The sequence below is a fragment of the Oceanicella sp. genome (assembly GCF_056449545.1).
The window spans coordinates 1-55,219 of the sequence record NZ_JBWOMN010000027.1 but is presented as its reverse complement, the minus strand read 5'-3'; the positions used below and the strand labels follow the sequence as shown (position 1 = coordinate 55,219).

The window sequence follows — 55,219 nt, the reverse complement described above, 5'->3', positions numbered from 1 at the left end:
TCGGCCTTGGTCAGGTCGAAATTGTAGCCGTCCTTCATCAGAAACTCGCGCCCGCGCATCACCCCGAATCGGGGGCGCACCTCGTCGCGGAATTTCCACTGGATGTGATACAGCGTCAGCGGCAGCTGCTTGTAGCTGGTGACGTTGGCGCGGAAGATGTCGGTGATCATCTCCTCGTTGGTGGGACCGTAAAGCATGTCCCGGCCATGGCGGTCGCGGATGCGCAGCATCTCCGGCCCGTAGGCGTCGTAGCGCCCGCTTTCGCGCCACAGTTCGGCGGGCTGCAGCGTCGGCATCAGCATGGGCATGTGCCCGGCGCGCTGCTGTTCCTCATGCACGATGTTTTCCAGCCGGCGCAGCACCTTGAAGCCCATGGGCAGCCAGGAATAGATCCCGGCGCTGGCCTGCTTGATCATGCCCGCGCGCAGCATCAGCCGGTGCGAGGCGATCTGCGCCTCGGCGGGGGTCTCCTTCAGGACGGGCAGGAAGTAGCGGCTCAGGCGCATGCGGCTCATCTCTCGACTGTCGCGAGGGCCGCCCGGCGCGGCCGCCCGCGGCGGTTGGCTTGGAATGCCGGTGTAGGGGATGCGGCGCGCCCGCGCAATGGCCGGGGCCGCCCGGAGCGGCGCGGCCATTGCCCGGACGAATCAAATTGCCGCCCCAGCGCGAATCACCGGCGAGGCGAGTCCCGAGGATCTACTTATGCGCGAACGCTTGGTTAACCACACGCCGCAAGGCAATCTGTGGTCCAGTGCGCGATTGCAAAAACCGCCGCGGCGCGGCGACGCATCGCCAAATGGCCCGTTGATCCGGCGCGAATGCACGCATGGCTTGCGATAAGGCGAGGGCTTGCTAGTGTTCAGACGCCGATAACAAGGCTCAAGTCTAGGGGGGGCGGCTCGCGATTTCGCGAGCCGTTCTGTTTTCGGGACGCCGCGCGGCGCTATCTTGCGCCGCCCCCCTCGCCCGACTTCAATCCAGGTCCAGCGACGGCGCGACCCCAAGGCAGTCGGCCAGCGCCGCGAGCCGCTTTTCGACGATTTCCCCCGCCAGTTCCGCAACCTCCGGGCCAAGCCGCAAGCGCAGCGTCGCGGCATCCGGCGCCAGCGCCGTCGCGGGCAGCACGCCGGGCGTCGAGCCCGACAGCATGGCCCCGAGCCGGATCGCGCGGCCCAGCATCCGCGCCTCGGCCTGATCGGCGTCGCTCAGCAGGTCCAGCGCCCGCCCCCAGCTGCGTTGCTTGCCCGAGGATTTGTAGCGGTGGCGCAGGGCGGCGCCGATGAAGGCGCGCTCGCCATGGCCGACGCCCGACAGGTTGGCGCGGTAGACGGTTTCGAAACAGGCCTGATCGCGATAGTCGGGATGGCTGTTCCAGCTCACGTCGTTGAGCAGGCAGGCGGCCTCGATCAGCCGGCGCCGCGATTTCGGGGCCCCCGGGAACAGCGGCCAGATCCACTCGGTCAGCTCCTGCCCGAAGCCGGGAAAACGGGCGCTGTGGCGCTCCATGGCCAGCGCGGCGGACAACAGCGGATCCTCGGCCCTGCGCGCTTCGGACAGGTGTTCGAACAGCACCCCCTCGCGCAGTCCGAAAGCCGAGATCGCAACCCGCCCGGGCGCCGCCATGCGGATCAGCCGCGCCAGCACCCGCGCCCCCAGCGGCATCACCGCCAGACGCGCTTGCGAGGCGTTGACCTCGGCGCACAGCGCGTCGGGGGTCTGTTCGGCGATCTCGTCGGCCAGCGCCAGCATCTCCTCGGCGGGCAGTTCGTATTCGTGCAGCACCTGGATGGGGTGCCCGGCGCGAGCCATGTGAATCTTGGCCAGCGCCCGCCAGGCGCCGCCCACCAGATACAGCACGCCGCCCCTGGCCCCGAGCAGCTTGCCCGCCGCATCCAGTTCCGCGTCGACGCGCCGGTCTATGGCCTTGGCGCCGTCTTTCGCATCCAGCCCCGCCAGACGCAGCGGACCGAGCGCGAAACTGGCGCCCATGCCCACGCGGCCGTCGCCGACCCGGGCCAGTTCCAGCGAAGCGCCGCCCAGATCCGCGACAAGCCCGTCGGCGCCGGGCCAGCCCAGCAGCACCCCCTGCGCCGCCAGCCGCGCCTCGTCGGCGCCGCTGGCCACCCGCAGCCGCAGGCCGGTTTCGGCCTCCACCGCGTCGCGGAACGCCGCGCCGTCGCTGGCCTCGCGCACCGCGGCGGTGGCGACGCCGTCGAGCACGCAGACCCGCATCCCCCGCGCCAGCGCGGCGAAGCGGCGGATCGCCGCCATGGCGCGGGTCCAGCCTTCGGGCGACAGGGCGCCGGTGTCGTTGAGGTCGCGCCCCAGCCCGCAGAGCACCTTTTCGTTGAAGAAATAGGCCGGCGATCGGGTCGCGGCCTCGAACACCACCAGGCGCACGGAATTCGACCCCACATCGACCACCCCGACGCGCCGGCGCGATGCGCGCGCCGGCCAGGCGTCGTCGTCGGACCTGGCCGAACAGGCGGAACTGGCGGATTTCGCGCCGCGGGATTCGGATTTCGCGCTGCGGGATTTCCGGGATCGCATTTTCCGGCGTCGCGGGTCTCGGGCCATGTCCTGATCCGGGCGTCGCGCGCCCGCCTTCCAAACGCCAACCGATTTTTTTCCGTGACACGGCGCGCCGCGCCCCGTCAAGTCCCGTCACAAGCCCCGACAAGCCCCGAAATGGCCTTGTCAGGAGGCGAGCGCATCCGGGCCGGGCGCGGCGGCGCCCTCTGCGACGCCCTCTGCGGCGCCCCCTGCGGCGCCCTCTGCGGCGGCGGATCCCGTGGTGCGGCGGCGGGTCAGGCGCGGCGCGTCCTCGGCGCCGGCGCGCCCGCGCCCGGACAGCGACGGGTAGCGCATGAAGAATTCATGGCAGTTGAACGCCTCCTCGCCGGGCGGCGCGGCGGCGCGCAGCCAGACGCCGTCGGGCTGCAGCACCCAGCTCTGGGCCTCGTCGCGCAGATTGGCGGCCATCACCTGATCGAGGATCTGGGCGCGCACCGTGTCATTGGTGATCCGCACCATGGTCTCCACCCGCCGGTTGAGGTTGCGCCCCATCCAGTCGGCAGAGGAGATCCAGACCTCGGCGCTGGCGCCGGGCAGATCCCCGCCATTGCCAAAGCAGACGATGCGCGAATGTTCGAGAAACCGCCCGACCACGGATTTGACCCGGATGTTCTCGGACAGACCCGGCGCGCCGGGCCTGAGCCCGCAGATGCCGCGCACCACCAGATCAATGCGCACCCCGGCCTGCGAGGCCCGGTAGAGCGCGTCGATCAGGGAGGGCTCCACCAGCGCGTTGACCTTGGCCCAGACCCGCGCCGGGCGCCCGGCGCGGGCGTGCCCGATCTCGCGCTCCAGGGCCTCCAGCAGATGCTGTTTCAGCGAATTGGGCGACAGGCGCACGTTTTCCAGCCCCACCGGTTCGGCATAGCCGGTGATGTAGTTGAACAGCCGCGCCGCGTCGCGCCCCAGCGCCGGGTCGCAGCTGAACAGGCTGAGATCGGTGTAGATGTTGGCGGTGATCGGGTGGTAGTTGCCGGTGCCCCAATGGGTGTAGGTGACCAGCGCGCCGTTTTCGCGCCGCACCACCATCGACGCCTTGGCATGGGTCTTCCAGTCGAGAAAACCGTAGACCACCTGCGCGCCGGCGCGCTCCATCTGGCGCGACAGGCGGATATTCGCGGCCTCGTCGAAGCGCGCCTTCAGTTCGATCAGCGCGGTGACCGACTTGCCGTCCTCGGCGGCCTCGCACAGCGCCGCGACGATGGGGCTGTTCTTGGATGTCCGGTACAGGGTCTGCTTGATCGCCACCACATCGGGGTCGCGCGCCGCCTGACGCAGGAAATCCACCACCGAATCAAAGCTTTCATAGGGGTGGTGCAGCAACATGTCCTTCTGGCGGATGGCGGTGAATATGTCGCCGTTATGGTCCTTGACGCGTTCGGGCACCCGCGGCGTGTAGGGCGGGAACAGCAGGTCGGGGCGGTCGCGGATCACCAGTTCGCTCAGATCGCGGATGCCGATCACGCCGGCGATCTCGATCACCTCGTCGCGCGCCACGTGCATCTCGTCGGCGATCGAGGTCTTCAGCCGCGTGGGCGCCCCCGCCGCGATCTTCAGGCGGATCACCTCGCCGCGCCGGCGCCGCTTCAGCGCGGTTTCGAATTCGCGCACCAGGTCCTCGGCCTCCTCCTCGACCTCCAGATCGCTGTCGCGCAGCACCTTGAAGGCGGCGTGGCCGGTCATCTCGTAGCCCGGGAACAGCCGGTCGAGAAACAGCTGCATCAGCCGTTCCAGGGGCAGGAAGCGGATGGCCTCGGGGCGCCCGCCCTCCAGTCGCACGAAGCGCTTCACCTGTTGGGGCACCGGCAGAAGCGCATCGAGCCGTTCTCCGTCGACGATGCGCCGCAATTCCAGCGCCAGCGCAAAGCCGGCGTTGGGGATGAAGGGGAAGGGATGCGCCGGGTCGATGGCCAGCGGGGTCAGCACCGGGAACACCTCGCGGATGAAGTAGTCCTCCAGCCGCGCGATGTCGGCGGCGGTCAGGTCCTCGTGCTTGAGCACATGGATCCTTTCGCGCGCCATCTCGGCGCGCAGATCCTCCCAGGCGGTCTGCTGGCGCTGCATCAGCGCGCGGGCCTCGGCGTCGATGCGTTCAAGCTGCTGCGCGGCGGTGAGCCCGTCATGGGACCGGGTCTCCACCCCGCCGCGCACCAGCCCGCGCAGTCCGGCGACGCGCACGGTGTAGAATTCATCGAGATTGGCCCCCGAGATCGACAGGAATCGCACCCGTTCCAGCAGCGGGTGATTGGGGTTCTCGGCCTCCTCCAGCACCCGCCAGTTGAAGGCGATCCAGGACAGTTCGCGATTGAAGAAGCGTTCGGGGCTTTCAAGGTCGAAGGGCGCGACGTGGTCGGGGTCCGGGGCGCAGGTTTCGTTGAGAAAATCGCTTCGCATGGCGTGGGGCTCTTCCTGGCGTTGGTCGTTGGCGCGAGTCTATATCATGGCGCGCGCGGCTTGGCACGGCGCCGCCGGCCCGGACGAGCCGCGGGGCCAGCGATCGTCTCATCCCCCGTCTTCGTCGCGCCCCCTCTCCGTCTTCGTCGCGTCCGCAGGCGCGGCCTCCGGCGTCAGGCCCAAGGCCTCGGCGGCGAAGGAGCGGGTGATCTCGCGCCGCCGGCCCATGGCCGCGCGGTCGAGCAGGGACACCGCCGCCTCGGCGGCGGCGAAGGACCGTTCCAGCCGCAGCGCCAGAAACGGCGCCACCGAGGGGCGAATCGCCACCTGCCGGTCGGCGAACAGCTTTTCGATCAGCGCCTGGAACAGCGCGTCGTCAGGCGGGGCCAGCCGCGCCAGCGCCATGGCCTGCAGGCGCGAGGCGAGGTCCGGCGTGGCGATCGCCCAGCGCGCCGGCGCGTCGCGCCCGGTGACCAGCAACGCCCCGCCCGCGGCGCCGAGCCGGTTGTGCAGATGAAACAGCGCCGCTTCGGCCGCCGCCGGATCGACGGCGTCGCGCAACCGGTCCGCGTCCTCGACCGCCACGGCGCCCGCCTCCGCCAGCGCCACCGGGTCGGCGCCGACAAGGTCGCGCGCGGCGATGATCGCGGCGCCGCTTTCGGCGGCCCAGACATGGGCCAGATGGGTCTTGCCGGCGCCCTCGGGCCCGCACAGCGCCAACCGCCCGCCGGGCCAGTCGCGCCAGCCGTCGATCATCGCCACCGCCTCGCCATTGGCCGCCGACACGTAGAAATCCGCGCGCCCGCGCGCCGGGCGGGTCGGCAGGTCGAACACCAGTTGACGAGGCGCGCCCGGCGGCCCGGATCCGGTCACGACGCGCCCCCGGCGCCGTCGGGCGGATCCGCCGCCGGGCGCGCCTCGATCCGGCGCCCGATCGCGCCCTTGTAAAGCGGCCCGGCCATGTATTGGGCCAGCGCAAAGCGGGAAAACACCCCGATGCAGGCGGCGGTGGGCACCGCGACAAGCATGCCGGTGAAGCCCATCAGCGACCCGAAGGCCGACAGCGCGAACATCAGCCAGACCGGATGCAGCCCGACCGAGCCGCCCACCAGCCGCGGGGTCAGGAAATTGCCCTCCACCGCCTGCCCGATCAGGAAGATCGCCGCCACCGCCGCGATCCAGACCGGCTCGCCCCAGAACTGGAACAGCGCCACGCCGATCGACAGCAAGCCGCCGAGGATCGAACCGATGAACGGAATGAAGCTGATCAGCCCGGCGAACAGCCCGATCATCAGCCCGAATTCCAGCCCCACCGCCATCAGCGCCAGCGCATAGAACGCCCCGAGGATGCCGCAGACCGTCAGTTGCCCGCGCACGAACCCGGCCAGCGCCGCGTTCACCTCGCGCGCCAGCTTGCGGATCACCGGCAGGTGGTCGCGCGGCGCCCAGTTGTCGATATGGGCGATCATCCGGTCCCAGTCGAGCAGCAGGTAGAACGCCACCACCGGGGTGATCACCAGCAGCATCACGAAATCGATCAGCGCCAGCCCGCCGGACCAGGCGCTCTGCACCAGCGTCACGCTCCAGGATTTGATGTTCTCGCGCAGGCTGGCCAGCGCGGTGTCCAGCATGGATCCCGGGCGGATCTGGTCGGGGAAGCGCTGATCGAAGAAGCCGCGCGCCTGCTCCACATAGGCGGGGATCTGGCCGACGAGGTCGCGCAGCTGCCCCAGCAGCGCCGGGACCACCAGCAGCAGAAACGCCAGGAACACCGTCGCCATGATCAGCGTGATCACCGTGGTGGCGGCGATGCGCCCGAGCCCGGCGCGCTCCAGCCGATCGGCGATCGGGTCGAGGAAATAGGCCAGCGCCGCCCCGGCCAGATAGGGCAGCAGGCTGTCGGACAGGAACCAGGTGAAGGCGATCAGCAGCGCCAGGCCGATCAACCACCAGCGCACCTGCTCAGCGACGCTCAGCGACATGGCGATCTATCCTTCCGAGGGGGCGCGACCGGATGGGGCGCGACGTTGCGGGGCGCGACCGGATGGAGCCTGGCGCGGCTCATGCGAATTGTTCGAGAATCAGGCGCTCTTCAAGCCCGTGGCCGGGGTCGAACAGCAGGGTGTGGGTGATCTTCGGCTCGATGGCGATCTCGACCCTGGTCACGTTGCGCATCTCCACATTGTCGGCGGTGGCCGAAACCGGGCGTTTGTCGGGGTCGATCACCTTCAACGTCACCGTGGCGGTGCGCCCCAGCAGCGCCCCGCGCCAGCGCCGGGGCCGGAAGGCGGAAATCGGGGTCAACGCCAGGATCCCGGCGTTGATCGGCAGAATCGGCCCATGCGCGGAATAGTTGTAGGCGGTGGAGCCCGCCGGGGTCGCCACCATCACCCCGTCGCAGACCAGTTCCGCCAGTCGTTCGCGCCCGTCGATGAGGATCTGGATCTTCGCCGCCTGATGGCGCTGGCGCAGCAGCGCCACCTCGTTGATCGCCAGTTCCTCGCGGGTCCGGCCGTTGGCGTCGGTGGCGATCATGCGCAGCGGGTTGATGCGCGCCGCTTCGGCGGCGGCGAGGCGGGCGCGCAGGTCGGTTTCCGAATAGTCGTTCATCAGGAATCCGACGGTGCCGCGATGCATGCCGTAGACCGGGATCGGCGCGGTTTCGGTCTCGTGCAGGGTCTGGAGCATCAGCCCGTCGCCGCCGAGCGCCACGATCACGTCGGCCTCCTCGCGCGCGACCTGCCCGTACCGCGCCACCAGCGCCCTGAGCGCGGTCTGCGCGGCGGGCGCGTCGCTGGCGCAAAACCGGATTCCGGCCAACTGGCCCGCGTCCCGGGTCGAAACTCTCTGATCCACCTGATATCCTTGCTGCCCGCAGGCCCTGCCCCGTGGTTATGCGCGAGTTTGACCTGCCCGGCGCTCGGCTTCAACCGCCGCCTGACCCGTGCGACCTTGGTCCTGCGGCGATCTGACTTCGCATTGGGCGGCGCAAACGCCGCAACTGGGCCAAGACAAGCGGGATCGCGGGCGTTAAACACCAGGCGCAAGCCGCTCAGGCCGACGCCGCCTTTCGCCCCGCATTCAAGGAGCCCAGCCATGACCGCATCGACCCAAGCCGATTTCTTCGCCCAGAGCCTCGCCGACCGCGATCCGGCGGTGTTCGCCGCGGCCAGCGACGAACTGACCCGCCAGCGCGACGAGATCGAATTGATCGCCTCGGAAAACATCGTGTCTCGGGCGGTGATGCAGGCCCAGGGCTCGGTGCTCACCAACAAATACGCCGAAGGCTATCCGGGGCGGCGCTACTACGGCGGCTGCGAGCATGTGGACGTGGTCGAATCGCTGGCCATCGCCCGGGCCTGCGAACTGTTCGGCTGCGACTTCGCCAACGTGCAGCCGCATTCGGGATCCCAGGCCAATCAGGCGGCGTTCATGGCGCTGATGCAGCCCGGCGACACGTTTCTGGGCATGGATCTGTCCGCGGGCGGGCATCTGACCCACGGGGCGCGGCCCAACCAGTCCGGGAAATGGTTCAACGCGGTGCATTACGGGGTGCGCCCGCAGGACAGCCGCATCGACTACGACGACGTGGCGGCCAAGGCGCAAGCCCACAAGCCCAAGGTGATCATCGCCGGCGGATCGGCAGTGCCCCGCCAGATCGATTTCAAGGCGTTCCGCGAAATCGCCGATGCGGCGGGCGCGACGCTGATGGTGGACATGGCGCATTTCGCCGGACTGGTGGCGGGCGGCCAGCATCCCAACCCGCTCGATCATTGCCACGTGGCGACCACGACGACCCACAAGACCCTGCGCGGGCCGCGCGGCGGCATGATCCTGACCAACGACGCGGCGCTGGCGAAGAAGTTCAACTCGGCGATCTTTCCGGGCTTGCAGGGCGGGCCGCTGATGCATGTGATCGCCGCCAAGGCGGTGGCCTTCGGCGAGGCGCTGCGTCCCGATTTCCGCGCCTATTGCGCGCAGGTGGTCAAGAACGCCCGGGCGCTGGCCGGGGAACTGATGAAAGGCGGGCTCGACATCGTCACCGGCGGCACCGACACGCATCTGATGCTGGTGGATCTGCGCCCCAAGGGGGTGAAGGGCAACGAAGCCGAGGCCGCGCTGGGCCGCGCCAACATCACCTGCAACAAGAACGGCATCCCCTTCGATCCGGAAAAGCCGACGGTGACCTCCGGGGTGCGGCTCGGCACGCCGGCGGGCACCACAAGGGGCTTTGACGAGGCGGCGTTCGGCGAGATCGGGGAGATGATCGTCGAGGTGCTCGACGGGCTTGCCGCCAACGGGCCCGAGGGCAACGGCGCGGTCGAATCGGCGGTGAAGGCGCGCGCCACGGCGCTGTGCCGGGCGCATCCGATCTACGCCGGGCTCTGATCCGCGCCGGCCTGACCCCGCCGTCCCGAAAACGCCAGCGGCGTTTCCCGCGGGGCTGACGCCCCGCCGCGCAGGCGAAGGGCCTGCGCCGGGACGGCTTGGCGCATCGCGCCCGGCGCGGCGCTTGGCGAGACCACCGCCGGGCGCCGGGTCGCGACCTGATCGCCACACATTCCGGCCCACATCTGGACACGCGGTCAGGAGCCTACCCAACACCTCGCGGGGCGCCTATAGTCGCAGCGTCGCTTTGAGGGAGGGGGACAAGATGCGCTGTCCGTTTTGCGGAAACATCGACACCCAGGTGAAAGACAGCCGTCCGGCCGAGGATCACGTGGCGATCCGGCGTCGGCGATACTGCCCGGCCTGCGCGGGGCGTTTCACCACCTATGAACGGGTGCAGCTGCGCGACCTGACGGTGATCAAGAAAACCGGCAAGCGCGAGGAGTTCGACCGCGACAAGCTGGCGCGATCGATCCGCATCGCCTTGCAGAAGCGCCCGCTGGACCCGGACCGCATCGACCAGATGATTTCAGGCATCGTGCGCCGCCTGGAGAGCACCGGCGATTCGGACGTGCCTTCGGACGCCATCGGCCAGATCGTCATGGAGACCCTGGCGCGCATCGACACCGTCGCCTATGTGCGTTTCGCCTCGGTCTACAAGAATTTCCAGGAAGCCGACGATTTCGAGGATTTCGTCGCCGAGCTGCGCCCGAATCCCTCCGCGGAGAGCTGATCCGTGAGCACCCCGGGCTCTGACTCCGGGTCCGGGCCGCGTGCCGAGGACCGGCGCTGGATGCGGCTGGCGCTGGCGCTGGGGCGCCGCGGCCTTGGGCGGGTGGCGCCCAACCCCGCCGTCGGCTGCGTGCTGGTCCGGGAAAGACCGGGGACCGGCGGACGGCTGATCGGGCGCGGCTGGACCCAGCCCGGCGGCCGCCCCCATGGCGAACGGGTGGCGCTGGACCAGGCCGCGGCCGCCTTCGGCCCGGACGCCGCGCGCGGCGCCACCGCCTATGTCACGCTCGAACCCTGCGCCCATCACGGCCGCACCCCGCCCTGCGCCGACGCGCTGGCGGATGCGGGCGTCGCCCGGGTGGTCGCCTGCATGAGCGACCCCGATCCCCGCGTGCAGGGGCGGGGATTCGACCGCCTGCGCGCCGCCGGGGTCACGCTCGACATCGGCGTGATGGCGGATCAGGGGCGGGCCCTCAACGCCGGGTTTCTCATGCAGAAAGCCCGGGGGCGGCCGCTGCTGACGCTGAAGCTCGCGGCCAGTCTTGACGGGCGCATCGCCACCGCCGCGGGCGAAAGCCGCTGGATCACCGGACCGCGGGCCCGCGCGCGCGTGCATCTGATGCGCGCGCAGGCGGATGCGCTGCTGGTGGGCGCGGCCACGCTGCGCGCCGACGATCCGATGCTTGACGTGCGGCTTCCCGGGCTCGAGACCTGCGCCCCGTTGCCGGTGCTGCTGGACGGGGGGCTGCGGCTGGCGCCCGACAGCCGGCTGGCGCGCGCCGCGGCGCGCCGACCGGTGCTGCTGCTGCATGCGGCGGGCGCGGCGCGCACCCGCGGCGTGCGGGCGGCGGCGCTGCGCGATCTGGGGGTGGAGCTGGCGGCCGTCGCCGCCGACGCGAATGGCCGGCTGGACCTCGACGCGGCGCTGGCGCTGCTGGGCCGGCGCGGATTGACCCGGGCGCTGTGCGAGGGCGGCGGCACGCTGGCCGCGGCGCTGCTTCGCGCCGATCTGGTGGATGAGCTGGCGTGGTTTTCGGCCGGCGCGGCGCTGGGCGCGGAGGGGCGCGCGGCGGTGGGCGCGCTGGGGCTGGAGCGGCTCGACGCGGCGCCGCGATTCGATCTGGACGGGGTCGAGACCCTGGGCCCCGACCTGCTCAGCCGCTGGACCCGGCGCCGGTCCGCGGCCTGACCGCGCCCGGCGCGGCCCGGCGGGGCGCGTCACCAGACCACGCGGTCGCCTTCCTTCAGCCCGCTCAGCACCTCGACCCGCCCGTCGACCATGCGTTCGCCGATGGTGACCATCCGCCGCGCGGCCCGATCGCCCTCGAGCACGGTCACGAAAACCAGCTGGCCGATGCGTCGCACCGCCTCGGCGGGGGCCAGCAGTCGCGGCCGCAGACCCGCCGGCACCGCGACCCGCGCGAACATGCCCTCGAACAGTCGCGGGTCGCTTTCGAGCCGGAGCTTCACCAGCAGCGTGCGGGCGCCGGGTTCGGCATAGGGCACGATCTCATCCACGGGCGCGGTCACGGTCTCGCCCAGGGTGGACAGCTCCACCCGCAGCCGATCGCCGACCTTGAGATGCACCGCGAGGGATTCGCGCACCGGCGCGTTCACCCGCAGGGAGTCCGGATCATAGAGCCGCAGCAGCGCCTGCCCCGGCGCGGTGGTGTCGCCGGGCTCCGCCAGCCGGTCGATCACCCGCCCCGGCGCGGGGGCGAGAATCCGGGTGTAGGACAGCGCGGTGCGCGCTTCGTCGAGGCTTTGGGTCAGGCGGTCGACCTCGGCCCGGGCGGTGAGGGAGTCCGACACCGCCTGATCATAGCGGTTGCGCGCGGTGACGCCGCGCTTCAGCAGTTCCTCGGCGCGGGCCAGTTCCTGCTCGGCCAGATCGCGGCGGGCCTCGGCGGCGCGCAGGGCCTCGCGCGCCTGGCGCACCCGGGAATCCAGATCGCGGGCGTCGAGAACCACCAGCAGGTCGCCCGCCTCCACCAGATCGCCGGCGGCGACGCGCACCTCCTCGATGCGCGACAGGATGCGCGCCGCCACCGTGGTGCGGCGCGAGGATTCGATGGCGCCGCTGGTCCATTCCACGGCGCGCCCCACCACCTTTTCCACCGGAACGATCCGCAGATCCGGCGACAGCGCCGGCGCGGGCGATTCGACGATCCCCGGCTGGATCTTGTCCTCGAACCAGCCCGAAAGCCAGGCCACGGCGAAGACGATGGCGCCCAGGCCCAGAATGCCGGAAACGGCGCGGCGAAGCGTCATGCGGAGCCTCCTTCGCTGTCAGCGCCGGGCAGCCCGTGCCCCGGCTTGCGGCGATAGACGAGATCATAGGTGACCGGCACCACCAGCAGGGTGAAGGCGGTCGACACCAGCAGCCCGAAGATCAGCGACCATGCCAGCCCGGAAAACACCGGGTCGAGGGTGATCGGCGCCGCCGCCAGCATCGCCGTGCCGGCGGTGAGCACGATGGCGCGGGTGCGCGCGGCGCCCGCCTGCAGCAGGGCCTCGCGCAGGGTCGAGCCGCGTTTCAGCGCCATGTGCAGGAATTCGATCAGCAGGATGGCGTTGCGCACCGCGATGCCCGACAGCGCGATCATGCCGATCATGCCGGTGGCGGTGAAGAAGGTGGGGTTGCCATAGCCCCCGATCGGCGCCCCGCCCCATGCGTTGAGCAGCCAGAATCCGGGCATGATGCCGATCAGCGTCAGCGGGATCGAGATCATCAGGATCAGCGGCATGGCGTAGCTCGACGTCTGGTAGACAAGGATGAAATAGATGCCGATCAGCGCCGCCCCGAAGGCGATGCCCAGATCGATGAACACGTCCACGGTGATGTTCAGCTCGCCCTCGCCAAGCCAGTCGACGCGCGCGCCTTCGGGCAGGCGCCAGGGCACGCCGCCGCCGGAATTCAAGTAGGTGCGCCCGGCCAGCGGGCGCGGGTCGAGTGCGGGGGTGGTGGGGGCGCCGGGCGCCGCGTCGCCCGCCACGAGATCGGCGGTCACATCGACGATGATTTCCGCCGGCGCCCGGCCCACCGCTTCGGCGAACACATAGACCACCGGGGCCAGATCCTTGTGATGGATGGCCTTTTCGGTGGGGACGGTCTTGAACGCCCCCAGTTCGCCAAGGCGCACGATGGGGATGGGCGCGTCGCGCACCCCGGCGCGTTCGCGGATCTTGACGATGCCGGGGCGCCCCTTCACCGCCAGCCCGTTCAACGGCGCCAGCCCCGAACGCGCGTCGCGCGGCAGCCGCATGCGGATCATCAGCGGGTTGGCCTCGCCCGGTTCGTGCAGGCGGGCGACGTCATGGCCGCTGAGCGCCATGGACACGGTTTTCGCCACGTCCTCGGCGGCGACCCCCGACAGCGCCGCCTTTTCCTGATCGGTGACGAAGACGAACCGATCGGAGTCATCCTCGACCGTGGTGTCGATGTCCGATACCCCGGGCTCCGCCTGCAGGCGCGCCTCCACCGCCCGCGCCGCCGCGCGCAGCCGGGCGTAGGGCGTGCCCGGTTCGCCGTAGATCTCGGCCGTCACCGTGGCCAGCACCGGCGGTCCGGGGGGCACCTCGACGATCTTGATGCGCGCGCCGTCGGCGGCGGCCACCGCCTCCAGCTGATCGCGCAGGCGCAGGGCTATCTCGTGCGACTGCATCCGGCGCTGGCGCTTGCCCGCCAGATTGACCCGGATCTCGCCCACATTGGGCCCGCGCCGCAGGTAGTAGTGGCGCACCATGCCGTTGAAATCCATCGGCGAGGCCAGCCCGACGTAAAGCTGGAAATCCTTGACCTCCGGGGCCTGGCGCAGCACCTCGGCGAGTTTGCGCGCCACCGCGTCGGTGGCTTCCAGCGTCGCGCCCTCGGGCGGGTCGATGAGGATCTGCAATTCGTTCTTGTTGTCGAAGGGCAGCATCTTCAGCGGCACGGACCGGGTCGCCGCCAGCATCGCCGCGCCGAGAAACAGCGCCAGCGTCACGGCGAGCAGCGTCCAGGCCAGAAGGCGGCGGTTGAGAAACGGCTCCAGAATCGCGGCGTAGGCGCGATAGAGGATCGTCGGGACCTCCTCGCCCTCGTCGGCGGGGATGTCATGGGCGGGCTTGCCGCGCAGCGCCCGCCAGGCGAGCCACGGGGTTATGGCGAAGGCCACCAGCATGGACATGGCCATGGCGATGGGCACGTTGAGCGCCATGGGCTGCATGTAGGGGCCCATCATGCCGGTGATCAGCATCATCGGCAGAAAGGACACCATCACCGCCAGGGTCGCCAGCACGATCGGCGGGCGCACCTCGTTCACCGCGTTGCGGATCGCGTCGAGGGTCGATTCGCGACCCCGCGCCAGATGCCGGTGGATGTTCTCCACGTCGACGATCGGGTCATCGACCACCAGCCCCAGCGACAGGATCAGCGCGAACAGCGTCACCCGGTTGATGGTGTAGCCGGCCCAGTAGTTGATCAGCAGCGTCAGCGCGAAGGTGATCGGCACCGCGGCGGCCACCACCAGCCCCTCGCGCCAGCCGAGGCTGTAGGCGATCAGCCCGACGACGATCAGGATGGCGACGGCGAGCGCCTCGAACAGGTCGTTGACCTTTTCGTCGGCGGTCGCGCCGTAGTCGCGGGTGATGCGGTAATGCACGCCCTCGGGGAAATGGGTCCGGGCCAGTTCGACGAGCCGATCCTTGATGCGTTCGGAGACCCGCACCGCGTTGGCGCCCTTCTGCTTGGCGATGGCGATGTGCACGGCGGGAAAGAAGCGCCCCGGCGCGTCCGCTTCCCCGCTTGCCCCATCGCCCAGACCGTCAGCCGGGCCGTCGTGCAGGCCGTCGCCCAGGCCGTCAGCCGGGCCAAAACCGATCCAGCTGTAGCCGGTGCGCTCAGCCGGGCCGTCCGCCACCCGCGCCACGTCCTGCAGGAACACCGGCACGCCGTCGACCACGTTGACCACGGTGCGGCGGAGATCGTCGACGCCCTCGAAGAACTTCCCGGCCTCGACGGTGAAATTGCGCCCAAGCTGGTCAAGCTCGCCGGCGGGCAGGCGCATGTTGGACACCTGCAGCGCGAAAGCCACGTCCAGCGGCGAGGTCTGGCGCGCCGACAGCGCGTCGGGCTGCAATTCCACCCGGATCACCCTCGGGCGGCCGCCGATCACCTCGGTGCGGTTGGTTTCGGGAATCGCCTGCAGCTCGATCTCCACCTCCTCGGCGATGCGGCGCAGGGCGTAGTCGTCGATCTCCTCGGGGCGGTCGCTCCAGAGCGTTGCGTTGACGATGGGCACGTCGTCGATCTCGATCGGCTTGACCACCCAGGACTTCACGTCCGGCGGGATCACGTCGATGTTGGAAAACACCTTGTTGTAGATTTTCACCAGGCTGTTCTCGCGGTCCTCGCCCACGTAGAAGCGCACGGTGACCACGGTTCGCCCGGTGCTGGAGACTGAATACACGTGTTCGACGCCGTCGATCTGAAACAGCAGCTTTTCCAGCGGCGTGGCGATCTGGCGTTCGACTTCGTTCACCGACAGGCCCGGCGCCGACACGATCACGTCGGCCATGGGCACGACGATCTGGGGTTCTTCCTCGCGCGGGGTCAGCGACACCGCGGCGAAGCCGGCGATCAGCGCGACGACGATCAGCAGCGGCGCAAGATCGCCGCGCAGGAACAGATCGACGATGCGCTCCATGAGCGTCGACGATCCGGCTTTCGACCGGTTCGGGGATTGATCAGTCACGCCAGGACCGCCCCGCCGCCGCATGCCGCCGCGCGGGCCCGGCCCGGCGACCATGTCTGCATCGCTTCATTGGCGCCATTGTTTCCCGCTATTGCATCCGTCAGAGTCAGACCCGCGCGGAGTCGAACGATGTCATGGCCTTGCAGGGCGAAACCCCGCCGCGCGATCTCGCCGGCCGCGCGCGAGTATGCCCGCCGGGCCCGGCCATGCGCAAGGGCTTGCGGCGATGCGGCGCCCCCCCGTCGCCGCAGGCGCGCCCGGCGGGCGGCCGTGATCCGCGCCCGCCCGCTCAAACCAGCGATTCGAGCTCGGCGACCGAGACGCCGAGCTTTTCCAGCCCCTCCTCCAGCATCTCGGAAAACAGCGGCTGGCCCAGCAGGTAATCCTCGGTGGGGGTGGTGCGCGATTCGCGCGCCGTCTGCACCAGGTCCTCGAATTCCTCGGCCGAGGCGTCCCCCCGCCCGAGCCAGAACAGCGCCACCAGCTCCGCCTGCATGGTGTAGGTCAGATCGCTGATCCAGTTGCGCAGCTCGCCCTCGACGCCGTCCTCGACCGCGGTCTCCACCGCCGAGAACGCCTCATCCTCGCTGTAGTCATCGCTCTCGGAGGGCTCGACCTCCTTCACCTCAAGTTCGCGCGCCTTCAGGATGATCCAGGCGAGGGTGGTGTCGGGCAGGGTCAGCATGGCCGTCTCCTTCTAGGGCTGGGCGTCCCGGCGGGCGGGGGCGTTGCGGTTCGGGGCGCGCGCATTCCAGGTCCGCGCATTCGGGCATTGTCGCGCGTCCCGGCCCCGTTGCCTACAGAATCCCGCATTCCCGTCGCGCCGCCTTGATCGAGAACAAGCCGGCGGCGTTCGGCGCTGGACTGAAAGCCGGGGCTTGGGTAAGCAGCGGCCATGACCAGAAACGCCCCTGCCCAGCCCGAAAGCCGCGACGCCCAAGCCCGGATCACCCTGGCGACGCCGCCGCGCATGGCCGTCGCCGCGGTGGCCGCCGCCCTGCCCGCCGCGCTTGACGCCGGGGTCGTGGCCTGCGTGCGGCTCGATCTGCCCGGCGCGTCGGAAACCGAATTGCGCGCCGCCGTGGACCTGCTGGCGCCGATCTGCCACCAGCGCGACACCGCGCTGGTGATCGCCGATCATTTCCGGCTGGTGGGGCCGCTGGGGCTCGACGGGGTCGAGGTCGACGGCGCCCATGTCCGGCTGCGCGAGGCGCGCGAGGCCATCGGCGCCGACCAGATCCTCGGCGTGCGCTGCGGGGCGTCGCGCCATGCCGGGCTGAGCGCCGCCGAGGCGGGGGCCGATTACGTGCTGTTCGGGCCGGTGGCGGGCGACGCGGCGCTGGGCGACGGCAGCCGCGCGCCGCGCGACCTGTTCGCCTGGTGGTCCGAGGTGGTCGAGACCCCGGTGGTGGCCGAGGGCGGCGTCGATCCGGCGCTGGCGCTGGACCTGGCGCCGGTGGTGGATTTCATCATCCCCGACGCGACAATCTGGGGCCCCGACAACCGTGACAACCGTGACAACCCCGGCAACCGCGACGGGGCCGCGCTGGCCGACCGGCTGCGCGCGCTCGACGCGGCGCTGCGCGAAGGCGGCGCGCCGGCGGTGCTGGCGGGCGGCTGACCGCGGCCCCGACCCGGGACCGGGGCCCCCGGCTCATTGCAGAAAAACACCCTTGGGCAGATGGCTTTCCAGCCCGGCGCGCACCTCGGCTTCGCAATGCTGCGCCAGCGCCTTGCGGTCGATGAAATCGCTGGCGCGCACCGGCGGGTGGAACGCCACCGTCACCTGGCCGCGATGGCGATGGCTGGCCAGCACCAGAAGATGCGGGCCGAAATCCATCTCGCCCCACCAGCCGAAGAAATCCGGCGGCAGGTCAACGCCCTCGCCCAGCCGATAGACCACCGAAACCGGCTGCACCCAGACGGTCTCGCGCAGGTCCCGGTTCAGGAACGCCGCGAACAGCGAACTCTTGAACGCCAGCACCCGGCGCCCGTCGGTGGAGGTGCCCTCGGGAAAGACCATCAGGTGATCGCCCCTGGCGATTCGGGCTTTCAGTTCGGCTTCCTGACGCTTGGCGGCGGTGCGCTTGCGTTCGATGAAGATAGTGTCGGTGACCCGCGCGATCAGCCCGACGCCGGGCCAGTCGCGGACCTCGGACTTGGACACGAAATACAGTTGGGCGCAGGCGCGCAGCGCGATGATGTCGGACCAGGAGGCATGGTTGCCGACCATCGCCCCGCCCTGTTGCATGGGGGTTCCGACGCGGTTCAGCCGCAGCCCCAGCATGCGCAGCGCGATCCGCGCCCAGATCCCCTGCACCGACTGGCGCAGGGTGAAGGCGGGGATCAGGCGCTCGACGCCCTTGAACAGCGCATAGAGCCCCAGCGCCGCGGCGGTGAGCAGCGCCAGCGCAATCACCCGGATCCAGCCCAGAACCCGCCGCGCCGCGCCGGGATCGGGCAGAACCGGTTCGGGGGCCTCGTTCCAGAGCCCGCCGCGACTCATGCCCGGATCATTGCGCAGGTCACGGGGCTGATCACGGGGCTGACCACGGGGCGGATCACGGGGCGGATCACGGGGCGGATCACGGGGCCGCCCTGGCCTGATCGGCCTTCAGCCGGGCGGTGGTTTCCGATTCGCGCCCGTAAAAATTGCGGTAGCGCTGCACCATCCGCGCCGTGTCCATCAGCAGGCAAACATCCACCGTGTTGAAGTCTTGATCCACATACGCGCCCTCGCCGACAAAGCCGCCGAGCCGCAGATAGGCCTTGATCAGCGCCGGGATCTGGCGCGTCGCCTCGCGCCGGTCCACCTGATCGGCGGGGATGCGGTCCATGGGCACGAAATGCTCGGGCAGCGTGCGCACCCGCAGGTCCTCGGGGGCGAGATGGTTGTGATGCAGATAGCTCAGCGCGTTGCTGAGCGGTTCGGGATCGGCGCCGTGAAAACTGGCGGTGCCGAACATGATCTCGATGCCGCGCGAAGTGACGAATTCGCCAAGCCCGGTCCACAGCAGATGCATGGCGGCGCCGCCGCGATAGGCCTTGCCGACGCAGGAGCGCCCCAGCTCGACCACCTTGCGATCCAGCGATTCGAGCTTTGAAAGATCGTATTCCGTACGTCCGTAAAAGCCGATTCCGGCCTTGGCGCGTTCGCCGGTCATCAGCCGGTAGACCCCCGCCACCCGGTCCAGCGGGTCGTCGCATTCGGCCTTATTGTCGATCAGCAGCAGATGTTCGAAATGCGGGTCGAAGCGGTCGCGTTCGCGGCGCAGCGCGGCGTCGCCGGAACTTGGGGCGGCGCCCATTTCCTCGACGAAGACCTTGTAGCGCAGGCGCTGGGCGCCGGCCACGTCGGCCTCGCCCCGCGCCAGGCGAACGGTGTATCGCCCCGCGTCGATCTCCATCAGACGGCCCCTCTCGGTCGTCGCGCGGCGGTCGTTTCGCGCGCTTTTGCCGGACATTATGGCGGGTCCGGGAGGGACGCAATGGGCATCGCGCCGTGGCACGTTTGCGACACCCGTCGTGAGTGGGCGATCTTTCTATTGTGGATTCGCTTTAGGCGTGTATTGTGAACCCATGTTCATGTTTCATCCGAATCCAGGACCACTTCCAGCGTAACCTGCCTCGCGTCAATGACCCGTTTGCCCGCATGTTCGAAATTTGCCGTGACCCGCGCGCCGATCACCGACTGGACCTGTCCGATCCCCCAATCGGGCGCGTCAGGATGGCGCACCAGCATCCCCGGCTCCAGAAAATCGGACATTGCGGCGCCTCTTTGTCAATCGTATGGCGCTCCGCCCGTTCGCGGCGCGCCGGGACCAGCCTTGAAGCTTGGCCAAACCGGAGTCGCGTATGAGCCTCGATCATTCCCAAGCAGACATCAGCGCCCTGCTCTGCTCGCGCATCTGCCATGACCTGATATCGCCCGTGGGCGCCATTGGCAACGGCGTCGAACTGATGCAGGAAATCTCGCCGAGCATGGGCGAGGAACTGTCGATGATCGGCGAAAGCGCCGGCGCCGCCGCCGCCACGCTGCAATTCTACCGCATCGCCTTCGGCGCCGCCCCGGCGGGCGAACGCACCGGGCTGGCGCGCATCCAGCGCATCGTCGAGGGCCGGTTCATGCGCGAACGCGCCGATCTGCGCTGGCGCCCCGTGCCCCCGGCCGCGGATGTGAGCCGCGCCACCGCGCGCCTGCTGCTGGACCTGCTGCTGGTGGCCGCCGGCGCCCTGCCCCGCGGCGGCGAGGTCGAGGTCGATCTGCGACTCGACAACACCGGCGTCACCGCCCTGCGCGTCGCCGCCATCGGCGAAAACCTGCGCCTGCCCGATTGCGCCGCCGGCTGGATCGAGGGCGCCCCCGGCGCGCCCGACCCCGCGCCCGGCGAGGTGCATTACGTGGCCGCGCGCCAGAACGCCGACGCCTGCGGCGCCACCCTCGGGTTCGAGCGGGTCGAGACCGGTTTCGTGCTGAGCGCGCGCATCCCCAGCGACGCCTGAGGCGCGCATAAGGGCCGGGCGCGGCGCATTCGGGCCTCCGCCGCGCCGACCCGCCGGCGATCCCCGCGTTCAGACCGCCGCGAGACCGTCGCGGAACCGGCGCATGTTGCGCTGGTAATGCGCCGCGCTTTCCAGCAGCTTCGCCCGCGCCGCCATGTCGAGCATGCGCACCACCTTGCCCGGCTGGCCCATGACCAGGGCGCCGTCGGGGATCTCCTTGCCCTCGGTGATCAGCGCGTTGGCCCCGATCAGGCAGCCGGCGCCGATGCGCGCGCCGTTCAGCACCACCGCGTTGATGCCGATCAGCGATCCCGCGCCGACGCTGCAGCCATGCAGCATCGCCTTGTGCCCGACGGTGACGTTGGCGCCGATGGTCAGCGGCATGCCCGGATCGGTGTGCAGCACCGCGCAGTCCTGAATGTTGGACCCGGCGCCCAGGATAATGGGCTCGCAATCGCCCCGCAGAACCGCGTTGAACCAGATCGAGGCGCCGGATTCCAGCCTCACGTCGCCGATCGCCGCCGCCCCTGGCGCCACCCAGAAATCGCCGTCACCCGGCAGCGTCGGCGCCACGCCGTCCAATGCGAAAAGCCCGTTCGCGGTCATTGTCCGCCCTCCTCGAATTCCCGGTTCAGCGCCTGCACGAACCCCACCAGCCCCGGCCGCCGGTCGCGCCGCAGGCGCTCGGCGGCGAGGATCGACTGGATCTCGCGCTCGCAGCGGTCCAGGTCGTCATTGATCAGCACGTAATCGTATTCCGCCCAGTGGCTGATCTCGGCGCGGGACTTGGCCATGCGCCCGGCCACCACCGCGGCGCTGTCCTGTCCGCGCGCCCGCAGGCGGCGTTCCAGTTCGGCCATCGAGGGCGGCAGGATGAACACCGACACCACCGCGTCGCGCAGCGGCGAGTTGCGCAGCTGCTGCCCGCCCTGCCAATCCACGTCGAACAGCACGTCGCGCCCGGCCTCGATCGCCGCCTCCACCGGGGCGCGGGGCGAGCCGTAGAAATTGCCGAACACCTCGGCATGTTCCAGCATTTCCCCCGCCGCGATCATTTTCTTGAAGGCTTCCCGGGATTTGAAGAAATACTCGCGGCCATCGACCTCGCCGGGGCGCGGGGCGCGGGTGGTGGCCGAGACCGAGAAGCTGAACCGGTCATCCCCGGCCAGCAGACGCCGCGACAGCGTCGACTTGCCGGCGCCCGAGGGCGAGGACAGGATGAACATCAGCCCGCGCCGGCGCGTGGCGGCGGCCTGCGCGGCGCGGCGCGATTCGCCCTCGGGCGTCGGATCGTCCTCCGGGGCGGGCGGGGGGGGCGCGGCGTCGCTCATTCGATGTTCTGAACCTGTTCGCGCATCTGGTCGATCACCGCCTTCAACTCCAGCCCCACGGCGGTCAGATCGGTGAAATCCGCCTTGGAGCACAGGGTGTTGGCCTCGCGGTTGAATTCCTGGATCAGGAAATCCAGCCGCCGCCCCACCGCCCCGTCGGCGGCCAGCAATTCGCGCGCCGCCGCCACATGGGCGCCCAGGCGATCCAGTTCCTCGCGCACATCGCCCTTGACCGCGAGGATCGCCAGTTCCTGCGCCACCCGATCCGCATCGACCTTGCCCGCGTCGCCAAGCGCCGCCAGCTTGCGTTGCAGCATCGGCCCGGCGGCTGCGGCGCGCGCCGCGGCGACGGCCTCGGCGGCGCCGGTCAGTTCGGCGATGCGATCGACCTGCGCCGCGAGGATGTCTTCCAGCCGCGCGCCCTCCTCGGCCCGCGCCGCCGCCAGGTCGCCAAGCGCCGCGACCCCGTCGGCGAGCATGGCCGCGTCCTGTGCGGCGCGCTCGTCTTCGCCGGGCTCCGGTTCGCTGGCGTCGAGCACGCCGCGATGCCCCAGAACCGTCTCGACCGAGACCGGCGCCGCGGGCAGCCCGGCGGCCTCGACGGCGGCGCGGATCTGGGCCAGCGCGGCGATCACCGCGTCGAGCGCCGCGGGCGCGACCCGCAGCTGCGCCGCGCCGTCCCGGCGGGCCAGCCGCAGCGACGCGGACACCGATCCCCGCGCGAACATCCGTTTGGCCGCGGCGCGGAACGCCGCCTCCAGCGCGTCGCGCGATTCCGGGCCGCGATAGCGCAGATCGAGCCCGCGCGCATTGACCGAGCGCAGCTCCCACCGCCAGGCGAGGCGGTCGTCGCCGCCCTCGCGCGCGGCGAATCCGGTCATGCTCTGAAGCGCCATGTCATTCTCCCGAGATCGCGGTCGCGCGCGATGGTAGCGGCGCGCGGCCGGGGCTGCAATCGACCCCGGCGCCGCCCGGGATGCGCGTTCACCCTGATACCCCCCGCACGGCGAAGTTAATGGCACAGCGCTTGCTGCTTTTCACCCATGGGGGCGATAATCCCCGCAAAAACGCACCGAACTGTTCAGGAACATTACAGTCCGACGTGATTTAGGGCTGGACTAAGTTGGAATGAAATAAAATGATACGAAAATACATCAAAACAGGTCAGGTCATGGACCACGCGAACACCAAGGCGCTTTATCGCTACTGGAATGGGCTCAGGAAGGGGCGCGAAGCGCCTTTCCGCTCGGAGATCGACCCGCGCGAAATCAGCTCGGCGCTCGAAACCATGTTCATTCTGGAAGTGCTCGACGATTGCGACATGCGCTTCCGGCTGGCCGGCACCGGCCTGTGCGAGATGATCGGCATGGAGGCGCGCGGCATGGTCGCCGAGGCGCTCATGGATGACGGTCACGGCGCCGACCTGGTGGACCTCGCCTGCCGCGTCGTGCGCAACCCCGGCGTCGGCGTGATGCGCATCAAGAGCATCGCCGCCCGGGGCGAAGATTTCGCCGACGCCCCGGCGGCGCCGGAGCGCGGCGACCGGCATTCATCGCCGATTCAGGACGAAAAACGCTCCTGGCGCGGCGAAATCCTGCTTTTGCCCATGCGCAGCGAATTGGGCCGCATGGACCGGGTGCTGGGCGCGATCAACCTTCAGGGGCGGTCGCGCCGCGCCAGCGCGGCCGAACCGATGCGCTTTCGCTGCCTCGGATCACGGCTGCTGCCGATCGATCTCGACCCGACGCGGATGACCGAGCCGGGCGGCGACGATTACGCCTTCGCCGAGGCCGGCGCGGCCTTCGATCACGGCGCCGGCGCCTCGCCGGTGCTGACCGCCATTGACGGCAACCCGAACGCCGAACGCAGCCGCGATGACGAATCCGACGCCCCGGCCAGGGCCCCGCATCTGCGACTGGTGCGCGACTGACGCCAGAATCGACCGCCGACCGCCACGCGCCGCGCGGGCGGCGGTCGATGCCGGCATGCGCGGCAATCCCCTTAAATTCATCACAAGTTCATGCAATCCAAGCGGGCGCCGACGTTAATCCCGCAGCCCTTCCGGTTTTGCATTTCGCGCCGCGTCGGAAAGGAAACCGGTCAGATCGCCATAGCCGGTCTTGCGGCGCAGGTAGTCCAGGCCAAGGCGTTTCGCCGCGGCCTCCGCCTGACGGTCCAGCGCCGGGTCGTCGGTCTGGGCCAGATAGATCAGCCGTTCATAATTGCCGAAGATCATGTCGCGCAGCTGCGGGTGGCGATCCAGCCCCATGGGCTTCCACACGAAGGCGTCGAACTGGCGCACCAGGAAATCCGTGAGGTAGAAGCTGCGCATCTCGTCCTCGGCGCTTTGCGCGAAGGCCTCGTTGCCGTCGAAGAAACTGTAGCAATGGGGCCCGGCGATGCGGGTGACCCCGAGCGCCTCGCACGCCGCGTCGAGCAGCCCGCCGGTGCCGCAATCGGCGTAGACCACGAAGATCCGCGCATAGGCGGCGCGGTTCTCGGTCACCAGCCGCGTCACCTCGCCGGGGATCCGCTCCGGGGTCAGATGCAGCTTCGCCGGCAGGCAGATCAGGTCCAGATGCGACCAGCCGGCGCTGCGGGTGACGGCGAGGATCTCGCGCGCCAGCGCCCCGCAGGCGATCAGCAGCACCCGTTCCCCGCCCGCCGGATCCGACGCCGCCGCGCCGAGCCCGGCTTGGGCGAGACCCTCGTCGTTCGCCGGCAGGTGCGCCGGCGCGTCGGGACTGGTATCGCTCATCGGGTCTCCCGCCATTGCGCCCGCGTCGCGCCCGGGGGTCCGGGCGCGCAGCGTCAGGCGCTCAACTGGTTGTGCTTGCGTTCCGCGATCAGGGTTTTCGCGGTCTCCACCGCCACCGCGGCGTCGCGGCAATAGGCGTCGGCGCCGATGGCCTTGCCGAATTCCTCGTTCAGCGGCGCGCCGCCCACCAGCACGATGTAGTCGTCGCGCATGCCCTTCTCGATCATCGTGTCGATCACCACCTTCATGTAGGGCATGGTGGTGGTCAGCAGCGCCGACATGCCGAGGATGTCGACCTCGCGCGCCTCCATGGCCTCCAGATAGTTTTCCACCGGGTTGTTGATGCCCAGATCATGGACCTCGAATCCGGCGCCCTCCATCATCATGGTGACCAGATTCTTGCCGATGTCGTGGATGTCGCCCTTCACCGTGCCGATCACCATGGTGCCGAGGCGCGGCGCGCCGGTCTCGGCCAGCAGCGGCTTCAGGATCTGCATGCCGCCCTTCATGGCGTTGGCGGCGAGCAGCACCTCGGGCACGAACAGGATGCCGTCGCGGAAATCCACGCCGACGATGCGCATGCCCTCGACCAGCGCCTTGGTGAGGATGTCATAGGGCGCCCAGCCGCGGCCCAGCAGGATGTTGACGGATTCGATGATCTCGTCGCGCATGCCGTCATAGAGATCGTCGAACATCTGCGGGACCAGTTCGTCATCCGGCAATTCGCTGAGGACGAGATCTTCTTCTTCTTCCGACATGGACATATTCTCCCGCTATGGGCGTGGCGCCTGTCGCCGGGGGCATTCGCGGCGAACCTGCTGATTCTAAACCGCCGCGGCGGTTGCGCGTGGGAATAAACGCGACTTTTCCGGCCCTGTTTTGCGACGTGGCGCGGTTTTTTCGGCGCGCCCGGCGATCAGGCCGAGGCCAGCGCCCGCAGCCGCGCGATCATCGCCCGCAAACCGTTGGAGCGCTGCGCGGACAGGTGATCGTTCAGCCCCAGCCGCGCCAGCGCCGCCTCGGCGTCGATGGCGAGAATCTCGGCGGGGGTGCGCCCGGAATACAGCGCCCGCAGAATGGCGATCAGCCCGCGCACGATCATGGCGTCGCTGTCGCCGTCGAAATGCAGCCGGCGCGGCGGGCCGTCCTCGACGCGGGGCGCGATCCAGACCTGGCTGGCGCAGCCGTCGACCTTGGTTTCGGGACCGCGCAGGGAATCGGGCAGCGGCGGCATCTCCTTGCCCAGCTCGATGACATAGCCGTAGCGGTCCTCCCAATCGTCGAGGAATTCGAAATTTTCGGCGATCTCTTCGAAATCCGGCGCGGGGGGCGCGGATTGGGGCTGAGCGGTGGTCATCCGGGGTCTCCTGCTTGTGCGGATCCAATTAGGCGCACCGGCGGCGCGGGGCAAGGGCCGTTGCGCATGGCGCGCGCCGGTCCGGGGGGGAGCGGGGGAGCGGGGGGCGGCTCAGAATTCGCGCGCACGGGCCCGCAGCCAGGCCAGCGCGGAGGCGGCGTCGGGCAGCGCGCCGGCGGCGCGCGGGGGCGGCTCCAGCAGCACCACGGGCAGGCCCAGACGCCGCGCCGCGGCCATCTTGGGCCAGGCGTCGGGGCCGCCGGCGTTGCGCGCCACCAGCGCGTCGATGCGCAGGCGGGCGAACAGCGCGGCCTCCTGCGGCGCGAAGAACGGGCCGGGCGCGGTCAGCAGATCGAACCGGCGCAGGCGCAGCGGGCGGGCGTCCGGATCGTCGCCGATCCCGGGACCGAAGGCGCGCAGGAAAAAACGCCGCCGGGACTGGGCCTCGAAGGCGCGCAGCCGGTCGCGGCCCAGCGCCAGGAACACGCGCCGCCATTCCGGGCGCAGCGCCAGCGCCGCCGCCCCGGGCGCGCGCACGCGAATCCAGCGGTCGCCCGGGCCGGGGCGCCAGGGCGGGCGGCGCAGGACCGCCAGCGGAATCCCGGCCCTGCGCGCCGTCGCCCGAGCCCGCGCCGCGCCGTCCGGATCGAACGGATGCGAGGCGTCGATCAGCGCCAGCGCCGGGCGACCCGGATCGCCCTGCCCCGGGCGTTGCGGCAGCGCCCCGACGCCGCGCAGCAGCGCCGCCAGCGCCGCCCCTTCGCGCGCCCCGCCCGCGATCAGCACCCGCCGCCCGGCCAGTCCGGCATTCAGGCCCCGCACGCCCCCCTTGTTCATCGTTTCGCTTTCTTTTACCTCACCGCTGTGGCGGTATGCATGACATACGCAGATGACGGAGAAATCGACATGCACTCAATCCCGGCCAGCCGCCGCGCGCCGCGCCGCGCCCGCGCGACCGCCGCCTCGCTGGCGCTTCTGGCGGCGCTGGGCCTGTCCGCCTGCGCGGACAGCTCGGTCCAGCTTGACGTGCTGGGACCGTCGGTGGACCCGGTCAAGGAACCGGCGCTGAATGTCGGGCCGGCGATCCGCAGGACGATCTCGCGGGTGGACCGCATCGAGATCGGGTCGCTGCATGACGGGGTCGCGGTCAGCGCCTTTGGCGAGGCCCCGGCCAGCCGCTGGTTCGGGCCCCGGCTGGACCCCCGCCGCGGCGGAGCGCCCGGTCCGGACGGGTTTCTGGAATTCGATTTCGTCGCCGCGCCGCCGGAGCTGAACGGCGCCGAAGCCCCGCCGGTCGGCAACGCCGCGCAACGCCGCATCCGCGCCGACCGCATCCTGTCGCGGGCCGATATCGGCGCCGCGGTCGGGGTGCGGGTGTTCGCCGAAGCCGGCCCCGTCGCCACCCGTTTCTGAATTTTTCGTCGCCGGGGCGGCGCGTTCGCCACTGCCCGCCCCGTTTCGCCCGCCCCGTTTCGCATGGCCCGACCCGCCCACGTCGCCCGGCCGGATCACCGGACCGATAGAAGAGCTCAGTCGTCGAACTCGACGATGTCGATGCCTGAATCGGTGGCGGACAGGGCGATCTCGCCGCGCTTCAATTGCAGGGCCAGTTCGCCGAAGGCCTGGCGCCGCCAGCCGCGCAGCGCCGGCACCTCGGGCGCGGATTCATTGGCGATGCGCGACAGGTCGTCGGCCGAGGCCAGCAGCTTCGGGGCGACGCCCATCTCCTCGGCCCGCGCCTTCAGCAGCACCTTCAGCAGATCGGTGAGGGCCGAGGAATTGGCCCGGTTGGCGCCGGGGGCCTGGGCGCGGGGCTGGTCCTCGCGCGGCACCGCCTCGCCCTCGGCCACCGCCGCCAGGATCTCCGCCGCGGTGTCGCCCTTGCGGGCCTCGCGCAGCAGCAGGCGCGAGCGGCTCAGCTCCTCGATGGTGGTCGGCCGGTTGGAGGCGACCTCCAGCAGCGCGTCGTCCTTCATCAGCCGCGACCGCGGGATGTTGCGCTTCTGGGCCTTGCGTTCGCGCCACGCCGCCAGCGATTTCGCCACCGCCAGGAACCGCCCGGAGGTCGAACGGGTCTTGAGCCGCTTCCACATCTGCTCGGGGTCGTTGCGATAGGTGTCCATGCTGGTGAGGGTGGCCATTTCCTCGGCCACCCAGGGGGTGCGGCCGGAGCGGCGCAATTCGTCCGCCAGCCGTTCATAGATGCCGCGCAGGTGGGTGACGTCGGCCAGCGCGTAGACCAGCTGCTTTTCGGTGAGCGGGCGCTGCGCCCAGTCGGTGAACCGCGAGGATTTGTCGAGCTTCTCGCCCATGATCTTGCGCACCAGCGTCTCGTAGCCGACCTGATCGCCGTAGCCGCAGACCATGGCCGCGACCTGGGTGTCAAACAGCGGCGTCGGGATCAGATCGCCGAGATTGCAGAAGATCTCCAGATCCTGACGGGCGGCGTGGAACACCTTGACCACGCCCTCGTCGCGCATCAGCGCGAACAGCGGATCCAGCGATATGCCGTCGGCCATCGGGTCGATGATCGCGGCGCTTTCCGGGTCGTCGCCGCCGCCGGGAACCGGATGCGCCATCTGCACGAGGCAGAGCTGCGGCCAATAGGTGCGTTCGCGCAGAAACTCCGTGTCCACAGTGACATAGGGATGCGCCGCGCAGGCGTCGCAGAAGAGTTCGAGATCCTGGGTCGTGGTGATGATTTTCATGTGCTTGCTTGTGCTTCAGCGCCCTTGTTTGATCCGCGTGTCTATGCCGGTTTTGCCTAATTAACCATGAACATATTGTTCATGTTATGGGCGCCGGGCCCCATTTCGTCAAGCTTCATTCGTGTATTGCGAATCCGGCCCGGCGATTTCGCCGACGCGCGCGCTCAGGGCGTCAAATTCGCGGGTCACGTGGTCGTAAAGCGCGCAATCCTCGGACATGGCGGCTTCCAGCCGGGCGCGCAGCCTTGCGTCGGGCTCGAATCGCGCCGGGCGCGACACGCCCTTGTTGCGCCGCTGGGTCGCGCCCAGCGGAATCCCCAGCTTGGCGCCGAGCAGTTCCGAGAACCGCGCCATGCGCGGCGTCGGCGCCGCCAGCAGGAAACGTTGGTCGATGATCTTGCGCGCGCTGGCGAAATCGCCCGCCTCGCTGAAATACGCCGACTGGCCGTTCAGCGGCAATTCGTCGGCGCGCTCGATCAGCATTTCGGCGTAGTCCTCGAAGGACAGCGCGGCGGCGCGCTTCTTCTTTTCGGCGCCGGGCTTGCGCGAGGCGGCGTTGACCCGGTCGCGGGTGAAAAAATATTCCGACACCAGCCGATCGACCGGTTCGCGCACCAGCGTCACCAGCAGCGGATCGCGCCGCCCGGCGTTGACGCTGTCGACGCGCACATGGCCGCTGGCCACCGTCACCGTGTCCATGGACAGGTTGGCCACGCCCAGCGCGCGGCGGGCCTCGGCCCCGGTCTCGTCCACCAGATGCAGCCAGCGGCGGCGCAGCTTTTCATGGGCCAGCCGCAGCCCCTTGTTGTAGCTTTCCAGCGCCTGCATCTGCAGCCGGCGGTAGCCGCCCGTTATCCCCGCGGCCTCCAGCGCCGCGGCCATCTGCAGACCCAGCGAGGACCCGCCGGTCTTGCGGATATGGATGAACAGCACGAAGTGGCGGGCCGGGTCGTATGTGGTGGTCTCGTAGATCATCCCTGCCCCGTCCTGCGCCGTCCTGCGCCGCGCCAGCCCTGCGCCCGCCCGTTTTCGCCTCAGTCCCGCGGCGCCAGTCTCAGGCCCAGTTCGCGCAGCTGTTCGTTCCCGATCCGCGACGGCGCGTCCATCATCAGATCCTCGGCGCGCTGGTTCATGGGGAACATGATGACCTCGCGGATGTTTTCGGCGTCGGCGAGCAGCATGACCATGCGGTCGATCCCCGGCGCGACGCCCCCATGGGGCGGCGCGCCGAACCTGAAGGCGCTGATCATGCCGCCGAAATTGTCGTCCACGAAGGCGCGGTCATGGCCGACGATCTCGAAGGCCTTGTACATGATCTCGGGCTTGTGGTTGCGGATCGCGCCCGAGGACAGTTCGACCCCGTTGCAGACGATGTCGTATTGATAGCCGAGCACGTCGAGCGGCGGCAGTTTCTCCAGCGCCTCCAGCCCGCCCTGCGGCATGGAAAACGGGTTGTGCGAGAAATCGAGATCCCCGGACTCCTCGTCGCGCTCATACATGGGGAAATCGACGATCCAGCAGAAATCGAAGCGGTCCTTCGCGGTCAGCCCCAGTTCCTCGCCGATCTGGTTTCGCGCCCGCCCGGCCACGTCGAGAAAGCTCGACGGCTTGCCGGCAAGGAAGAACGCCGCGTCGCCGACCTGAAGGCCAAGCTGCCGGCGGATCGCCTCGGTGCGCTCGGGGCCGATGTTTTTCGCCAGCGGCCCGGCGCCGGCGCAGGCGCCGTCCTCCTCGCGCCAGAAGATATACCCCATGCCGGGCAGCCCTTCGCGCTGGGCGAAGGAATTCATCCGGTCGCAGAATTTGCGCGAGCCGCCGGTGGGGGCGGGAATGGCGCGGATCTCATTGCCCTCCTGCTTCAGCAGGTTGGCGAAGATCTTGAACCCCGAATCGACGAAATGCTCCGAAACGATCTGCATTTCGATGGGATTGCGCAGGTCGGGCTTGTCCGTGCCGTATTTCAGCATCGCGTCGGCATAGGCGATGCGCGGAAATTCCTGCGTCACCGGGCGGCCGCCGCCGAAGTCCTCGAACACGCCGCGCATGACGGGTTCGATGGCCTGAAACACGTCCTCCTGGGTGACAAAGCTCATTTCCATGTCGAGCTGGTAGAATTCGCCGGGGGAACGGTCGGCGCGCGGGTCCTCGTCGCGAAAACACGGCGCGATCTGGAAATAGCGGTCGAAGCCGGCGACCATGATCAGCTGCTTGAACTGCTGGGGCGCCTGGGGCAGCGCGTAGAATTTTCCGGGATGCAGGCGCGAGGGCACCAGAAAGTCGCGCGCGCCCTCGGGCGAGGAGGCGGTCAGGATCGGGGTCTGAAATTCGTGGAACCCCCGATCGGTCATGCGCCGGCGCAGCGAGGCGATGACGTTCGATCGCAGCACGATGTTGTCATGCAGATGTTCGCGCCGCAGGTCCAGAAACCGGTATTTCAGGCGGGTTTCCTCGGGGTAGTCCAGTTCGCCGAACACCGGCAGGGGCAGTTCCTCGGCGGCGCTCAGGACTTCCAGTTCGCGAATGAAGATCTCCACCTCGCCGGTGGGCAGCTTGGGGTTGACCAGATCCGGGTCGCGCGCCTTGACCACGCCGTCGATGCGGATCACCCATTCGGCGCGCGCCTTTTCCATCGCCGCAAAGGCCGGGCTGTCCGGGTCGGCGAGGATCTGGGTCATGCCGTAATGGTCGCGCAGGTCGATGAACAGGATGCCGCCATGGTCGCGCACGCGATGCACCCAGCCCGAAAGGCGCACGTTCTGACCGACATGCTCGGCGCGCAGATCGGCGCAGGTGTGGGAGCGATAGGCGTGCATGGCGGTCCTCGAATATGGCGGCAGTCGCAGTGAAGGCGTCGGGCGCGGCAAGGGCGGTGGCGTCGGGCACGCGCGCGCGGCGGCGGCATGGCGACATGGCGCCGATACACAGGCTGGGCAGACGCAAGTCAAGCCCCGCGCCGGTCGCGCGAGGCCGAAACCGGCGAAACCTCCGGTTTGCGGGCCCGAACGCGCCGGATGTCGGGCGATGCGGGCCAATGCCCGGACGGAGGCCGGGCGTCAAAAGCGGAAATCGCGCTCGCGCAGAGTCAGCCCGGCGGCGCCGCGCAGCACCACCTCGCCGCCGTCGAAGGCCAGCACCAGATCGCGCCCGGCGATGGAGATCAGCAGATCCGACGGCGTCAGCCCCAGCGGCGCGATGTTGATGCGGTCCCGCCCCGGCTGGAAATCCTGGATGAAGCCGCGGCCGCCGAGATTGAGGAATTCGAACGCGTCCGCCTCTGCGGTCTCGTCAAGCAGCGCCGAGGCGTCGCGATCCTTCATCGCGCCGCCCCGGCCTGCGCGCGCCCCGATCAGCCTTCGGTGATCGGGGTGATGCGGATCTCCACCCGCCGATTGGCGGCGCGCCCGGCAGGCGTGGCGTTGGAGGCGACCGGATAGGTCTGGCCATAGCCATAGGCGGCGATGCGCTGGGGGTGCACGCCGTTGTTGATCAGCACCCGGCTTACCGAACGGGCGCGCTTTTCCGACAGGGTCTGGTTGTAGGACGCGGCTCCGGTGGAATCGGTGTGGCCGATCACCTCGATGTAGCTCGACGGATATTGCACCAGCGTCGCCGCGATCTGGCGCAGGGGCCGCTGGAACTGGCCCTTCACGCTGGCGCTGTCGGTGTCGAAGGTGATGCCCGAGGGCAGCGTCACCAGCAGCGTGTCGTTGATCCGCTGCACATTGGCGCCGGTGCCTTCGAGACTGCGGTTCAGTTCGCGTTCCTGATCGTCCAGATAGCTGCCCACGGCGGCCCCCGCGATCAGCCCGATGCCGGCGCCGACCAGCGCGTTGCGCACGTCGTTGCCGCCGACCAGGGTGCCGAGCGCCGCGCCGATGGCCGCGCCGGCGAGCGCGCCGGTGCCCTGACGCTGGGTGATGCCGTCGGTGCCGGTCGGAGAACTGGCGCAGGCGCCGAGGAAAACGACAGCGGTCATGGCCAGAGCGGTTTTGCGAAACATGTCGTGATGTCCTTTTGAGTGTCGGTTCCGGTTGCGTGTCGGTTCCAGGTCTGCGCCCCATGCGGAGGCCGTCAGGGCGTTCTGGCGCGGCGCGCGCGTCGCGGCGCAACGGCCCCGGCCGACGCGCCCCCTCTGGCGGATAATTGTGGCGCAGGTTTGATTCGGCAATCTCGGCGGCGCATGTTTTCGTGCGCCGTCTGCGGGGCGCGTCGCGCAATCGCCCGAATTTGGTCGCACTCGCTCCCCCTTGATGCGCAAGCTGAAGGGGGTATTGATGGGCGGCGGGGCGGGCGTGCGTCCCCGCCCCGCCCCGCCGCCCCCTGGCCCCGCCCCGCCCCCCCCTGGCCCCGGAGACCGGTTTCCATGGCTCTCGACCGCGCGACGCTCGCCACCCTGCGATTCGGCACCGGGTTCCGCCCCGATCAGCCGGCCCCCGCCGACGCGGACGCGCTGCTGGCCCAGATCGCCGCCCCCGCCGCGTCGGGGATCGACGATGACGAGATGTCGCGGCGCATCGACCTGATCGCCGATTACCGCATCGCGGCGCGCGCCTCTCGCAAGGGCGACCCGGCGGCCGAGATCCGGCGCAAGACCCATGGCCGCGCCCTGCGCGAAACCATCCATGCCGACCAGATCGCGCGCATGGCCGGGCCGGTCAGCGCCCCCCATGGCTTCGCCGAACGGCTGCTGCGTTTCTGGAGCGGCCATTTCACCACGGCGCGCAAGAACAACATGCAGGGAGCCCTGATCCGGCCCATGCAGGAACGCGCCATCCGGCCCCATGTCGGCGGGCGCTTCGCCGACATGCTGACCGCGGTGACCCGCAACCCGGCGATGCTGGTCTATCTGGACCAGAATTTCTCCGCCGGGCCGCATTCGAAGGCGGCGCGCAACCGCCCTGAGCGCGGACTGAACGAAAACCTGGCGCGCGAGATCCTCGAACTGCACACGCTGGGCGTGGACGGCCCCTACGAGCAGCGCGACGTGCGCGAATTCGCCCGGCTGCTGGCGGGGTTCTCGGTGGCCATGCCGTGGCGCGAGGATCGCGACGCGACGCTGCGCGACGACGGCTTCCGCTTCCGGCGCAATCTGGCGGAGCCCGGTTTCAAGACCGTGCTCGGGCGGCGCTACGGGCGCGCGGATCGCGTCGGCACGGGACAGGCCGACGTGCTGGATTTTCTCGCCCATCTGGCCGGGCGCGAAGCCACCGCCGGGTTCCTGGCCCGCAAGATGGCCACGCATTTCGTCGCCGACGCGCCGCCGCGCGCGCTGGTGGCGCATATGCGCGCCGCCTATCTGGCCGCCAACCGCGCCGGGGGGGCGGATCTGCGCGCCCTGAGCGCGGCGATGCTCGAACACCCCGCGGCCTGGGAAACCCCCGGCGCCAAGGTGAAGAAACCATGGGATCTGGTGGTCTCGGGGCTGCGCGCCCTCGGGGCGAGGCCCAAGGACATGCGTCCGAAAAAACGCTACGGCCCGCATCTGACCCTGCGCGCCCTGCGCTCCATGAACCAGCCCATGGACCTCGCCCCCGGCCCCGACGGCTGGGAAGAACCGGCGCAAGCCTGGATCACCCCCAGCGGCATGGCGGCGCGGCTGGAATGGGCGAGCCGCGTCGGCAACGCCGCGCCCAATCGCATCGACCCGCGCGAATTGGCGCGCATCGCCCTGCGCGACGCCGTCAGCCGCGAGACCGGCTTCGCGGTCGCCGCCGCCGCGGAAAAATGGGAGGGCATCGCGCTGCTGCTGGTCTCCCCCGATTTCAACCGTGTCTGAGGAGCAGGCGATGCGCAGACCGACACCCGCCCTCCCGCGCCGCGCCGTTCTGAAGGCCGGGCTGACGCTGGGCTGTTCGGCGGCGGCGTTTCCGCTCACCAGCCGCGTCACCTTCGCCGCCGCCCCCGGCGACAACCGGCTGGTGGCCATCGTGCTGCGCGGCGCGCTGGACGGGCTGGCCGCCGTCGGGCCCTATGGCGACCCCGAATACGCCGCCATGCGCCCGGAACTCGCCACCGACCCGGGGCAAGGCGCGCTGGATCTGGACGGGCGTTTCGCGCTGCATCCGGCGCTCGGGGCGCTGGCGCCGCTGTGGCGGGCGGGCGAGTTGAGCTTCGCCCACGCGGTCTCCACCCCCTATCGCGACAAGCGCAGCCATTTCGACGGGCAGGACGCGCTGGAAAACGGCGCCGGGTCGCGCAACGGCGCCATGACCGCGGGCGGCGACGGCTGGCTGAACCGGGCGCTGGCGCAGATCCCCGGCGCATCGTCGCGCACCGCCATCGCCGTGGGGCGCGGGCGGATGCTGCTGCTCGACGGCAAGGCGGAGGCGCTGAACTGGGCCCCCGACAATGACCTGCGCCTGTCGCTCTCGACGCTGGAATTGCTGGAGCTGGTGCTGTCGCGCGACCCGCTTTTCGCCGCCGCCGGGCGCGAGGCGGTGGCCATCGACGCCGAGATCGACGGCATGGGGCTGGCGCGCGCGAAAAAGGTCGACGCGGTCAGCCTCGCAGCCCTGGCGGCGGAGATGCTGAACGGCGAAAGCCGCATCGCCGCGTTCTCGCTGGGCGGGTTTGACACCCATAGGGGCCAGATGAATGCATTGCGCAAACCCCTTGACAACCTTGCGCAATCCCTTGTGGCGCTGCGCGAGGGTCTGGGTCGCAACTGGGAGCGCACCGCGGTGATCTGCATGACCGAATTCGGGCGCACCGCGCGCCAGAACGGCACGCGGGGCACCGATCACGGCACCGGCGGGCTGATGATCTTCGCCGGCGGCGCGCTGTCGGGGGCGAAGGTGCATGGGCGCTGGCCGGGACTGGGCGAGGGCCGACTGTATCAGGATCGCGACCTGATGCCGACCGAGGATCTGCGCCGCCACGCCGCCTGGGCGCTGCGCACGATGTTCGGCCTGGGCCGCGGCGCGCTGGAGCGCGAGGTGTTCCCCGGGCTCGACCTGGGCGGCGACACCGGCGTGTTCGCCTGACCCCGCGGAGATCGGCGCCCATGCCCATGACCATGCCCGGATCCGACGAAGCGCCGCGCCCCTCGGGCGGCGAAGCGATCGGGCGCCCCGTGGGCCCCGCCCTGCCCGACTGGTCCCCGCCGCCGCGCCCGATCAGCGCGGCGATGACCGGGCGTCATGCGCGGCTCGAACCCGCCGACCCGGCGGCGCAGGCGGCGGCGCTGCACGCCGCCTATGCGCGGGATGCGCAGGGGCTGAACTGGACCTACATGGCCAGCGGCCCGTTCGCGACGGAGGCGGCGTTTCGCGACTGGATGGCGCAAGCCTGCCTCGGCGACGATCCGCTGTTCTTTGCGGTTCGCGATCTGCAGACCGGCGCGCTGGGAGGCATGGTTTCGTATCTGCGCATCGCCCCGGCGGCGGGAAGCATCGAGATCGGCAACATCCATTTCGCGCCGGAGATGCAGGCGACGCGGGCCGCCACCGAGGCGATTTACCTGATGATGCGCTGGGCCTTCGAGGCTGGCTACCGACGCTTCGAATGGAAATGCGACGCGCTGAACGCGCGCTCGCGCCGCGCCGCGATGCGGCTGGGATTCAGTTTCGAGGGCGTGTTCCGTCAGGCGCTGGTCTACAAGGGGCGCAACCGCGACACGGCCTGGTACGCCTGCATCGACGGCGAGTGGCCAGGTTTGCGCGCCGCTTTCGAAACCTGGCTGGCGGCGGAGAATTTCACCGCCGACGGGGCGCAGCGCCGGGCGCTGTCGGAACTGACCGCCGGGATCCTGGTCAGGCGCGGCTGACCCCATGACGGCGCTTCGCCCGGGGCCGGCGCCGCGAATGGCGGATCGGGATCCGCCCTGCATTGAATCGGCGCCGCCCGGGCATTCTTGACACCGGCGGCGCAAGGACCGACATGAGGGCTCGCCGCCATGTCCGCCATCGCACAGGAGCCGCCCTTGCCCGATCCGCGCCCGCTTGAACCGCGCCCCGAGGTCATGGACTTCCTGCGCACCCGTCGGTCCCGCCCGGCCCGCACATTGGCGGCGCCGGGGCCCGGTCGCGCCGCCCTGGCGCCGATGCTGGAGGCCGCCGCCCGCGCCCCCGATCACGGCAAGCTCGAACCCTGGCGCTTCATCGTGCTGGAGGGCGCGGCGCTGATCCGGCTGGCGGCGCTCGCCCATCGGCTGGGCCACGCGCGGGGGCGCGACCCGGACAAGCTGGCCAAGGCGGTGTCGGGGTTTTCGGAATCGCCGCTGATCGTGGCGGTGATCGCCTCGCCCGGCCCCACCGACAAGGCGCCCGAAATCGAGCAGACCCTGTCGGCGGGCGCGGTCTGCCTGGGGTTGCTCAACGCGGCGCTGGCCTCGGGCTGGGGGGCGAACTGGCTCACCGGCTGGATGGCGTTTGACCGGGCGTTCCTGACCGAGGGCCTGGACCTGGCGGCGCGCGAATGGGTGGCGGGATTCATTCATATGGGGACCGAGACCGCCCCCCCGCCCGAACGCCCGCGCCCGGACATGGCCGCAATCACCGCCTGGATCGACGAATGAGCGACTTGCTGAAAGACTTTTCGCGGGCCGTGGCGCAGATGCTGGACCCGCGGTTTCGCCGGGTGTTCGTGTTGTCGCTGCTGCTCACCATCGGGCTGCTGGCGCTGGTCTATCTGCTGTGGAGCTGGGGCGTCGCGCTGATCCCGTCCATGGAATTTTCGCTGTTCGGCTGGCAGATCACCTTCATCGACGACGCGCTGGCCTGGCTGGCCTACGGCGCCGGCGTGGTCCTGACCGCGATCCTGATGTTCCCGGTGGCGAGCCTGTTCATCGGCGTTTTCCTCGAAGAGATCGCCGCCGCCGTCGAGGCGCGCCACTATCCGGACCTGCCCCCTGCGCCAAAGATCAATCTGGGGGCCATGCTGTGGGACGGGGCGTTGTTCACGCTGACCCTGATCGGGGTCAATCTGGTCGGCCTCGTGGTCTATCTGCTGGCCGGTCCGCTGGCGCCGCTGGTGTTCATCGCCGTCAACGGCCATCTGCTGGGGCGGCAGTATTTTGAGCTCGTGGCGGCGCGGCGCATCGGCTTCGCCGCGGCGCGCAAGCTGCGCAAGCGCCATTTCGGGCGGGTGTTTCTGGCCGGCGGGCTGATGGCGGCGCCGTTGTCGGTGCCGCTGCTCAATCTGGTGATCCCGGTGCTGGGGGTCGCGACCTTCACGCACCAGTTCCATCGCCTGAACGGCGACGCCCCTCGCGACTGACGACGCCCCTCGCGACTGACGTTGTGTCATGCGCGGCGCGGGATCATCCGGGGCCGGTCAGGCCGCGGGCGCCGGCCTTGCCGTCAGATCCGAAAACTTCAGGCCCGAAACTTCAGGCCCGAAACTTCAGGCGCCGGTGCTGGGCTTGGGCTTTTCGGTCGAGGCGCTGCCGCTGTCGCGCGGGAAACAGTTCGCCCCGGCCTGCGCGGCGGTGACGAAGGCCAGCGCGCTCAGCGCAATGACGCTCACGAGAACGGTTTTCTGCATGGCGGGCTCCTGAGTCCGGTGAATGCGGGGGCCGCGTCTGCGCCGCGGCGTTCGATTTCGACGCGCAACCATAGCATGGCTGCGGCGATCCGCGAAATCACCGCTGCGGCATCGGGCGCGCCGGTCAGTAGACGCCGCTGGGCCCGTAGAAGCTGATGTCGTCAAGGCTGATCGCCCCGGACAGAATCACCCCCACCAGCAGCGCCCACAGGATCAGCGTCACGATGGTGGTGATCAGGAACTTGCGCTTCATGCGCGGGTTCACCGGGGCCGAGGAGGGGGTCCCGGGCACGATCTTGCCGTCCTGTTCCTGACTGCGGGTGCCCAGCGGCAGGATCACCAGCAGGCACATGAACCAGATGACGGCGAGCAGGATGATGGCGGCGGTGACGCTCATGCCTGCTCCAGTTCGATCAGCGCGCCGGTGAAATCCTTGGGATGCAGGAACAGCACCGGCTTGCCATGGGCGCCGATCCGGGGCGCGCCGCCGCCCAGCACCCGCGCGCCGGCGGCCTGCAGCCGGTCGCGGGCGGCGAGGATGTCGTCGACCTCGTAGCAGATGTGATGGATGCCGCCCGACGGGTGTTTCGCCAGAAACGCCGCGATCGGCGACGCCTCGCCCAGCGGGCGCAGCAGTTCGATCTTGGTGTTGGGCAGGTCGATGAACACCACGGTGACGCCATGATCAGGTTCGTCCTGGGGCGGATTGACATGGGCGCCGAGGGTGTCGCGGTACTGCGCCGCGGCCGCCGCGAGGTCGGGCACGGCGATGGCCACGTGATTGAGACGTCCGATCATGGCGGGGCTCCTCCGGTTCTTCGAAGAGGAGGTAGCCATTCGCAGCGCCCGAGGCAATGCGACAATTGCCGGGGCGGCGGCGGCGTTCGCCGCCCCGGCCCCGCGCGGCGGCGTTCAGCGGTAGGGGTTGCGCGGGAACTGCGCCGCCCAGTCGGCCCGCCGTTGCGCCGCCGCCTCGGGCGACATGTCGCGTGGCGCGGCGGCGGTTTCGATGGGCCCGGAGATCAGCTTCGCCGGCAGCATGACGATGAAGGCCGCTGCGCCGAAGGCGGCCTCGACCACCTGCCCCGGCGCGGCGAAGACCGATGCGGGGATCATGTAGGCGTCAGCGGGCGCGGCCTCGGCGGCCAGCGCGGCGGGGGCGGCAAGCAGCGTCGCGGCAAGCGCGATCGCGGCGACGGACAGCGGCGTGGAGGCGGACATGGCGGACTCCCATCCTGGTTCGACGCGCGCCGGACGGCGCGGGTCGCGGGCTGATGCGGTTGCGAGGCGAGGCTGCTTGCCGCGACGCCCGCCGACGGGCGATCGCCGGTCAGGCGGACGGTCGCGGGAAACGGGCGGTCATTCGGACCCATGTCCCGCGCAGCCTGTTCAGACCATGGAATCTGGCGCGAAAACGATCACGCGGCAAGGCGCCGGCGTTCAAGCCTCGGTGACGAGGCGCCGCAAAAACCTCACCGCGGCGCGAGCGGATCAGGAAAACCCCGGCGTGGACTTCTCCTCCGACAGCAGCACGTTGGATTCGACCTCGCCAACCCCGGGCAGGGTCAGGATGCGCCGGCGCAGGATGCGCTCGAAATCCCCCAGATCCCGCGCCACCACCTTCAGCCGGTAGTCGTAGACCCCGAGCACATGCTGCACCAGCTGCACCTCGGGGATCGCCGTCACCGCGCGTTCGAATTCGCTGAGCCCGACCCGCCCGCGCGCCGCCAGCTTGACCCCGAGAAACACCGTCACCTCATAGCCCAGCCGCCGCAGGTCCAGCCGCACGCGGCGGCCGCGGATCACCCCGTCATCCTCCAGACGCCGGATGCGCCGCCAGGCCGCGGGCTGGCTGAGCCCGACGAGCCCGGCGACGGCCTTGGCGTTCAGCCCGCCATCGCCCTGCAGGGCGCGCAGGATCGCATGGTCGGTGGCGTCGTAGCGTTGCGGGTCGCTCATATCGGGGCCCAGTCGGTGTTCTTCAGCTCCGACACCAGCAACAGGCTTTCGATGTCGAGGATATGGGGCAGCGGCAGAATCCGCTCGCGATAGATGCGCTGGTAATGCGCCAGATCCCGGGCCATCACGTCCATGCGCACGTCGACGCGCCCCAGCAGGGTCTGGATGGTGGCGATCTCGGGCGTCTTGCGCGCCGCGTCGAGGAATTCCTCGAAGGCGCGCGGGCGGGTCTTGTCGACCGTGACGCGCAGGAACACCATCACCTCGTAGCCAAGCTTGCGCCAGTCGATGTCGACCGAGCGCCCGAGGATCACGCCGTCGCGCTGCATCCGGTGGATGCGCCGCCAGCAGGGCGAGGCGGACACCCCGGCGCGCGCGGCGATCCCGGCGTTGGAGAGCCCGCCGTCTTCCTGCATGGCGCGCAGGATGCGGCGGTCGGTGTCGTCAAGCTGTTGCATGATTTTCGCGGCATTCCCGTATATGGCGCATGAATTTTCCCCGTTCTGGCATATCCGGCGAAAATTGGAAACGCGCATTCCGCGCCCAGCGCCTATGCTGACGCCAGTCCATCCCAACCCCGAAGGAAAGAACATGCGCGTCTACTATGATCGCGACTGCGACATCAATCTCATCAAGGATCTGAACGTCGCCATGGTCGGCTACGGCTCGCAGGGCCACGCCCACATACTCAACCTGCGCGATTCAGGGGCCAAGAACCTCGCCGTGGCGCTGCGCCCCGGCTCGCCCTCCGCAGCGAAGGCCGAGGGCGAGGGCCTGACGGTCATGGCCATCGACGAGGCCGCCAGATGGGCCGACGTGATCATGATGGCCATGCCCGACGAACTGCAGGCCGAAACCTATTACGCCCATATCCACGACAACCTGAAGGACGGCGCCGCCATTGCCTTCGCCCACGGCCTCAACATCCATTTCGGGCTGATCGAGGCCAAGCCCGGCGTCGACGTGATCATGATGGCCCCCAAGGGCCCGGGCCACACCGTGCGCGGCGAATTCCAGAAAGGCGGCGGCGTGCCCTGCCTGGTGGCGGTTGACAACAACGCCTCGGGCAAGGCGCTGGAAATCGGCCTGTCCTATTGCTCGGCCATCGGCGGCGGGCGGTCCGGCATCATCGAGACCGACTTCAAGGAGGAATGCGAGACCGATCTGTTCGGCGAGCAGGCGGTGCTGTGCGGCGGCCTCGTGGAGCTGATCCGCATGGGCTTCGAGACCCTGGTCGAGGCCGGCTACGCCCCCGAAATGGCCTATTTCGAATGCCTGCACGAGGTGAAGCTGATCGTCGACCTGATCTACGAGGGCGGCATCGCCAACATGAACTATTCGATCTCCAACACCGCGGAGTTCGGCGAATACCATTCCGGCCCGCAGATCCTGCCGCGCAAGGAAACCAAGGAACGCATGCGCAAGGTGCTGAAAGACATCCAGGACGGCGCCTTCGTGTCGGAATGGATGCGCGAATACAAGGCCGGCGCGCCGATGTTCAAGGCGATCCGCCGCAACAACGACGCGCATCAGATCGAAGAAGTGGGCGTGAAGCTGCGCGGCATGATGCCGTGGATCTCCGCCAACCGCATGGTGGACAAGTCCAAGAACTGACATTCGGGACCTGGTCCGGGAAAACGATCGAAAGGCCCGGCGCTTCGCCGGGCCTTTCCTGTTGCCGGCGTCCGTCGCCCGGCGCCCGGCGCTCAGTCCGTCGCAGGCGCCCGGGGCGCGCCTGGCGCTCAGGCCGTGTCCGCCGCAGGCGCCCCGCTCTGCGCCGCGCGCCAGCCGTCAAACGTCCAGCGGTCGCGATGGCGCAGCATCCACAGCGCCAGCATCGCCAGCAGCACCGCCAGCGACACGGTGACGTTGCGATTGACCGGGAACCCCTTGTCGTTGATCTCGAACGGGTCGAGGTATTTGGGCCATTGCCGATACACGGTGTAGGCGTGCATGGCGAACAGGGCGCCGTAGCTCCAGCTGCGGAACGCCCCGGCGAACACCAGCAGGCAGACCGCGATCTGCACGATGGCGATGGCGTAGATGGTGGTGAGGTCGATCTCCACCTTGTCGATCCAGCGCGCCAGATTCTGATACTGCACCGGCGCCAGCAGCTTGTTCACCGCCCATACGAAAATGAACCACGCCACGCCGAAGCGCAGGATCACCATGGCCAGCGCCTCGCGCCGCTTCAGTGTCAGCTCCATGCAAACCTCCCTGCCCGCTCGCAATTCTGATCCACATAGCGCATTTTTCGCGGTCGCGGCGCCTGCGGACCCCGGCTCACCTTGTCGTGACCGGATGCGAGCGCCCGAACCGGCCGCAAAAGGTTTCATTGAAAAACTTCTGGCCAAATCCGGTCGCGCCGCCTACATATTCAGTAGTTTGAATAATCAACCATCTCAAGCGGAGACCATCATGCATCCGGACTGGATCAACGGGCTGATCGGCGGGGCGCTGATCGGCGGGGCCTCGGGGCTTTTGCTGGTGGCCAATGGCCGCATCGCCGGCATCAGCGGCATCATCGGCGGTTTTCTGTCGGGCGGCGCGCGGCGCGAACAGGGATTGTTCCTGCTGGGGCTTCTGGTCAGCCCGCTGCTCTATCTCGGCTTTGGCGGCGCAAAGCGCATCGAGGTCAGCGAAGATCTGGTGTTGCTTACGGTCGCGGGGCTGCTGGTGGGGTTCGGGGCGCGGCTCGGATCGGGCTGCACCTCGGGGCATGGGGTCTGCGGCGCGGCGCGGCTGTCGCGGCGATCGATCTATGCGCTGGCGACCTTCATGAGCGTCGCCGTCGCCACCGTGTTCCTGACCGGCAAGATCTGAGGAGATGCGCGGATGTCCATGAAAACCAAACATGATCTGTTCTCGCTGGCGGCCGGGTTGCTGTTCGGGCTGGGGTTGCTGATCTCGGACATGGCCAACCCGGCGCGGGTGCTGGCGTTTCTCGACATGTCGGCCATGGCGCGCGGCGCCTGGGATCCGACGCTGGTCTTCGTCATGGGCGCCGCCATGTCGGTGAGCGCGCTGGCCTGGCGGGTGTCCTACCGCCGCGCGGTCGCCGCCTTCGGGCGCGAACTGCCAAAACCCCCGCGCGAGGAAATCGACGCCAGGCTGATCGGCGGCGCGGCGATGTTCGGGCTCGGCTGGGGGCTGATCGGCATCTGCCCCGGCCCGGCGCTGGCCGGGTTCGCCATCGGCGGCCTGCCATTCGTCGCATTCACGGCGGCGATGCTGGCGGGCATGGGGGCCTTCGCGCTGATCGACGCCTGGCTGCGCCGCCGCGGGATCGCCGCCACCTGAGCCCCCCACCCGAGACACCCGCCTGGGCCCCGCGCCCTCTCAGCGAAGCCGCACATATCCGGTGACGTCCTGCTGCCTGGCGACCATCGCCAGCAACTTGGCGCTCAGCCCGCGCAACGCCTGTTCGGCGCGATGGCGCGGCATGCCGCTGACGAAGGCGATCCGGTCATGGGGCACGGGCGCCGCCTTGCCGTCGGCCACCGCGCGCCAGTTCGGCAGGGCGGCGAACAGCAGCACCTCGTCATCCTTCAGCTCCACCGGCAGGTTCACCACCTCCGGCATGGCGCGGCTTTTCGCAACCCCCTTGCGCGGAGCGAAATCGTTGTTCAGCGCGATGCGCATCCTGAACGGGATTTTCGTCGATCTGGCATGCTTGACGATGCGCCCGTTGATGGCGATCGCGGCGTAGGGCGACAACGGCGTCGCCCAGTGCAGCGCCCTGAGATCGTTCCAGGCCCTGGCGTAATGCCGGCCATGCAGGGCTTTGGTTCCGGGGCCCGAATCGTCAAAGGGCGACAGTCGCATGCCGGGCTCGGCGCAGTGCGGCGTCGGCCCCGTCCTGACCATGGCCCCGGATGTCACGCCGATCTTTTCGAAGGCGACGATTTCCACATTCGGCATGTCGAGCGACACATGTTCCAGAAACGACGGATTGTTCTGCGCGGCGGCGCAGCCCATGAACAGCAACTGGCCGCCATGGGGCGGGAAAAAGCCCCGCAATTCCTTCAGGAACGCCTTGTATTCCAGATCGCGCCCGGTCAGCGGCGCCTTGGACATGCCGTTGACGAACACCTTCCCGGGCATGCCATGGGCATGGATCGCCAGTCGCGCAACGCCCTTGATGCGGCCCGCGGCTTTCAGGTTCCGCAATCGGCGCAGCAGATCGTCGGCGCTGTGATAATTGATCCCCTTGGCCCAGCCCTGCTGCCCCCAGGTCTTGGTCTGGTAGACGACAATGCGGTATGTCTTGCCGTCCGCGTCTTCATAGAGGTCTGCTTCATCAGCGTCGCCAGCCTCGGGATCGCCTTGATAAAGCGCGCCGTCCCTGTCGTGCAGCCGCGCATCCTTGCACACGGTGTTCGGCACGTCCCCGGAATTGGCCCAGATGTTCACATAGTCGCCATCCGTCGGATCGATCGGATCGCCCATGGCCGTCACCCCCGCAATTCGCTTCGCGCAATGGGGGCGAGGATAGCACGGCGCGCATGAACCGCAGGGAGGCCCGGGATCAGCCCTAGGCGAGGGCCGCCATGTCGCCGGCCAGCGCCCGCCCGATCAGCGCCGCCGTCTCCGGCACGCCGTAGAGCGCGATGAAGCCGCCGAAGCGCGGCCCCTGCGAGGCCCCGAGCAGCACCTCGTAGATCGCCTTGAACCAGTCGCGCAGATTGGCGAAATCGTGGTCCTTGCCCACCTGATAGACCAGATTCTGCAGGGCCTCGGCGTCGGCGCCCCCGGTCCAGGCCTCTAGCTGGCGGCGCAGATCGGCCAGCGCCGCCGCTTCGCGCGCATCCGGCGCCCGGAACACCCGCGTCGGCTTCACCTTGTCGCGGAAATAGGCCACCGCGTGCCCCGCCGCCGCGTCCAGCGCCGGATGGGTGGCGGGATCGGCGTCGGGCGCGTAGCGGCGGATGAACCCCCACAGCGTCTCCTTGTCCTCGGCCGACGCCACGGCGGCGAGATTCAGCAGCATCGCGAAGGGCACCAGCAGATCCGATTTCGGCGGATGGCCGCCATGGATATGCCAGACCGGATTGGCCAGCCGCGCCTTCTCGTCCTGCCCGACGAAACCGCGCAGATGCGCATGGTATTCGTCCACGGCCTTGGGGATCATGTCCCAATGCAGCCGCTTGGCGGTGCGCGGCTTCTGGAACATGAACAATTGCAGGCTCTCGGGGGCGGCGTATTTCAGCCATTCCTCGATCGACAGGCCGTTGCCCTTGGATTTCGAGATCTTCTGCCCCTCGCCGTCCAGAAACAGCTCGTAATTGAACAGCTCCGGCGCGCGCCGCCCCAGCGTGCGGCACAGCTTGGCCCCAAGCTGCGCCGAGGGGATCAGATCCTTGCCATACATCTCGTAATCGACATCCAGCGCCGCCCAGCGCATGCCCCAGTCGGGCTTCCACTGCAGCTTCACATGGCCGCCGGTGACCGGGATCTCGACCTTTTCGCCGTCGGGCTCCCGGTAAACGATGGTCCCGCGCGAAACATTGCGCTCCAGCGTCGGGACCTGCAGCACATGCCCGGTTTTCGGACTGACCGGCAGGAAGGGCGAATAGGTCGCCTGGCGCTCGGCCCCCAGCGTCGGCAGCATGATCGCCATGATCTCGTCGAATTTCTCCAGCGCCGTCAGCAACATGGCGTCAAAGCGCCCCGATCGGTAATATTCGGTCGACGAGGCGAATTCGTAATCGAACCCGAACTGGTCCAGAAACGCGCAAAGCCGCGCGTTGTTGTGGGCGCCGAAGCTTTCATGGGTGCCGAACGGATCGCGCACCCTGGTCAGCGGCAGGTTCATGTCCTGGGCCAGCATCTCGCCGTTGGGCACGTTGCCCGGCACCTTGCGCAACCCGTCCATGTCGTCGGAAAAACACAGCATCTTGGTCGGTATGTCGCTCAGCGTCTCGAAGGCGTGGCGCACCATGGAGGTGCGGCTGACCTCGCCGAACGTCCCGATATGGGGCAGGCCCGAGGGGCCGTAGCCGGTCTCGAACAGCACATGGCCCTTTTCGGGGGGCGCCTTGGCGTAGCGCTTGACCAGTTTGCGCGCTTCCTCGAACGGCCAGGCTTTCGAGGTCATCGCGGCGGCGCGCAGATCGGTCATCAGAGGCGGTCCTTCATGTGATGCGCCGCGCCGGGGCGCGGGCGGCGCGTGGCGTCAGGGCCCCGCGCAAAGCGTGGTCGTTCCTATTGCTACCGGGGCGCGCGGTCAATAATGTCCGCGCGCCCCCGTCGCTGATCGGGGCTTTGGCAAAGGATGGCAGACCGATGACCGTTTTCACCGCCCAGGATGCGCTTGTCGCCGTGATGGTGACCACCTCCGCCGCCGACGAGAGCATGACCGCGCCCGAACTGCTGTCCATCGAGCGCATCGTCAACGCCATGCCCGCCTTCGCCGGCTACGACGCCGACCGCATCCGCCGCGTGACGCAGACGGTGATGGACCTGCTGAGCGAGGAGGACGGGCTTGACGCCATCCTCGGCCTGGTGCGCGAGGCCCTGCCCGAGCGGCTCAACGAGACCGCCTACGCCATGGCCTGCGACGTCGCAGCCGCCGACGGCCGGGTGCGCATGAGCGAATTGCGGTTCCTGGAGATGGTGCGCCACGATCTGAATGTGGGGCGCCTGGCCGGGGCGGCGATCGAACGCGGCGCGCGGGCGCGGCATATGCCGATTGAGGAGGGGTGATTTCTGGGGCCGAGCGCATGGAACTTGACGTGAATCCTGGAATCGAGGCGCTCGCGCTGCGCAGCGTTCCGGGCGCGCATCCTCGGAACATCGAGGTCAAGGCCGAAAAGGACGGCGACAGCCTGGTGGCTGCATGAGCCCGACCGGCCCGCCCGCTGCGGAGCGCGCCGGCGTCAAAACTCCTCCACCAGCACCACCCCCGCCGCCGCCTTGATCGCCCCGGCGATCTGCGGCGTCAGCGGATAGTCGCCGGGCAGCGTCAGTTCCACCTCGCAGGGAAGGTCCGGGGCCATGAGCACCAGATTGACCGGCCCCCTGCCCTTGGCGCCCACGCCCCGCCCGCGGCCCAGATTCACCGCGTCCGCGAGCCGGGCGCTCACGGAGTCCACCGCCTCGGGCGTGGACACGAACACCTTCAGGCCCATGCTCGCCGCGTCGGCCACCGCCGAATCGATCGGCTGCGCCGCGCGCATCAGCAGTTTCACCTGATCCTCGCCCTCCGAGGTCGCCTCCACCGTCAGCACCAGGTTCACCCCGGGCTCCAGCAGGTCGCGATACTGGGCCAGCGGTTTGGCGAACACCGTCGCCTCATACATCCCCGTGGCGTCCGACAGCTGCATGAAGGCGAATCGGGCGCCGCGCGCGTTCTTGCGCTCCTGCAGCCCGATCACCGTGCCGGCGATCTTGGCGGTGATGCCGCCGCGCCCGGCCTTTCGCGCGATCTCCGAAAACGTCATCACCCGTTGACGCGCCAGCGCCCCGGCGTAGTCGTCGAGCGGGTGCCCGGTCAGAAAGAATCCCACCGCGCCCTGTTCTCGCGCCAGCCGCTCGGCCGGCAGCCAGTCGTCGCATTGCGCCATGCGCGGCGTCGGCAGGTCCACCCCCGCCTCGCCGAACAGCGACACCTGCGCCGAGGCCTTATCCGCGGCGATCGAGGCCGACCAGCCGACCAGCGAATCCAGGCTTTCAAACACCCGCCGCCGGTTGTCGTCGAGTCGGTCGAAGGCCCCGGCGCGGGCCAGCATCTCCATGGGTCGCTTGCCGACCTTCTTCAGATCGACGCGGCGGGCGAAATCGAACAGGTCCCTGAACGGCGCGTCGCCGCGCGCCTCGACGATCAGCCGCATCGCCTCGACGCCGACATTCTTCAGCGCCCCAAGCGCATAGACCAGCTTGCCCTCCTTCACGCAAAACAGCGCCTCGGAGAGGTTGATGTCGGGCGCCACGACCTCGATGTCGAGCCGCTTGACCTCGCGCAGATACACCCCGAGCTTGTCGGTCAGGTGCATGTCGCAATTCATCGCCGCGGCCATGAATTCGACCGGGTGGTTGGCCTTCAGCCAGGCGGTCTGGTAGCTGACCACCGCATAGGCCGCGGCATGGGACTTGTTGAATCCGTAATTGGCGAATTTTTCCAACAGATCGAAAACTTCGGCCGCTTTCTTCGGGGACACGCCATTGGCCTTCGCGCCGTCCAGGAATTTCGGACGCTCGGCGTCCATGGCCTCCTTGATCTTCTTGCCCATGGCCCGGCGCAGCAGGTCCGCGCCGCCGAGCGTGTAGCCCGCCATCACCTGCGCGATCTGCATCACCTGTTCCTGATAGACGATGATCCCCTGGGTTTCCTCCAGAAGATGGTCGATCAATGGGTGAACGGATTCAAGGGCTTCGCGTCCGTTCTTCACGTTGCAGAATTTCGGGATGTTCTCCATGGGGCCGGGGCGATACAGCGCCACCAGCGCCACGATGTCCTCGATGCAGGTTGGTTTCAACTGCCGCAGGGCGTCGCGCATGCCCGAGCTTTCAACCTGGAACACCGCCACCGTGTTGGCCGAGGCATAGAGATCATAGGTCGCCTTGTCGTCGAGGGGGATGGCGGCGATGTCCACCGCCACGCCGCGCGCCTTCAGAAGATCCAGCGCCCCCTGGATCACCGTCAGCGTCTTCAGCCCCAGAAAGTCAAACTTGACCAGGCCCGCCTGCTCCACCCATTTCATGTTGAACATGGTCGCCGGCATGTCCGAACGCGGATCCTGATACAGCGCAACCAGTTCATGCAGCGGCCGGTCGCCGATCACCACCCCCGCCGCGTGGGTCGAGGCGTTGCGCAGCAGCCCTTCGAGCTTGCCGGCGTAGTCGAGCATCTCAGCCACCACCGGTTCCTGGCGCGCCTCTTCGGCCAGGCGCGGCTCGTCCGCCAGCGCCTGCCTGATCGAGACCGGCTTGACCCCCTCCACCGGGATCATCTTCGAGAGGCGATCGCACTGGCCGTAGGGCATTTGCAGCACGCGCCCCACGTCGCGCACCGCCGCCTTGGACAGCAGCGCGCCGAAGGTGATGATCTGCGCCACCCGGTCGCGGCCGTATTTGTCCTGCACGTAGGCGATCACCTCCTCGCGCCGGTCCATGCAGAAATCGATGTCGAAATCGGGCATGGAAACGCGATCCGGGTTCAGGAACCGCTCGAACAGCAGACTGTAGCGCAATGGATCCAGATCGGTGATGGTCAGCGCGTAGGCGACCAGCGACCCGGCGCCCGACCCGCGCCCCGGCCCCACCGGAATGTCGTGATCCTTGGCCCATTTGATGAAGTCGGCGACGATCAGAAAGTAGCCCGGAAACCCCATGCCGACGATCACGTCGAGCTCGAATTCCAGCCGTTTCTCATACGCCTCGACCGTGGCCGCATGCGGGATCACCGCCAGCCGCCCCTTCAAGCCGGCGCGGGCCTGGCGGCGCAGCTCCTCGACCTCGTCATCGGCGAATTTCGGCAGGATGGGGGCGCGGGTGCGCGGGCGGAAAGCGCATCGACGGGCGATTTCAACTGTGTTGTCAATGGCCTCTGGCAGGTTCTTGAAACGCTCGCACATCTCGTCCTGCGACTTGAAATAATGGTCCTCGGTCAGGCGGCGGCGGTTTTCCTGCGCGGTGTAGGCGCCCTCGGCGATGCAGATCAGCGCGTCATGGGCCTGATACATGTCGCGCGTGGGGAAAAACACCTCGTTGGTGGCGACCAGCGGCAGGCCCTTCGCATGGGCCATCTCGACGAAAGCCGGTTCGGTGGCGGATTCCTCGGGCGTGCGCAGGGCGCCGGCGCTCCCATGGCGCTGGATCTCCACATACAGCCGATCCGGGAACATCGCCGCCAGCCGCGTCAGCAACGCCGCCGCCGCCTCGCGCTTGCCGTCGAGGATCAGCCGCCCCACCGGGCCGAGCGCGCCGCCGCTGAGGCAGATCAGCCCGTCCGAGCGCGCCGCCAGCGCGTCAAGCGCGACCTGCGGGGCCTCTCCCCTGGCCTCCAGATGCGCGAATGACACCAGCGCCATGAGGTTCTGATAGCCGGCTTCGCTCTGGGCCAGCAGCACGATGGGCAGCGGGTCGGGCGCGCGATCGCCGGGGCGCGGCGGCGGCGCGTAGCCGAGCGCGATCTGCGCGCCGATGATCGGCTGCACCCCGGCCCTGGCGGCGGTTTCGGAAAACTCCAGCGCCGCGAACAGGTTGCCGCTGTCGGTGATCGCCACGGCGGGCATCGCGTCGGCGGCGCAGAGCCTGGGCAGCGCCTTGGCCTGGATCGCGCCCTCGAGCAGCGAATAGGCGGAATGCAGGCGCAGGTGGATGAATCGGGGGGCTGAACTGGACATGGCGCAACGTATCGCGCGCGCCGCGCCGCTGCCAGAGCCCCGGGGCCGGAATCCGCGTCGCTCAGCCGGGCGCGTTCATGGAGCGGGCGTGTTTTTCGGCCTGAAAGCGGCAGAATCGATCGTCGGTCCTGGAGCGGCGTTTCACGAAGAACGCCGCGATGTTCGGGATGGCCCGGCATTTGACGCAGAACGCCTGTCGCATGCGCCCATGGCGCAAGCCTCCGTCGCTATGGAATTCATCGCGCAATGGCGCCAGTCTGCAGGCCGGCCCGCGCCGCGCGGCCGGCCCCGCAAACGCCTGATCCACAGGGAGCATCGACGATGCCCGATCGCGAAACGCTGGATTTCAACGATCCCATGCAGCGCCCCCGCTTCACCGGGCTCGCCACCTTCTTCCGCCTGCCCTATCGCGAGGATTTCGCCGCCGATCCGCCCGAAATCGGGGTCTGCGGCGTGCCCTTCGACGGCGGCGTCACCAACCGCCCCGGCCCGCGCCACGCCCCGCGCGAGGTGCGCAACCAGTCGTCCCTGATGCGCCGCGTCAACCAGGCCACCGGCGCCAGCCCGTTCGAATCGGCGCGGGTCGCCGACATCGGCGACGCCTGGATCCGCAAGCCGTTCGAACTGACTGGCGCGCACGCGGAAATCGAGGCCTATTTCGCCCGCGTCAAGGCCGCCGGCATCCGCCCGCTGACCTGCGGCGGCGATCATTCCATATCGCTGCCGATCCTGCGCGCGCTGGCCGGGGACGGCCCCGTGGCCATGCTGCATATCGACGCCCACGCCGACACCGGCGACGATTACGGCGGCTCGCGTTTCCATCATGGCGCGCCGTTCAAGGCGGCGGTGGACGAGGGGCTGCTGGACCCGGTCCGGGTGGCGCAGATCGGCATCCGCGGGTCTCTCTATGACCGGGACATGTGGAAATTCTCCTATGACAGCGGCATGACGGTGATGCGCATGGAGGAACTGGAGGACCGCGGCTGGCGCGCCTGCATGGCCGACGCGCTGGCGCTGATCGGCGACCGGCCGGTCTATGTGTCCGTCGACATCGACAGCCTCGATCCGGCCTTCGCGCCCGGCACCGGCACGCCCGAGGCCGGCGGGCTCACCATGCGCGAATTGCAGGGCATGATCCGCATGATGGCGGGGCTGACCATCATCGGCGCCGACATGGTCGAGGTCTCGCCGCCCTTCGACATGGGCGGGATCACGGCGCTGAACGGGGCCACGGCGATGTTCGAGCTGCTCTGCGTGATGGCCGGGCCCCGGGGCTGATCCCCCGGCGCGCCATGACGGTTCATGCGCCAGTCAGGGACCGGCCACTAGCGTGAAGCGCTCGGATTTCAATCGCCGTTTGACGTGACGCGCCCTGGTCGACCGCTTTTGCGACCGCTCGGTTTTTTCCAGCGAATGGACCTGACATGCATCGATTGTCCGGCCTTGCGCCGATCCGCCTCGCGCCCCGGGCGCGCGCTTTCGCCATCAGATTGATCGCGCTGCTGGCGCTGGCGAGCCTAACCGCCTGCGTGCGCCCGCCGCCCCCGGAGCTTGCCGACTATCGCGCCGCCTTTGACGAAAGCCGCGTTGCCACGCGGGCCTTTCTCGACGTGTTCGAACGCTATGAACGCGCCGCCCGGACGCCCGTGGGCGACGCCTTCGACCCGGATCTCGCGGCGTTCGAGGCCCCGGGCGGGCGGGCCTCCTTCACGGTGACGATCGAGCGCGGCTTTGACGCGGTGGCGCGCTACAACGCGGTGCTGGCGAGCTACGCGGCCGGCCAATCCTACGCCGCCGCCGCCGGCGATCTCGCGGCGCTCGGCGGCGAGGCGCGGCTGCTCTCCGCCGTGGTCGGGCTCGCCGGCGCGGCGACCAGGATCGCGCCCGCCACCGATCTGGCGGTGGCGGCGATGAAATCGGTCAGCGCCGTGGCCGACCGCGCGGCGCTGCAGGACGCGATCCTGCGCAACAGGGGCAAGGTGCAGGGGTTTCTGGGCTTCGTGCGCAGCCAGACGCCGCTGATGCATGACGCCGCCCGCGACGACGTGGGCAAGCGCCAGAACGCCCTGCTGCGGCTGGGGCGGCGCGACGAGGCCCGGGCGCTGGACGCCGAATTGCTGGACTTTCGCCGACTGCTCGCCGGCTGGGTGCTGACGCTGGACGCCGCCAACGCGGCGATGAGCGCGCTCGAGGACGCCGCCGCGTCCCCGGGCGGCGCCTCGCCCATGGAGATCGCCTTCTGGGCCGGCGAGATCCGCCAGAACGCCGAGAGCGTGAAGGCGGCGGCGCGGGTGTTCCGCCGATCCTTCTGAAGCCGGGCTTTCTGAAACCGCAATTTCTGACGCCGATCATTCTCAACAGGAGGCTGTCATGCCGGGCAATGCCAACAATCCTTTCCAGGCCGAGGCGAGCGCCGTGCTGAACGAGGCCCAGCGCCTGACCCGGTTGGCGATGGACGCATCGGGCGCCGATCTGAATGCGCTGCTCGACGAATCCGACCGCCTGCATCAGCGCGCCGGCGACCTGCTGCGGCTCGGCTTCGACTGGGCCGAGGCGCGGCTGGCCGAAGCGGTGGCCGGGCTGGAGCGCATGGCGCGCGAGGAAGAGGCCCGCGGATCTTCGATCCGCGCCGGTCTGCGCGCGCTGCTGGCCCGCGCCCGCGCCGCGCTGTCGAGCGGCGGTTTGGCGGGCGGAGTGGCGGGCGGCGGATTGGGTGGCGCGATCGGCTTGGGGGGCGCGATCGGCGATGGCCTGTCGAGCGGCCCGAACGGCGATGTCGGCGGCGGCCTGCTCGGCGCGATCCCGGGTCCCATGCCCGCGCCCGTCGCGGCCCCGGCGGCGATGTTGGCGGAGATGGCCCCCGTTGCGCCCCACTTCGCCGCCCCCGCCCCGATGACGACGCTCGCGGCCATGCCCGCGCCCGCCATGCCCGCGATCAACCCCAAGGCGCGCGATTCCGACCTCGCCAAGCTGCACCCCGCCGTGCGCGCCAAGGTCAGGAAACTGATCGCCGCGCTGAACGCCGCCAAGGTCCCCATGCGGGTGTTCGAGGCCTATCGCGAACCCGAACGCCAGGCCTATCTGTTCGCGCAGGGCCGCACCCGCCCGGGCGGCGTCGTCACCCGCGCCGACGCCTGGGGCTCCTACCACCAATACGGCATGGCCGTGGACATGATCATTGACGCCCCCGGGGTCAATCCGTGGGAGGACGGAACCCCGGAAACCCGCGCCTGGTGGGAAAAGTATCACGAACTGGCGCGCAAGCAGGGGCTGGAGCCGCTGTCATTCGAAAAGCCCCATGTGCAATTCGCCGACGCCTCGATCCGCCAGCTCAAGGACGGCGACTTCCCGCCCGGCGGCGACGCGGGCTGGCGCGCCAATCTGGAACTGGCGGCGCAGCGCTTTCCGCGCGGGGCGCCGCCGCTCGACGGCGACGCGGCGGCCGAGGACGAGCGCCCGCCGCTGCCGACCTCGACGCTGATGGCGGGCAAGCCGGCGGCGCTGGTTTCGGGCTGGCATGATTTCAACGGCGGCGTCGAATGGCGCACCGACGCCGCCGGGGTGTATCTGCGCAACGCCCCGTCCCGCCCGCTGCGCACCGTGGGCGCCCCGATCACCGCGGCGCGGATCGTCGAGCTTTACGGCGAGATCATCGCCGCGGCGGCGGCGCGCCACGGCGTGCCCCCCGAACTGCTGGTGATGACCATCGCCACGGAAACCGGCCGGTTCAGGCGCGAGGATTTCACCGGCCCGAAAACCTTCCGCTGGGAACAGGGCGTGACGGTGGATTTCACCGGCGACCCGGCGATCGACGGCAAGGAGAAAGGCGATTACAGCGCCGGGCCGACGCAGGTGCTGGCCTCGACCGCGCGCGGGCTGAACCGGCGCCATGGGCTCGGCCACGATCCGGCCCTGTTCAAGTTCTTCAAGAACAAGCCGGCGACGCCGCCGAAAGCGCTGGGGCTCTACGATCCGGCGGTGGCGATCGACCTCGCCGGGGCCTACATCGCCGGCAAATCCGCCAGCGCCGGGACCGATCCGATCCTGACGGCGGCGGCCTACAACGCCGGGTCGCTGCGGAAATCGCATTCCAGCATCTGGGGGCTGGTGGCCCATGGCGACCATCTCGACCGCGCCGCGCGCTGGTATGGCGACGCCTGCGAGGTGCTGCGCCTGTTCGGACGCTAGCCGCGCGCCGCCATGAAGCGCAGCACCGCGGCGCGATCCGGGCAGCCGTCGCGGCCGCCGAACGCCGTGCATTTCAGCGCCGCCGCGGCGTTGGCGAAGGCCATGGCCCGCGGCGCCGGCGCGCCCTCGGCCAGACGCAGCGCGAAGGCGCCGTGCCAGACATCGCCGGCCCCCAGCGTGTCCACGGTTCTGACGCGGTGGCCGGGCGCGCGCACGGCGCGGCCATCGGTCCAGCAGACCGCGCCCTCGGCCCCGTCGGTGACGCAGAGCCAGCCTTCGATCCGCGCCGCCGCCGCCGCCAGCCCCTCGACGAGCCCGGCCTTGCCGGTGAACGCCGCCAGACCCTGACGCGAGAACGCCGCGTGCGAGGCCAGCGCCAGCAGCGCCGGGTCCACCGGCGCCTCGGCGTCAAGCACCCCCGGCGCGCCGCGCCCGGCGGCGATGCGCAGGGCCTCGGCCGCGCCCTCGGGCCAGCGGGTGTCGGCAAGCACCGCATCCGCGCCCCGCGCCGCAGCGCGCAGGGCGTCGATATCGCCGCGCAGCCCCTCGCCGCGGAAATTCATGATCTGGCGTTCGCCCGCCGCATCCACGAGGATCGAGGAAAACGACGACCGCCCCCCGGGGGCGCGGCTGACCGCGTCGAGCCCGACGCCCTCGCGCGCCAGACCGGCGAGGATCAGATCGCCCACCGCGTCGCCGCCGACCTGCGCCGCCAGCGCCGCCGCGCCGCCCAGCCGCGCCACCGCCACGGCGGCGTTGGCG

At 69.5% G+C, this 55,219-nt stretch carries 54 protein-coding genes (1 of these 54 cut by a window edge); 19 read left to right on the top strand and 35 right to left on the bottom strand.

Features of this window, described 5'->3' with window-relative positions; genetic code table 11:
- From proS to AC1HC7_RS04615, 6 genes are all read right to left on the bottom strand, one after another.
- Nucleotides 1-506, bottom strand: partial view of a proline--tRNA ligase gene (gene proS, locus AC1HC7_RS04640; protein WP_479496122.1) — the 5' portion only. It extends 832 nt beyond the left edge of the window; only the first 506 of its 1,338 coding nucleotides appear in the window; its start codon is at nt 504-506; its stop codon lies off the left edge, out of view.
- Between the two features lie 466 nt (nt 507-972).
- Complete coding sequence (locus tag AC1HC7_RS04635; RefSeq protein ID WP_479495913.1) at nt 973-2,577, bottom strand: Ppx/GppA phosphatase family protein; 1,605 nt, start codon at nt 2,575-2,577, stop codon at nt 973-975.
- Nucleotides 2,578-2,697: 120 nt separating this feature from the next.
- Nucleotides 2,698-4,968 (bottom strand): RNA degradosome polyphosphate kinase, encoded by a 2,271-nt coding sequence (locus tag AC1HC7_RS04630; RefSeq protein WP_479495912.1) that lies wholly within the window; start codon nt 4,966-4,968, stop codon nt 2,698-2,700.
- A 108-nt stretch (nt 4,969-5,076) separates the two neighbouring features.
- Nucleotides 5,077-5,841, bottom strand: coding sequence for a P-loop NTPase family protein (locus AC1HC7_RS04625; RefSeq protein ID WP_479495911.1), 765 nt, complete (start codon nt 5,839-5,841; stop codon nt 5,077-5,079).
- Entirely contained in the window at nt 5,838-6,950 is a 1,113-nt protein-coding gene (locus AC1HC7_RS04620; RefSeq protein WP_479495910.1) for an AI-2E family transporter, read from the bottom strand. The genes AC1HC7_RS04625 and AC1HC7_RS04620 overlap by 4 nt, the downstream gene beginning before the upstream one ends.
- Before the next feature lie 79 nt (nt 6,951-7,029).
- Complete coding sequence (locus AC1HC7_RS04615; RefSeq protein ID WP_479495909.1) at nt 7,030-7,824, bottom strand: NAD kinase; 795 nt, start codon at nt 7,822-7,824, stop codon at nt 7,030-7,032.
- Nucleotides 7,825-8,064: 240 nt separating this feature from the next.
- On the opposite strand from AC1HC7_RS04615, the gene glyA reads away from it, so the two are divergent.
- The 3 genes from glyA (at nt 8,065) to ribD (ending at nt 11,278) form a co-directional block, all read left to right on the top strand.
- Entirely contained in the window at nt 8,065-9,357 is a 1,293-nt protein-coding gene (gene glyA / locus AC1HC7_RS04610; protein ID WP_479495908.1) for a serine hydroxymethyltransferase, read from the top strand.
- 265 nt (nt 9,358-9,622) lie between these two features.
- Complete coding sequence (nrdR, locus tag AC1HC7_RS04605) at nt 9,623-10,090, top strand: transcriptional regulator NrdR (protein ID WP_479495907.1); 468 nt, start codon at nt 9,623-9,625, stop codon at nt 10,088-10,090.
- Between the two features lie 3 nt (nt 10,091-10,093).
- Nucleotides 10,094-11,278: a bifunctional diaminohydroxyphosphoribosylaminopyrimidine deaminase/5-amino-6-(5-phosphoribosylamino)uracil reductase RibD gene (ribD, locus tag AC1HC7_RS04600; RefSeq protein WP_479495906.1), complete on the top strand. Its 1,185-nt coding sequence runs from the start codon at nt 10,094-10,096 to the stop codon at nt 11,276-11,278.
- A 29-nt stretch (nt 11,279-11,307) separates the two neighbouring features.
- Here ribD and AC1HC7_RS04595 read toward each other — a convergent pair whose 3' ends face one another.
- The 3 genes from AC1HC7_RS04595 to AC1HC7_RS04585 form a co-directional block, all read right to left on the bottom strand.
- Nucleotides 11,308-12,360 (bottom strand): efflux RND transporter periplasmic adaptor subunit, encoded by a 1,053-nt coding sequence (locus tag AC1HC7_RS04595; RefSeq protein ID WP_479495905.1) that lies wholly within the window; start codon nt 12,358-12,360, stop codon nt 11,308-11,310.
- On the bottom strand, nt 12,357-15,824 hold the full coding sequence (locus AC1HC7_RS04590; RefSeq protein WP_479498730.1) for an efflux RND transporter permease subunit: 3,468 nt from the start codon (nt 15,822-15,824) through the stop codon (nt 12,357-12,359). The genes AC1HC7_RS04595 and AC1HC7_RS04590 overlap by 4 nt, the downstream gene beginning before the upstream one ends.
- A gap of 289 nt (nt 15,825-16,113) precedes the next feature.
- Nucleotides 16,114-16,509: a DUF3775 domain-containing protein gene (locus AC1HC7_RS04585; protein WP_479496441.1), complete on the bottom strand. Its 396-nt coding sequence runs from the start codon at nt 16,507-16,509 to the stop codon at nt 16,114-16,116.
- Between the two features lie 210 nt (nt 16,510-16,719).
- Between AC1HC7_RS04585 and AC1HC7_RS04580 the strand changes: the two genes are divergently transcribed.
- Nucleotides 16,720-17,445: a thiamine phosphate synthase gene (locus AC1HC7_RS04580; protein WP_479496440.1), complete on the top strand. Its 726-nt coding sequence runs from the start codon at nt 16,720-16,722 to the stop codon at nt 17,443-17,445.
- A gap of 33 nt (nt 17,446-17,478) precedes the next feature.
- Here AC1HC7_RS04580 and olsA read toward each other — a convergent pair whose 3' ends face one another.
- From olsA to AC1HC7_RS04565, 3 genes are all read right to left on the bottom strand, one after another.
- On the bottom strand, nt 17,479-18,330 hold the full coding sequence (gene olsA / locus AC1HC7_RS04575; RefSeq protein WP_479496439.1) for a lyso-ornithine lipid O-acyltransferase: 852 nt from the start codon (nt 18,328-18,330) through the stop codon (nt 17,479-17,481).
- 79 nt (nt 18,331-18,409) lie between these two features.
- On the bottom strand, nt 18,410-19,231 hold the full coding sequence (gene olsB, locus AC1HC7_RS04570; protein WP_479496438.1) for an L-ornithine N(alpha)-acyltransferase: 822 nt from the start codon (nt 19,229-19,231) through the stop codon (nt 18,410-18,412).
- 176 nt (nt 19,232-19,407) lie between these two features.
- Nucleotides 19,408-19,590 carry a DUF3553 domain-containing protein gene (locus AC1HC7_RS04565; protein ID WP_479496437.1) on the bottom strand — a complete coding sequence of 61 codons (183 nt, stop codon included), beginning with the start codon at nt 19,588-19,590 and terminating at the stop codon, nt 19,408-19,410.
- A gap of 89 nt (nt 19,591-19,679) precedes the next feature.
- Between AC1HC7_RS04565 and AC1HC7_RS04560 the strand changes: the two genes are divergently transcribed.
- Nucleotides 19,680-20,327: a histidine phosphotransferase family protein gene (locus AC1HC7_RS04560; RefSeq protein ID WP_479496436.1), complete on the top strand. Its 648-nt coding sequence runs from the start codon at nt 19,680-19,682 to the stop codon at nt 20,325-20,327.
- A 69-nt stretch (nt 20,328-20,396) separates the two neighbouring features.
- Here AC1HC7_RS04560 and AC1HC7_RS04555 read toward each other — a convergent pair whose 3' ends face one another.
- The 3 genes from AC1HC7_RS04555 to AC1HC7_RS04545 all read right to left on the bottom strand — a co-directional run bounded on the left by AC1HC7_RS04555 (nt 20,397) and on the right by AC1HC7_RS04545 (nt 22,554).
- Nucleotides 20,397-20,933 (bottom strand): gamma carbonic anhydrase family protein, encoded by a 537-nt coding sequence (locus AC1HC7_RS04555; RefSeq protein ID WP_479496435.1) that lies wholly within the window; start codon nt 20,931-20,933, stop codon nt 20,397-20,399.
- Nucleotides 20,930-21,553, bottom strand: coding sequence for a guanylate kinase (gmk, locus tag AC1HC7_RS04550; protein WP_479496445.1), 624 nt, complete (start codon nt 21,551-21,553; stop codon nt 20,930-20,932). Before gmk ends, AC1HC7_RS04555 begins: the two co-directional genes overlap by 4 nt.
- Nucleotides 21,554-21,654: 101 nt before the next feature.
- Nucleotides 21,655-22,554, bottom strand: coding sequence for a YicC/YloC family endoribonuclease (locus AC1HC7_RS04545; protein ID WP_479496434.1), 900 nt, complete (start codon nt 22,552-22,554; stop codon nt 21,655-21,657).
- A gap of 275 nt (nt 22,555-22,829) precedes the next feature.
- Between AC1HC7_RS04545 and AC1HC7_RS04540 the strand changes: the two genes are divergently transcribed.
- Nucleotides 22,830-23,588: a PAS domain-containing protein gene (locus tag AC1HC7_RS04540; RefSeq protein WP_479496433.1), complete on the top strand. Its 759-nt coding sequence runs from the start codon at nt 22,830-22,832 to the stop codon at nt 23,586-23,588.
- Between the two features lie 114 nt (nt 23,589-23,702).
- On the opposite strand, the gene AC1HC7_RS04535 is transcribed toward AC1HC7_RS04540, so the two are convergent.
- From AC1HC7_RS04535 to AC1HC7_RS04520, 4 genes are all read right to left on the bottom strand, one after another.
- Nucleotides 23,703-24,416: a DUF1638 domain-containing protein gene (locus AC1HC7_RS04535; protein ID WP_479498729.1), complete on the bottom strand. Its 714-nt coding sequence runs from the start codon at nt 24,414-24,416 to the stop codon at nt 23,703-23,705.
- A gap of 53 nt (nt 24,417-24,469) precedes the next feature.
- Nucleotides 24,470-25,174, bottom strand: a complete 705-nt coding sequence (locus AC1HC7_RS04530; RefSeq protein ID WP_479496431.1) for a corrinoid protein — start codon at nt 25,172-25,174, stop codon at nt 24,470-24,472.
- A 158-nt stretch (nt 25,175-25,332) separates the two neighbouring features.
- Nucleotides 25,333-25,773 (bottom strand): SufE family protein, encoded by a 441-nt coding sequence (locus AC1HC7_RS04525; protein ID WP_479496430.1) that lies wholly within the window; start codon nt 25,771-25,773, stop codon nt 25,333-25,335.
- 111 nt (nt 25,774-25,884) lie between these two features.
- Complete coding sequence (locus tag AC1HC7_RS04520; RefSeq protein WP_479496429.1) at nt 25,885-26,610, bottom strand: precorrin-6A/cobalt-precorrin-6A reductase; 726 nt, start codon at nt 26,608-26,610, stop codon at nt 25,885-25,887.
- A gap of 69 nt (nt 26,611-26,679) precedes the next feature.
- On the opposite strand from AC1HC7_RS04520, the gene AC1HC7_RS04515 reads away from it, so the two are divergent.
- A complete protein-coding gene (locus AC1HC7_RS04515; RefSeq protein WP_479496428.1) occupies nt 26,680-27,186 on the top strand; it encodes a hypothetical protein in 507 nt (168 codons plus the stop codon).
- Between the two features lie 116 nt (nt 27,187-27,302).
- Here AC1HC7_RS04515 and rnd read toward each other — a convergent pair whose 3' ends face one another.
- The 5 genes from rnd to AC1HC7_RS04490 form a co-directional block, all read right to left on the bottom strand.
- Nucleotides 27,303-28,481 carry a ribonuclease D gene (gene rnd, locus AC1HC7_RS04510; protein WP_479496427.1) on the bottom strand — a complete coding sequence of 393 codons (1,179 nt, stop codon included), beginning with the start codon at nt 28,479-28,481 and terminating at the stop codon, nt 27,303-27,305.
- 108 nt (nt 28,482-28,589) lie between these two features.
- A complete protein-coding gene (locus AC1HC7_RS04505) occupies nt 28,590-29,456 on the bottom strand; it encodes a sulfotransferase family 2 domain-containing protein (RefSeq protein ID WP_479496426.1) in 867 nt (288 codons plus the stop codon).
- A gap of 59 nt (nt 29,457-29,515) precedes the next feature.
- On the bottom strand, nt 29,516-31,294 hold the full coding sequence (gene aspS, locus AC1HC7_RS04500; RefSeq protein ID WP_479498728.1) for an aspartate--tRNA ligase: 1,779 nt from the start codon (nt 31,292-31,294) through the stop codon (nt 29,516-29,518).
- A gap of 240 nt (nt 31,295-31,534) precedes the next feature.
- Entirely contained in the window at nt 31,535-31,798 is a 264-nt protein-coding gene (locus tag AC1HC7_RS04495) for a hypothetical protein (protein WP_479496424.1), read from the bottom strand.
- 29 nt (nt 31,799-31,827) lie between these two features.
- A complete protein-coding gene (locus tag AC1HC7_RS04490; RefSeq protein ID WP_479496423.1) occupies nt 31,828-32,481 on the bottom strand; it encodes a YiaD family glycine zipper/OmpA-like lipoprotein in 654 nt (217 codons plus the stop codon).
- A 363-nt stretch (nt 32,482-32,844) separates the two neighbouring features.
- Between AC1HC7_RS04490 and AC1HC7_RS04485 the strand changes: the two genes are divergently transcribed.
- From AC1HC7_RS04485 to AC1HC7_RS04465, 5 genes are all read left to right on the top strand, one after another.
- Nucleotides 32,845-34,257 carry a DUF1800 domain-containing protein gene (locus AC1HC7_RS04485; protein ID WP_479496422.1) on the top strand — a complete coding sequence of 471 codons (1,413 nt, stop codon included), beginning with the start codon at nt 32,845-32,847 and terminating at the stop codon, nt 34,255-34,257.
- A gap of 10 nt (nt 34,258-34,267) precedes the next feature.
- Nucleotides 34,268-35,464: a DUF1501 domain-containing protein gene (locus AC1HC7_RS04480; RefSeq protein WP_479496421.1), complete on the top strand. Its 1,197-nt coding sequence runs from the start codon at nt 34,268-34,270 to the stop codon at nt 35,462-35,464.
- A 20-nt stretch (nt 35,465-35,484) separates the two neighbouring features.
- Nucleotides 35,485-36,246 carry a GNAT family N-acetyltransferase gene (locus tag AC1HC7_RS04475; protein ID WP_479496420.1) on the top strand — a complete coding sequence of 254 codons (762 nt, stop codon included), beginning with the start codon at nt 35,485-35,487 and terminating at the stop codon, nt 36,244-36,246.
- A gap of 129 nt (nt 36,247-36,375) precedes the next feature.
- The gene (locus AC1HC7_RS04470) at nt 36,376-36,996 is read left to right on the top strand and encodes a nitroreductase family protein (protein ID WP_479496419.1); all 621 of its coding nucleotides are present in this window, start codon (nt 36,376-36,378) and stop codon (nt 36,994-36,996) included.
- Nucleotides 36,993-37,697 carry an EI24 domain-containing protein gene (locus AC1HC7_RS04465; RefSeq protein ID WP_479498727.1) on the top strand — a complete coding sequence of 235 codons (705 nt, stop codon included), beginning with the start codon at nt 36,993-36,995 and terminating at the stop codon, nt 37,695-37,697. The genes AC1HC7_RS04470 and AC1HC7_RS04465 overlap by 4 nt, the downstream gene beginning before the upstream one ends.
- A gap of 126 nt (nt 37,698-37,823) precedes the next feature.
- Here the strand turns inward: AC1HC7_RS04465 and AC1HC7_RS04460 are convergent, their stop codons facing one another.
- From AC1HC7_RS04460 to AC1HC7_RS04435, 6 genes are all read right to left on the bottom strand, one after another.
- Entirely contained in the window at nt 37,824-37,964 is a 141-nt protein-coding gene (locus AC1HC7_RS04460) for a hypothetical protein (protein WP_479496417.1), read from the bottom strand.
- 124 nt (nt 37,965-38,088) lie between these two features.
- Nucleotides 38,089-38,361, bottom strand: coding sequence for a DUF1467 family protein (locus tag AC1HC7_RS04455; protein WP_479496416.1), 273 nt, complete (start codon nt 38,359-38,361; stop codon nt 38,089-38,091).
- Nucleotides 38,358-38,762: a methylmalonyl-CoA epimerase gene (gene mce, locus AC1HC7_RS04450; RefSeq protein ID WP_479496415.1), complete on the bottom strand. Its 405-nt coding sequence runs from the start codon at nt 38,760-38,762 to the stop codon at nt 38,358-38,360. The genes AC1HC7_RS04455 and mce overlap by 4 nt, the downstream gene beginning before the upstream one ends.
- A gap of 114 nt (nt 38,763-38,876) precedes the next feature.
- On the bottom strand, nt 38,877-39,185 hold the full coding sequence (locus AC1HC7_RS04445; protein ID WP_479496414.1) for a hypothetical protein: 309 nt from the start codon (nt 39,183-39,185) through the stop codon (nt 38,877-38,879).
- 270 nt (nt 39,186-39,455) lie between these two features.
- Complete coding sequence (locus AC1HC7_RS04440) at nt 39,456-39,923, bottom strand: Lrp/AsnC family transcriptional regulator (RefSeq protein WP_479496413.1); 468 nt, start codon at nt 39,921-39,923, stop codon at nt 39,456-39,458.
- Nucleotides 39,920-40,381, bottom strand: coding sequence for an Lrp/AsnC family transcriptional regulator (locus AC1HC7_RS04435; protein WP_479496412.1), 462 nt, complete (start codon nt 40,379-40,381; stop codon nt 39,920-39,922). Before AC1HC7_RS04435 ends, AC1HC7_RS04440 begins: the two co-directional genes overlap by 4 nt.
- 133 nt (nt 40,382-40,514) lie before the next feature.
- On the opposite strand from AC1HC7_RS04435, the gene ilvC reads away from it, so the two are divergent.
- The gene (gene ilvC / locus AC1HC7_RS04430; protein ID WP_479496411.1) at nt 40,515-41,537 is read left to right on the top strand and encodes a ketol-acid reductoisomerase; all 1,023 of its coding nucleotides are present in this window, start codon (nt 40,515-40,517) and stop codon (nt 41,535-41,537) included.
- Nucleotides 41,538-41,665: 128 nt separating this feature from the next.
- Here ilvC and AC1HC7_RS04425 read toward each other — a convergent pair whose 3' ends face one another.
- Nucleotides 41,666-42,130, bottom strand: a complete 465-nt coding sequence (locus AC1HC7_RS04425) for a hypothetical protein (protein ID WP_479496410.1) — start codon at nt 42,128-42,130, stop codon at nt 41,666-41,668.
- Nucleotides 42,131-42,341: 211 nt separating this feature from the next.
- On the opposite strand from AC1HC7_RS04425, the gene AC1HC7_RS04420 reads away from it, so the two are divergent.
- Both AC1HC7_RS04420 and AC1HC7_RS04415 read left to right on the top strand, forming a co-directional pair.
- Entirely contained in the window at nt 42,342-42,746 is a 405-nt protein-coding gene (locus AC1HC7_RS04420) for a YeeE/YedE family protein (RefSeq protein ID WP_479496409.1), read from the top strand.
- Nucleotides 42,747-42,758: 12 nt separating this feature from the next.
- On the top strand, nt 42,759-43,223 hold the full coding sequence (locus tag AC1HC7_RS04415; RefSeq protein ID WP_479498726.1) for a DUF6691 family protein: 465 nt from the start codon (nt 42,759-42,761) through the stop codon (nt 43,221-43,223).
- A gap of 39 nt (nt 43,224-43,262) precedes the next feature.
- On the opposite strand, the gene AC1HC7_RS04410 is transcribed toward AC1HC7_RS04415, so the two are convergent.
- On the bottom strand, nt 43,263-44,372 hold the full coding sequence (locus AC1HC7_RS04410) for a hypothetical protein (protein WP_479496407.1): 1,110 nt from the start codon (nt 44,370-44,372) through the stop codon (nt 43,263-43,265).
- Between the two features lie 85 nt (nt 44,373-44,457).
- The gene (locus AC1HC7_RS04405; protein WP_479496406.1) at nt 44,458-46,044 is read right to left on the bottom strand and encodes a lysine--tRNA ligase; all 1,587 of its coding nucleotides are present in this window, start codon (nt 46,042-46,044) and stop codon (nt 44,458-44,460) included.
- 164 nt (nt 46,045-46,208) lie between these two features.
- Here AC1HC7_RS04405 and AC1HC7_RS04400 point away from each other — a divergent pair, with 164 nt between their 5' ends.
- Nucleotides 46,209-46,628, top strand: a complete 420-nt coding sequence (locus AC1HC7_RS04400) for a tellurite resistance TerB family protein (protein WP_479496405.1) — start codon at nt 46,209-46,211, stop codon at nt 46,626-46,628.
- 173 nt (nt 46,629-46,801) lie between these two features.
- On the opposite strand, the gene dnaE is transcribed toward AC1HC7_RS04400, so the two are convergent.
- The gene (gene dnaE / locus AC1HC7_RS04395; protein WP_479496404.1) at nt 46,802-50,269 is read right to left on the bottom strand and encodes a DNA polymerase III subunit alpha; all 3,468 of its coding nucleotides are present in this window, start codon (nt 50,267-50,269) and stop codon (nt 46,802-46,804) included.
- A gap of 321 nt (nt 50,270-50,590) precedes the next feature.
- Here dnaE and speB point away from each other — a divergent pair, with 321 nt between their 5' ends.
- From speB to AC1HC7_RS04380, 3 genes are all read left to right on the top strand, one after another.
- Nucleotides 50,591-51,547, top strand: coding sequence for an agmatinase (gene speB / locus AC1HC7_RS04390; protein ID WP_479496403.1), 957 nt, complete (start codon nt 50,591-50,593; stop codon nt 51,545-51,547).
- 146 nt (nt 51,548-51,693) lie between these two features.
- The gene (locus tag AC1HC7_RS04385; RefSeq protein ID WP_479496402.1) at nt 51,694-52,581 is read left to right on the top strand and encodes a hypothetical protein; all 888 of its coding nucleotides are present in this window, start codon (nt 51,694-51,696) and stop codon (nt 52,579-52,581) included.
- A gap of 58 nt (nt 52,582-52,639) precedes the next feature.
- Nucleotides 52,640-54,457 carry a D-alanyl-D-alanine carboxypeptidase family protein gene (locus AC1HC7_RS04380; RefSeq protein WP_479496401.1) on the top strand — a complete coding sequence of 606 codons (1,818 nt, stop codon included), beginning with the start codon at nt 52,640-52,642 and terminating at the stop codon, nt 54,455-54,457.
- On the opposite strand, the gene AC1HC7_RS04375 is transcribed toward AC1HC7_RS04380, so the two are convergent.
- Nucleotides 54,454-55,219: PfkB family carbohydrate kinase (locus AC1HC7_RS04375; protein ID WP_479498725.1), on the bottom strand; the 766-nt coding region annotated here is incomplete at its 5' end. The genes AC1HC7_RS04380 and AC1HC7_RS04375 overlap by 4 nt on opposite strands.

Bases quoted from the DNA above. Each gene is read 5' to 3' on its own strand.
- AC1HC7_RS04440 (WP_479496413.1), bottom strand. From the start codon at position 39,923: ATGAGCGACCCGCAACGCTACGACGCCACCGACCATGCGATCCTGCGC.
- speB (WP_479496403.1), top strand. From the start codon at position 50,591: ATGCCCGATCGCGAAACGCTGGATTTCAACGATCCCATGCAGCGCCCC.
- AC1HC7_RS04495 (WP_479496424.1), bottom strand. From the start codon at position 31,798: ATGAAGGATCGCGACGCCTCGGCGCTGCTTGACGAGACCGCAGAGGCG.
- AC1HC7_RS04545 (WP_479496434.1), bottom strand. From the start codon at position 22,554: ATGGCGCTTCAGAGCATGACCGGATTCGCCGCGCGCGAGGGCGGCGAC.
- AC1HC7_RS04405 (WP_479496406.1), bottom strand. From the start codon at position 46,044: ATGACCGATCTGCGCGCCGCCGCGATGACCTCGAAAGCCTGGCCGTTC.
- AC1HC7_RS04455 (WP_479496416.1), bottom strand. From the start codon at position 38,361: ATGAGCGTCACCGCCGCCATCATCCTGCTCGCCGTCATCTGGTTCATG.
- AC1HC7_RS04410 (WP_479496407.1), bottom strand. From the start codon at position 44,372: ATGGGCGATCCGATCGATCCGACGGATGGCGACTATGTGAACATCTGG.
- glyA (WP_479495908.1), top strand. From the start codon at position 8,065: ATGACCGCATCGACCCAAGCCGATTTCTTCGCCCAGAGCCTCGCCGAC.
- AC1HC7_RS04555 (WP_479496435.1), bottom strand. From the start codon at position 20,933: ATGACCGCGAACGGGCTTTTCGCATTGGACGGCGTGGCGCCGACGCTG.
- AC1HC7_RS04465 (WP_479498727.1), top strand. From the start codon at position 36,993: ATGAGCGACTTGCTGAAAGACTTTTCGCGGGCCGTGGCGCAGATGCTG.
- AC1HC7_RS04525 (WP_479496430.1), bottom strand. From the start codon at position 25,773: ATGACCACCGCTCAGCCCCAATCCGCGCCCCCCGCGCCGGATTTCGAA.
- AC1HC7_RS04620 (WP_479495910.1), bottom strand. From the start codon at position 6,950: ATGTCGCTGAGCGTCGCTGAGCAGGTGCGCTGGTGGTTGATCGGCCTG.
- mce (WP_479496415.1), bottom strand. From the start codon at position 38,762: ATGATCGGACGTCTCAATCACGTGGCCATCGCCGTGCCCGACCTCGCG.
- AC1HC7_RS04420 (WP_479496409.1), top strand. From the start codon at position 42,342: ATGCATCCGGACTGGATCAACGGGCTGATCGGCGGGGCGCTGATCGGC.
- rnd (WP_479496427.1), bottom strand. From the start codon at position 28,481: ATGAAAATCATCACCACGACCCAGGATCTCGAACTCTTCTGCGACGCC.
- AC1HC7_RS04475 (WP_479496420.1), top strand. From the start codon at position 35,485: ATGCCCATGACCATGCCCGGATCCGACGAAGCGCCGCGCCCCTCGGGC.
- AC1HC7_RS04485 (WP_479496422.1), top strand. From the start codon at position 32,845: ATGGCTCTCGACCGCGCGACGCTCGCCACCCTGCGATTCGGCACCGGG.
- AC1HC7_RS04565 (WP_479496437.1), bottom strand. From the start codon at position 19,590: ATGTCCGATTTTCTGGAGCCGGGGATGCTGGTGCGCCATCCTGACGCG.
- AC1HC7_RS04560 (WP_479496436.1), top strand. From the start codon at position 19,680: ATGAGCCTCGATCATTCCCAAGCAGACATCAGCGCCCTGCTCTGCTCG.
- AC1HC7_RS04445 (WP_479496414.1), bottom strand. From the start codon at position 39,185: ATGTCCGCCTCCACGCCGCTGTCCGTCGCCGCGATCGCGCTTGCCGCG.
- olsA (WP_479496439.1), bottom strand. From the start codon at position 18,330: ATGAGTCGCGGCGGGCTCTGGAACGAGGCCCCCGAACCGGTTCTGCCC.
- AC1HC7_RS04520 (WP_479496429.1), bottom strand. From the start codon at position 26,610: ATGAACAAGGGGGGCGTGCGGGGCCTGAATGCCGGACTGGCCGGGCGG.
- AC1HC7_RS04505 (WP_479496426.1), bottom strand. From the start codon at position 29,456: ATGATCTACGAGACCACCACATACGACCCGGCCCGCCACTTCGTGCTG.
- dnaE (WP_479496404.1), bottom strand. From the start codon at position 50,269: ATGTCCAGTTCAGCCCCCCGATTCATCCACCTGCGCCTGCATTCCGCC.
- AC1HC7_RS04460 (WP_479496417.1), bottom strand. From the start codon at position 37,964: ATGCAGAAAACCGTTCTCGTGAGCGTCATTGCGCTGAGCGCGCTGGCC.
- AC1HC7_RS04585 (WP_479496441.1), bottom strand. From the start codon at position 16,509: ATGCTGACCCTGCCCGACACCACCCTCGCCTGGATCATCCTGAAGGCG.
- nrdR (WP_479495907.1), top strand. From the start codon at position 9,623: ATGCGCTGTCCGTTTTGCGGAAACATCGACACCCAGGTGAAAGACAGC.
- AC1HC7_RS04580 (WP_479496440.1), top strand. From the start codon at position 16,720: ATGACCAGAAACGCCCCTGCCCAGCCCGAAAGCCGCGACGCCCAAGCC.
- AC1HC7_RS04385 (WP_479496402.1), top strand. From the start codon at position 51,694: ATGCATCGATTGTCCGGCCTTGCGCCGATCCGCCTCGCGCCCCGGGCG.
- AC1HC7_RS04425 (WP_479496410.1), bottom strand. From the start codon at position 42,130: ATGGAGCTGACACTGAAGCGGCGCGAGGCGCTGGCCATGGTGATCCTG.
- AC1HC7_RS04470 (WP_479496419.1), top strand. From the start codon at position 36,376: ATGTCCGCCATCGCACAGGAGCCGCCCTTGCCCGATCCGCGCCCGCTT.
- AC1HC7_RS04515 (WP_479496428.1), top strand. From the start codon at position 26,680: ATGCACTCAATCCCGGCCAGCCGCCGCGCGCCGCGCCGCGCCCGCGCG.
- ilvC (WP_479496411.1), top strand. From the start codon at position 40,515: ATGCGCGTCTACTATGATCGCGACTGCGACATCAATCTCATCAAGGAT.
- olsB (WP_479496438.1), bottom strand. From the start codon at position 19,231: ATGGAGATCGACGCGGGGCGATACACCGTTCGCCTGGCGCGGGGCGAG.
- AC1HC7_RS04400 (WP_479496405.1), top strand. From the start codon at position 46,209: ATGACCGTTTTCACCGCCCAGGATGCGCTTGTCGCCGTGATGGTGACC.
- AC1HC7_RS04530 (WP_479496431.1), bottom strand. From the start codon at position 25,174: ATGTCGGAAGAAGAAGAAGATCTCGTCCTCAGCGAATTGCCGGATGAC.
- AC1HC7_RS04540 (WP_479496433.1), top strand. From the start codon at position 22,830: ATGGACCACGCGAACACCAAGGCGCTTTATCGCTACTGGAATGGGCTC.
- AC1HC7_RS04595 (WP_479495905.1), bottom strand. From the start codon at position 12,360: ATGACGCTTCGCCGCGCCGTTTCCGGCATTCTGGGCCTGGGCGCCATC.
- AC1HC7_RS04415 (WP_479498726.1), top strand. From the start codon at position 42,759: ATGTCCATGAAAACCAAACATGATCTGTTCTCGCTGGCGGCCGGGTTG.
- AC1HC7_RS04535 (WP_479498729.1), bottom strand. From the start codon at position 24,416: ATGAGCGATACCAGTCCCGACGCGCCGGCGCACCTGCCGGCGAACGAC.
- AC1HC7_RS04490 (WP_479496423.1), bottom strand. From the start codon at position 32,481: ATGTTTCGCAAAACCGCTCTGGCCATGACCGCTGTCGTTTTCCTCGGC.
- AC1HC7_RS04435 (WP_479496412.1), bottom strand. From the start codon at position 40,381: ATGCAACAGCTTGACGACACCGACCGCCGCATCCTGCGCGCCATGCAG.
- aspS (WP_479498728.1), bottom strand. From the start codon at position 31,294: ATGCACGCCTATCGCTCCCACACCTGCGCCGATCTGCGCGCCGAGCAT.
- gmk (WP_479496445.1), bottom strand. From the start codon at position 21,553: ATGTTCATCCTGTCCTCGCCCTCGGGCGCCGGCAAGTCGACGCTGTCG.
- AC1HC7_RS04480 (WP_479496421.1), top strand. From the start codon at position 34,268: ATGCGCAGACCGACACCCGCCCTCCCGCGCCGCGCCGTTCTGAAGGCC.
- AC1HC7_RS04380 (WP_479496401.1), top strand. From the start codon at position 52,640: ATGCCGGGCAATGCCAACAATCCTTTCCAGGCCGAGGCGAGCGCCGTG.
- AC1HC7_RS04630 (WP_479495912.1), bottom strand. From the start codon at position 4,968: ATGCGAAGCGATTTTCTCAACGAAACCTGCGCCCCGGACCCCGACCAC.
- AC1HC7_RS04635 (WP_479495913.1), bottom strand. From the start codon at position 2,577: ATGGCCCGAGACCCGCGACGCCGGAAAATGCGATCCCGGAAATCCCGC.